Source organism: Sphingobacterium bovistauri, assembly GCF_020295405.1.
GTDB lineage: Bacteria > Bacteroidota > Bacteroidia > Sphingobacteriales > Sphingobacteriaceae > Sphingobacterium > Sphingobacterium bovistauri.
The window spans coordinates 1-56,666 of the sequence record NZ_JADEYP010000029.1 but is presented as its reverse complement, the minus strand read 5'-3'; the positions used below and the strand labels follow the sequence as shown (position 1 = coordinate 56,666).

The 56,666-nt window shown below is 34.9% G+C and carries 47 protein-coding genes and 1 tRNA gene; 32 read left to right on the top strand and 16 right to left on the bottom strand.

Features of this window, described 5'->3' with window-relative positions; all coding sequences use genetic code 11:
* Positions 1-158: 158 nt before the first annotated feature.
* The 4 genes from IPZ78_RS14050 to IPZ78_RS14035 all read right to left on the bottom strand — a co-directional run bounded on the left by IPZ78_RS14050 (position 159) and on the right by IPZ78_RS14035 (position 4,848).
* On the bottom strand, positions 159-1,589 hold the full coding sequence (locus IPZ78_RS14050) for an NAD-dependent succinate-semialdehyde dehydrogenase (RefSeq protein ID WP_225554623.1): 1,431 nt from the start codon (positions 1,587-1,589) through the stop codon (positions 159-161).
* A 71-nt stretch (positions 1,590-1,660) separates the two neighbouring features.
* Entirely contained in the window at positions 1,661-2,875 is a 1,215-nt protein-coding gene (locus tag IPZ78_RS14045) for a bifunctional 3,4-dihydroxy-2-butanone-4-phosphate synthase/GTP cyclohydrolase II (protein ID WP_225554622.1), read from the bottom strand.
* 75 nt (positions 2,876-2,950) lie between these two features.
* Entirely contained in the window at positions 2,951-4,408 is a 1,458-nt protein-coding gene (locus IPZ78_RS14040; RefSeq protein ID WP_225554621.1) for an LptF/LptG family permease, read from the bottom strand.
* Positions 4,409-4,470: 62 nt separating this feature from the next.
* Positions 4,471-4,848 (bottom strand): START-like domain-containing protein, encoded by a 378-nt coding sequence (locus tag IPZ78_RS14035; RefSeq protein WP_225554620.1) that lies wholly within the window; start codon positions 4,846-4,848, stop codon positions 4,471-4,473.
* A 240-nt stretch (positions 4,849-5,088) separates the two neighbouring features.
* Between IPZ78_RS14035 and IPZ78_RS14030 the strand changes: the two genes are divergently transcribed.
* The 3 genes from IPZ78_RS14030 to IPZ78_RS14020 all read left to right on the top strand — a co-directional run bounded on the left by IPZ78_RS14030 (position 5,089) and on the right by IPZ78_RS14020 (position 7,323).
* Positions 5,089-5,162: transfer RNA gene (locus IPZ78_RS14030), tRNA-Met, on the top strand.
* A gap of 671 nt (positions 5,163-5,833) precedes the next feature.
* On the top strand, positions 5,834-6,424 hold the full coding sequence (locus tag IPZ78_RS14025; RefSeq protein ID WP_225554619.1) for a DUF3575 domain-containing protein: 591 nt from the start codon (positions 5,834-5,836) through the stop codon (positions 6,422-6,424).
* Positions 6,425-6,426: 2 nt separating this feature from the next.
* Positions 6,427-7,323 carry a FimB/Mfa2 family fimbrial subunit gene (locus tag IPZ78_RS14020; protein WP_225554618.1) on the top strand — a complete coding sequence of 299 codons (897 nt, stop codon included), beginning with the start codon at positions 6,427-6,429 and terminating at the stop codon, positions 7,321-7,323.
* Positions 7,324-7,543: 220 nt separating this feature from the next.
* On the opposite strand, the gene IPZ78_RS14015 is transcribed toward IPZ78_RS14020, so the two are convergent.
* Positions 7,544-8,260: a 3-ketoacyl-ACP reductase gene (locus tag IPZ78_RS14015; RefSeq protein ID WP_225554617.1), complete on the bottom strand. Its 717-nt coding sequence runs from the start codon at positions 8,258-8,260 to the stop codon at positions 7,544-7,546.
* Positions 8,261-8,863: 603 nt separating this feature from the next.
* Here IPZ78_RS14015 and IPZ78_RS14010 point away from each other — a divergent pair.
* The 5 genes from IPZ78_RS14010 (at position 8,864) to IPZ78_RS13990 (ending at position 13,441) form a co-directional block, all read left to right on the top strand.
* Entirely contained in the window at positions 8,864-9,766 is a 903-nt protein-coding gene (locus tag IPZ78_RS14010) for an AraC family transcriptional regulator (protein ID WP_225554616.1), read from the top strand.
* Between the two features lie 162 nt (positions 9,767-9,928).
* Positions 9,929-10,144 (top strand): hypothetical protein, encoded by a 216-nt coding sequence (locus IPZ78_RS14005; RefSeq protein ID WP_225554615.1) that lies wholly within the window; start codon positions 9,929-9,931, stop codon positions 10,142-10,144.
* 5 nt (positions 10,145-10,149) lie between these two features.
* Complete coding sequence (locus IPZ78_RS14000; protein WP_225554614.1) at positions 10,150-11,721, top strand: hypothetical protein; 1,572 nt, start codon at positions 10,150-10,152, stop codon at positions 11,719-11,721.
* A gap of 219 nt (positions 11,722-11,940) precedes the next feature.
* Positions 11,941-12,600 carry a DsbA family oxidoreductase gene (locus IPZ78_RS13995; RefSeq protein WP_225554613.1) on the top strand — a complete coding sequence of 220 codons (660 nt, stop codon included), beginning with the start codon at positions 11,941-11,943 and terminating at the stop codon, positions 12,598-12,600.
* Positions 12,601-12,811: 211 nt separating this feature from the next.
* A complete protein-coding gene (locus IPZ78_RS13990; RefSeq protein ID WP_225554612.1) occupies positions 12,812-13,441 on the top strand; it encodes an outer membrane beta-barrel protein in 630 nt (209 codons plus the stop codon).
* A gap of 152 nt (positions 13,442-13,593) precedes the next feature.
* Here IPZ78_RS13990 and rpsJ read toward each other — a convergent pair whose 3' ends face one another.
* The 4 genes from rpsJ to rpsL form a co-directional block, all read right to left on the bottom strand.
* Positions 13,594-13,899, bottom strand: a complete 306-nt coding sequence (gene rpsJ / locus IPZ78_RS13985; protein WP_039053489.1) for a 30S ribosomal protein S10 — start codon at positions 13,897-13,899, stop codon at positions 13,594-13,596.
* Between the two features lie 77 nt (positions 13,900-13,976).
* Complete coding sequence (gene fusA, locus IPZ78_RS13980) at positions 13,977-16,100, bottom strand: elongation factor G (protein ID WP_225554611.1); 2,124 nt, start codon at positions 16,098-16,100, stop codon at positions 13,977-13,979.
* A 125-nt stretch (positions 16,101-16,225) separates the two neighbouring features.
* Positions 16,226-16,693 (bottom strand): 30S ribosomal protein S7, encoded by a 468-nt coding sequence (gene rpsG / locus IPZ78_RS13975; RefSeq protein WP_132778116.1) that lies wholly within the window; start codon positions 16,691-16,693, stop codon positions 16,226-16,228.
* A 19-nt stretch (positions 16,694-16,712) separates the two neighbouring features.
* The gene (gene rpsL / locus IPZ78_RS13970; RefSeq protein WP_002993550.1) at positions 16,713-17,126 is read right to left on the bottom strand and encodes a 30S ribosomal protein S12; all 414 of its coding nucleotides are present in this window, start codon (positions 17,124-17,126) and stop codon (positions 16,713-16,715) included.
* Positions 17,127-17,377: 251 nt separating this feature from the next.
* Here rpsL and IPZ78_RS13965 point away from each other — a divergent pair, with 251 nt between their 5' ends.
* The 7 genes from IPZ78_RS13965 (at position 17,378) to IPZ78_RS13935 (ending at position 27,543) form a co-directional block, all read left to right on the top strand.
* Positions 17,378-17,968: an RNA polymerase sigma factor gene (locus IPZ78_RS13965; RefSeq protein ID WP_225554610.1), complete on the top strand. Its 591-nt coding sequence runs from the start codon at positions 17,378-17,380 to the stop codon at positions 17,966-17,968.
* 101 nt (positions 17,969-18,069) lie between these two features.
* Positions 18,070-19,290, top strand: a complete 1,221-nt coding sequence (locus tag IPZ78_RS13960) for a FecR family protein (protein WP_225554609.1) — start codon at positions 18,070-18,072, stop codon at positions 19,288-19,290.
* A gap of 78 nt (positions 19,291-19,368) precedes the next feature.
* Positions 19,369-22,752 carry a SusC/RagA family TonB-linked outer membrane protein gene (locus IPZ78_RS13955; RefSeq protein ID WP_225554608.1) on the top strand — a complete coding sequence of 1,128 codons (3,384 nt, stop codon included), beginning with the start codon at positions 19,369-19,371 and terminating at the stop codon, positions 22,750-22,752.
* Between the two features lie 11 nt (positions 22,753-22,763).
* Positions 22,764-24,164, top strand: coding sequence for a RagB/SusD family nutrient uptake outer membrane protein (locus IPZ78_RS13950; protein ID WP_225554607.1), 1,401 nt, complete (start codon positions 22,764-22,766; stop codon positions 24,162-24,164).
* 12 nt (positions 24,165-24,176) lie between these two features.
* A complete protein-coding gene (locus IPZ78_RS13945) occupies positions 24,177-24,869 on the top strand; it encodes a DUF4843 domain-containing protein (RefSeq protein ID WP_225554606.1) in 693 nt (230 codons plus the stop codon).
* A gap of 17 nt (positions 24,870-24,886) precedes the next feature.
* Complete coding sequence (locus tag IPZ78_RS13940) at positions 24,887-26,335, top strand: PKD-like family lipoprotein (RefSeq protein ID WP_225554605.1); 1,449 nt, start codon at positions 24,887-24,889, stop codon at positions 26,333-26,335.
* On the top strand, positions 26,335-27,543 hold the full coding sequence (locus IPZ78_RS13935) for a TlpA family protein disulfide reductase (protein WP_225554604.1): 1,209 nt from the start codon (positions 26,335-26,337) through the stop codon (positions 27,541-27,543). The genes IPZ78_RS13940 and IPZ78_RS13935 overlap by 1 nt, the downstream gene beginning before the upstream one ends.
* Positions 27,544-27,554: 11 nt before the next feature.
* Here the strand turns inward: IPZ78_RS13935 and IPZ78_RS13930 are convergent, their stop codons facing one another.
* Positions 27,555-28,121, bottom strand: coding sequence for an RNA polymerase sigma-70 factor (locus IPZ78_RS13930; protein WP_225554603.1), 567 nt, complete (start codon positions 28,119-28,121; stop codon positions 27,555-27,557).
* Positions 28,122-28,213: 92 nt separating this feature from the next.
* Between IPZ78_RS13930 and IPZ78_RS13925 the strand changes: the two genes are divergently transcribed.
* The 13 genes from IPZ78_RS13925 (at position 28,214) to IPZ78_RS13865 (ending at position 44,117) form a co-directional block, all read left to right on the top strand.
* The gene (locus IPZ78_RS13925; protein ID WP_225554602.1) at positions 28,214-29,329 is read left to right on the top strand and encodes a FecR family protein; all 1,116 of its coding nucleotides are present in this window, start codon (positions 28,214-28,216) and stop codon (positions 29,327-29,329) included.
* A gap of 64 nt (positions 29,330-29,393) precedes the next feature.
* Complete coding sequence (locus IPZ78_RS13920) at positions 29,394-32,684, top strand: SusC/RagA family TonB-linked outer membrane protein (RefSeq protein WP_225554601.1); 3,291 nt, start codon at positions 29,394-29,396, stop codon at positions 32,682-32,684.
* A 10-nt stretch (positions 32,685-32,694) separates the two neighbouring features.
* Positions 32,695-34,176: a RagB/SusD family nutrient uptake outer membrane protein gene (locus IPZ78_RS13915; protein ID WP_225554600.1), complete on the top strand. Its 1,482-nt coding sequence runs from the start codon at positions 32,695-32,697 to the stop codon at positions 34,174-34,176.
* A 17-nt stretch (positions 34,177-34,193) separates the two neighbouring features.
* Entirely contained in the window at positions 34,194-35,045 is an 852-nt protein-coding gene (locus IPZ78_RS13910) for a DUF4843 domain-containing protein (protein ID WP_225554599.1), read from the top strand.
* A gap of 19 nt (positions 35,046-35,064) precedes the next feature.
* Positions 35,065-36,615 carry a PKD-like family lipoprotein gene (locus tag IPZ78_RS13905; RefSeq protein ID WP_225554598.1) on the top strand — a complete coding sequence of 517 codons (1,551 nt, stop codon included), beginning with the start codon at positions 35,065-35,067 and terminating at the stop codon, positions 36,613-36,615.
* Between the two features lie 10 nt (positions 36,616-36,625).
* Positions 36,626-38,068, top strand: a complete 1,443-nt coding sequence (locus tag IPZ78_RS13900) for a thioredoxin family protein (RefSeq protein WP_225554597.1) — start codon at positions 36,626-36,628, stop codon at positions 38,066-38,068.
* Between the two features lie 693 nt (positions 38,069-38,761).
* Positions 38,762-39,544: a hypothetical protein gene (locus IPZ78_RS13895; protein WP_225554596.1), complete on the top strand. Its 783-nt coding sequence runs from the start codon at positions 38,762-38,764 to the stop codon at positions 39,542-39,544.
* 53 nt (positions 39,545-39,597) lie between these two features.
* Positions 39,598-40,167: an NAD(P)H-dependent oxidoreductase gene (locus IPZ78_RS13890; RefSeq protein WP_225554595.1), complete on the top strand. Its 570-nt coding sequence runs from the start codon at positions 39,598-39,600 to the stop codon at positions 40,165-40,167.
* Positions 40,168-40,281: 114 nt separating this feature from the next.
* Positions 40,282-40,677 (top strand): type VI secretion system tube protein TssD, encoded by a 396-nt coding sequence (tssD, locus tag IPZ78_RS13885; protein WP_225554594.1) that lies wholly within the window; start codon positions 40,282-40,284, stop codon positions 40,675-40,677.
* A gap of 56 nt (positions 40,678-40,733) precedes the next feature.
* Positions 40,734-41,129, top strand: a complete 396-nt coding sequence (gene tssD, locus IPZ78_RS13880; RefSeq protein WP_225554593.1) for a type VI secretion system tube protein TssD — start codon at positions 40,734-40,736, stop codon at positions 41,127-41,129.
* A gap of 166 nt (positions 41,130-41,295) precedes the next feature.
* Positions 41,296-41,979, top strand: coding sequence for a contractile injection system protein, VgrG/Pvc8 family (locus tag IPZ78_RS13875; RefSeq protein WP_225554592.1), 684 nt, complete (start codon positions 41,296-41,298; stop codon positions 41,977-41,979).
* Positions 41,980-42,609: 630 nt separating this feature from the next.
* Positions 42,610-43,596 (top strand): metallophosphoesterase family protein, encoded by a 987-nt coding sequence (locus tag IPZ78_RS13870; protein WP_225554591.1) that lies wholly within the window; start codon positions 42,610-42,612, stop codon positions 43,594-43,596.
* Between the two features lie 62 nt (positions 43,597-43,658).
* Positions 43,659-44,117, top strand: a complete 459-nt coding sequence (locus IPZ78_RS13865; RefSeq protein ID WP_225554590.1) for a hypothetical protein — start codon at positions 43,659-43,661, stop codon at positions 44,115-44,117.
* A 65-nt stretch (positions 44,118-44,182) separates the two neighbouring features.
* On the opposite strand, the gene rnr is transcribed toward IPZ78_RS13865, so the two are convergent.
* The 3 genes from rnr to fsa all read right to left on the bottom strand — a co-directional run bounded on the left by rnr (position 44,183) and on the right by fsa (position 48,031).
* Positions 44,183-46,312, bottom strand: a complete 2,130-nt coding sequence (rnr, locus tag IPZ78_RS13860) for a ribonuclease R (RefSeq protein WP_225554589.1) — start codon at positions 46,310-46,312, stop codon at positions 44,183-44,185.
* 505 nt (positions 46,313-46,817) lie between these two features.
* Positions 46,818-47,282 carry a Fur family transcriptional regulator gene (locus tag IPZ78_RS13855; protein WP_225554588.1) on the bottom strand — a complete coding sequence of 155 codons (465 nt, stop codon included), beginning with the start codon at positions 47,280-47,282 and terminating at the stop codon, positions 46,818-46,820.
* An 89-nt stretch (positions 47,283-47,371) separates the two neighbouring features.
* A complete protein-coding gene (fsa, locus tag IPZ78_RS13850; RefSeq protein WP_225554587.1) occupies positions 47,372-48,031 on the bottom strand; it encodes a fructose-6-phosphate aldolase in 660 nt (219 codons plus the stop codon).
* Between the two features lie 98 nt (positions 48,032-48,129).
* Between fsa and IPZ78_RS13845 the strand changes: the two genes are divergently transcribed.
* Positions 48,130-49,374 (top strand): MFS transporter, encoded by a 1,245-nt coding sequence (locus tag IPZ78_RS13845; protein ID WP_225554586.1) that lies wholly within the window; start codon positions 48,130-48,132, stop codon positions 49,372-49,374.
* A gap of 39 nt (positions 49,375-49,413) precedes the next feature.
* Here the strand turns inward: IPZ78_RS13845 and IPZ78_RS13840 are convergent, their stop codons facing one another.
* The 3 genes from IPZ78_RS13840 to IPZ78_RS13830 form a co-directional block, all read right to left on the bottom strand.
* On the bottom strand, positions 49,414-50,862 hold the full coding sequence (locus IPZ78_RS13840) for an alpha-L-fucosidase (protein ID WP_225554585.1): 1,449 nt from the start codon (positions 50,860-50,862) through the stop codon (positions 49,414-49,416).
* Positions 50,863-50,961: 99 nt separating this feature from the next.
* Positions 50,962-52,962, bottom strand: coding sequence for a (E)-4-hydroxy-3-methylbut-2-enyl-diphosphate synthase (gene ispG, locus IPZ78_RS13835; RefSeq protein WP_225554584.1), 2,001 nt, complete (start codon positions 52,960-52,962; stop codon positions 50,962-50,964).
* 29 nt (positions 52,963-52,991) lie between these two features.
* Positions 52,992-53,888, bottom strand: a complete 897-nt coding sequence (locus IPZ78_RS13830) for a LiaF transmembrane domain-containing protein (RefSeq protein ID WP_225554583.1) — start codon at positions 53,886-53,888, stop codon at positions 52,992-52,994.
* Between the two features lie 195 nt (positions 53,889-54,083).
* Between IPZ78_RS13830 and IPZ78_RS13825 the strand changes: the two genes are divergently transcribed.
* From IPZ78_RS13825 to IPZ78_RS13815, 3 genes are read left to right on the top strand one after another with little or no spacing between them, the layout of a single operon-like run.
* Entirely contained in the window at positions 54,084-54,818 is a 735-nt protein-coding gene (locus tag IPZ78_RS13825) for an MlaE family ABC transporter permease (protein WP_225554582.1), read from the top strand.
* 8 nt (positions 54,819-54,826) lie between these two features.
* Entirely contained in the window at positions 54,827-55,582 is a 756-nt protein-coding gene (locus IPZ78_RS13820) for an ABC transporter ATP-binding protein (protein ID WP_225554581.1), read from the top strand.
* Positions 55,583-55,628: 46 nt separating this feature from the next.
* Positions 55,629-56,531: a class I SAM-dependent methyltransferase gene (locus IPZ78_RS13815; RefSeq protein ID WP_225554580.1), complete on the top strand. Its 903-nt coding sequence runs from the start codon at positions 55,629-55,631 to the stop codon at positions 56,529-56,531.
* The last annotated feature ends 135 nt before the right edge of the window (positions 56,532-56,666 follow it).

Genomic DNA, 56,666 nt, shown 5'->3' with positions numbered 1-56,666 from the left:
TATAAACTCTTCTATTAGCAATAAAACAGAATCCAAAACTGTCAATAATTACAAAATATCCAAAATATCCTCTGTATCCAAGTATGCAGCTTAACAATTAGAAGTTTTCTTAAAAATCGAAATAAAACAAAGAAGCTGCCCTTTTTGGACAGCTTCTTTTATTTATTTTGACACAAATATTTAATCTCCATATATTCATCCAAACCATATTTCGAGCCTTCACGGCCAATACCTGATTGTTTTATTCCACCAAATGGGGCAGAGGCATTGGAAATTAATCCAGTGTTAATACCTATCATTCCGGCCTCTAAGGCTTCTCCTACTCTTTGACAACGGCGTATATTTTCACTATAAAAGTAAGCGGCTAAACCAAATGGCGTATCATTAGCTTTTTGTATCGCTTCTTCTTCTGTTGAAAATTTAAAAAGGGCACAAATTGGACCAAATGTTTCCTCGGATTGTATTAAGGCATCATCTGCAACCTCCACTAATACTGTGGGAGCAAAGAAATTTCCTTCTAGGTGTTTACCTCCTGTAGTTATCTTAGCACCTTTGCGTAGAGCATCTTGCACATGATTTTGTACTTTATCAATTGCATTTTTGTCAATCAGAGGGCCTACCTGACTTCCTGATACAAAGCCGTCAGCTACTTTTAGTTTTTCTACAGCTGCTGTAAGTTTTTGTGAGAATGTCTCATATACTGATTCTTGGACAAAGAATCTATTGATTGAAACACAGGTTTGTCCTGCATTTCGAAATTTTCCAGCGATAGCACCTTGAACTGCAGCGTCAATGTCTGCATCATCAAAAACAATAAAGGGTGCATTTCCTCCTAGTTCGAAAGATACACGCTTGATTGTACCTGCCGCTTGGGTCATGAGCATACTACCGACCTCTGTAGAGCCTGTAAATGTCAATTTCCTGACCAATGGATTTGTCGCTAATTCTTTTCCTAATCCTTTGCTGTCCTTGGAAGTGACTACAGAGAACACGCCTTTAGGTACACCTGCTAATTCACATATCTTTGCTAATGCAATAGCTGTAAATGGGGTTTTAGATGCGGGTTTTAGTACTACAGTACATCCAGAAACTAGCGCTGGTGCTAATTTTCGGGAAATCATAGCCAGAGGGAAATTCCATGGTGTAATAGCAGCGACTACACCTACGCTTTGTTTTATGGTTGATAAGCGCATATTGCCGTTTAAGGAGGGTATAGTCTCGCCATAAGCTCTTTTCCCTTCTTCAGCAAACCATTCCACAAAGGCATTGCCATAATCTACTTCACCAAGAGATTCTGTCAATGGTTTGCCTGACTCTAGTGTCATGATTTCAGCAAATTCATTTTTGTATTGGACAGTTAGCTCGAATATTCGTCTTACAATGGCACAACGTTCACCTATAGGTCTATTTTTCCATGAAAGCCATGCTTCATGTGCTGCATTTATAGCTTTTGTGCAATCATTTATTGTCAAATCTGGAAGTGAACCAATAAGTGAATTGGTTGATGGATTTATGATTTCAAACGTTTTATCGCTTTCTATCCATTTGCCATCTATATAAGCTTTTTGTGTAAAAAGTTGATTTTTCATATATTAAGAACGGTGCGTGATGTCTTAATGTTTTATAATAACAAAAAGAGGATATTTTCCTCTTTTTGTTATTATAAATTTTTTAATATGCTGTGACCCATTCGGTCTCTCTTAGTTTTTAAGTATTCTTCATTGTAAGGGTTTGGTTGGATTTCAATAGGTACATTCTCTACGATCTCTAATCCATAACCAACGAGTCCTGCACGTTTTGTTGGGTTATTAGACATTAAACGCATTTTTGTAACGCCCATATAACGTAGAATCTGTGCGCCAACGCCATAGTCTCGTAAATCAGCTTTGAACCCTAGTTGAATGTTTGCATCAACAGTGTCTACACCATCCTCTTGAAGTTTATAGGCGTGTAATTTATTGATAAGACCAATTCCACGACCTTCTTGATTCATATAGACAATGACTCCTTTACCTTCTTTTTCGATCATGTCCATCGATTTGTGCAGCTGTGGTCCGCAGTCACAACGGCAAGATCCGAAGATATCTCCTGTGACACATGAGCTGTGGACACGGACTAATACAGGCTCGTCTTCATTCCATTCACCTTTGTAAATGGCTAAATGTTGCTCGCCAGAGTTTTTTTGTGTAAAGGCTTTCATGTTGAAATCTCCAAATTCGGTAGGCATATGCACACACACCTCTTCTTTGATAAGGGTGTCATGTTTTAAGCGGTATTCGATTAGGTCTTCAATACTAACAATTTTTAAATCAAAACGCTTCGCTACTTCCATAAGGTCTGGAAGTCTCGCCATTTCGCCATCATCTTTTAAAATTTCAACTAAAACACCTGCTGGCTCGAATCCTGCTAATCTAGCTAAGTCTACAGAAGCTTCTGTATGACCAGTACGCCTCAATACACCTCCATCCATCGCTATTAATGGAAAAATATGCCCAGGACGGCCTAATTCTTCAGGTTTTATATTTGGGTCAATTAATGCTTTAATAGTTTTCGAACGATCAGAAGCTGATATACCAGTAGTACATCCATAGCCTTGAAGATCAACAGAAACAGTGAAATTTGTTTCGTATACAGCTGTATTTTGGCCTACCATCGGATGAAGATTTAATTCCTCACAACGTTCTATTGTCAAAGGAGCACATACCAACCCTCTTCCGTGCGTAGCCATGAAGTTAATTACTTCTGGTGTAGCATTGCGGGCAGCAGTCACGAAATCACCTTCATTCTCACGGTCTTCATCATCCACTACAATGATTACTTTCCCTGCCTTAATATCTTCAATAGCTTCTTCTATGGTGTTTAATTTTATATCCATCGATATATGTATATTTTGTACGCTAAGTAAATGAGATTTTTTGAAATTAGTATAACTTAAAAGTCAAATTAGAAATTATGCCTTTTGCTTGTTTATTTTTAATTTGGATTTTATCCAATCTAGTGCATATTGCATTTTTAATTTATATTGCGCAGCATCAAAAAGCGCGGAGTCTGTAGTAGACTTGTATGTCAAAAATGCAGCCAAAGGAGTTAATACAATTATTGCCATCCACATTCCCCAAAAAGCCGTTATAGCGCCATCTTTAGCGGATTTTTCAGCTACAGTAGAGATAATGTGATAGATTAGGAAAAATATAATTGACATGACTACCGGTGCGCCTAGACCGCCCTTTCTAACTATAGCACCAAGTGGAGCTCCGATCGCGAATAAGAGTAAACATGATACGGCAAGCGTAAATTTGCGATGCCATTCTACATCATATTTAATGTCTTTGTCTACCCAATCCTTGTACACACTGCCTCTAATAAATGAAGCATCACGGAATGTTTGTAGATTACTAATCGCACTATTGATTACGGATCTGCGGTTTTCCTTGGGGATATAATCGATAATGTCTTCGTTTACTTTTATTTTGGCCAGTTGCTTATCTCCTTTACTATAGTATGGAGAGGTAAACAAAATGTTGTTTTTTAATTCTGCAGCACTCACTCGTGAAATACTATCTATTTGGATTTGTGCTGTGTCAGATTTTAATTTCAACTGACGTAAATTCATCATTTGATGGTGGCCTTTAAACAAGCTTTCATCTGTACGCTTCATGTCGAAATCAGACATGTCAAATTTTGTCTCTGTTTCTCTAAAATGAAAACGAGTAAATTGTTGTCTAGGGTCGTAGCTATTCGAATTTTGCTTCCGGGAGTCCTGATACTGTACACCGTTTATCAGTTTTAATATTAGGTATTTTTGATCACGTGAATTGTACATATACCCGGTGTCAGCCATCAATACATTATTGCCAGATGTACCATTTAGTTGATTATAGATCGTGAGATGGTGCAATTCGGTGCCATCTTTAGATTTATCTTTTGCTCTAATTGCATAACCTTTTAAATCCGTGTTGAAAATACCGGGTTTAATTAAAAAGTCAGCCTTCTTCTTGGTAACATCCCAAAGCAAAGAGCCCATTTTCAAATTCACTACGGGAAGTGTGTAATCTGAAAAAATAAAAGAGGACCCAGCAAATACACCTACCAAAACAAATAATGGTGTCATTGCCTTGCGTAGTGAAATTCCAGCAGCTTTAATCGCAACCAATTCATAGCTCTCGCCAAGATTACCGAAGGTCATAATTGAAGAAAGAAGCATGGATAGAGGCAGAGCCATAGACAGCTGAACCGCACATTGGTATCCAATTAATTCGAGGATAACATGCCACTCAAGCCCTTTACCGATAAGGTCATCGATGTATTTAAATAGAAAAAGCATTAAAAGAACAAACATCACAATACAGAATGTGACGATAAAAGGCCTAATGAATGCTTGTAGTATTAAGACGTATATCTTTTTCATGTAATTGCACTTATCCGCATGTATACTATTTGAATAAGATTCAATGCAAAGATAAGTAAATTTTATGCACCAATTACACTTTGTAAGTAGCTTATCGAGTTATCCCAAATTTTTTTTGATTCATCCAAATCTTCATCTTTTACAAAGTCTACGATGGATAGAGAAACATCATTTGTCAATTCGTCCTGCATGATTTCCATTTCGAAATAATTAGGTTCGTCGTCAAGCCATTTGAATTTTACATATTTATTGTCTCTTACAGAGACTATTCGTGCTCTACGTGATTCATTATCCCAAATAAACTCATAAATGCCATCATGATAATTCACATCATCAGCAAACCATTGTGCTAACTCATTGGGTTCTACAAGAAAAGGGTATAGAATTCTTGGAGAAGAATTAATCATATATTCAAGATGAATTTTTGTTTTTTCAGACATATAAATTCTTGTGTTTTTAAGTTTATTTACACTATTGATTTCTGTAAGTATACATAATTTTATTTTAATTGTATAATGCTGAAAAGAAAATTTATTAAATCCATAATTTATATTCAATATACCGTATTCATTTATAATGAATTGTACGTTTTTTGATATTTGAACTCAGTTTTTAAATCATAAAAATGAAAAAAATACTTGCAAAGTGAAATGATGTTGCTATATTTGCATCACTGAAACGGCGGGGTAGCTCAGATGGTTAGAGCGCAGGATTCATAACCCTGAGGTCGGCAGTTCGATCCTGCTCCCCGCTACTGGATAAAGCTTCAAGGAAACTTGAAGCTTTTTTGCGTTTATAGCTTTCTGAGGCTGTTTTTCGATGTTCTGTGAGGGGTAAAAGGAATTGGAAAGTCTTCAAAAAATTTTCAAAATGGGGATGCGCTCTGTAGCAGCTCTAAGTTTTATCCAAAAATATCTTAGCACATATTCGTCCATCTGAAAATATCGTACCCAGTAATCAGGTAAAGTAATTACAAATAAAACTATTGAGACTGAGAAGGTACTTGATATTGAGGTTTTTGATCATATCATTATTTTATAAACTGTCTGCTTTAGTTTTAAAAAAAATGTCGTTTATGTTAAAAAGGGTGATGATCTACTTTTCTTTTTTCGTGTTCTCTGAGATTTGTCGATTTTACATACTTTAGAATCATGCTTTGTATTTCCCGTATTCGACTTGCACGAAGTTCTTAGAGTAACGGTAGCGTGAGACAGTATTTTGGCGGTAGGCTTTTTTTTATACTCTATGAAGCCTTGAATCGTATTTTGAGGGCGCAATGGATTGCCTAAAGTTCAACAGTAACTTATCCTAATTAATGATGTTCAATTAATAATTTAGATCATTTGTCCACCGATTGTCCACTGTTGTTATTGTGGCTTATTGGCCTTTAAGCCTTATTTTTGTTCGAATTACTTATTTTAAAATATGCACGTCTATAAGTTAAAAGCACAGGTGTTATTTGTACTGTTGCTTATTACTACTCATACATATTGTCAGGTAGAGGATAATGAAGAACATCAAAATAGTTTAACTAAAAATTCTTTAAGTATAAATACCAATCTGGCTACTTGGATTATTGGTATTCCTAGTTTAGGAGTAAGCTATAGAGTCAGTGACCGTAATGAATTGTTACTTGATGCCTCATATTCGCGTTGGAATTTCGAGCGTAAGGGGCGTCCACGTTATTGGCGTTCTTGGAATTTTTCACCACAATTTCGTTCTTATGTGAATCATGACAGAAATACATATGTAGGAGCTCAGTTTAGTGTAGGGCAGTATAATATATCAAGTCAGGTAGGTAAATATTTAGGCGGAGGACTTATTATAGGCAAGCAGTATCAGGCAGGGAAGAGTTTGTTAATAGATTTGGGTTTGACTTTGGGGTATCTACGATTTAGAGATCGTGCTAGTTACACTTATCATAATACTGTTTTTTATAAAAACCGAGTAAAAGAGGATTCGAATTATTGGGGGCCGACATCCGTATCTATCAAATTGTCAAGAAAAATAAACTAATTATGGTGTTGAATATCAGTGAAATAATTAATAAAATAAGTAAATCTATACTAGTTGTTTTAGGTCTTTGTATTATAGTACTATCTATTTCATGTGATGATATAGAGTTGGTGGATAAGCCTAATACTAAAGTTGATGTGGAATTACCATCGCTAGATGATAACGGATCGAACTCCTATACGGTAGTAATCAATGGCCAAACCATTATTATTGGCGGAGGGGGCAGCCTTCCAGAATTGTTTCCTGGTGTATACCCTATATTAGTGTATAGTAATAATCCATCAGTTACAGTTTTAGATGGCATAGCTCAGGTAGGTCTCATAAACGGTCAGTTGAATAGTTATCCAGATTTGTTTTTTTCAAAGTCTGGCGAGATTAGTTTAGAGAGCAACTCGTATGATAATACTAAGATAGAACTTGAGCAACAAATTAGGCAATTGGAAATAGCAATAAGGCCGCCTTCTGGAGGTGCCTATGACCATATTAGCACTATAGAGGGTAAATTTACAGGTGTAACAGGGAGATGGGATTTAATAAAGAATACCGCTGTGGGTCCTGGAATGGAAGTTCCTGTAAAATTTATTAAACAAGATGATGGTACTTGGTCAGCAAAGCTTCGTTTATTAGGTTTATTTGGAGAAAAACAAGAGTTGATCGGTGAGATTAGATTTTTGGAAAACTCAAATCAACCGAGGTTAAAAGCTTCTAGTTTACAAACTAATCAACAAGAGCAGATCTTACCTTTTCAATCGGATTTGACCGAATTTATTAAAGATTTCAATAGGGAAAAAAGTATACCTTTTAGTTTGAATGGAGTTATTGAATTGCCAACGGAAAGCGGTTTTGTAGTATCGATTAAAGATTGGGAACGTCAGAATGAAGCTGGTACAGCATGGTAATTATAGTTTATTGAAAGGAATAGTAAGATTATTATTTGTATATCAATATACTAGTGAATCATAAGAGGATTATACTTGTGCTATTGTAGTTAATAAAACTAGTTTTCCAGTGAGGGGTGAGGTGGTAAATTTTTGGTCTCTTGTTTATAAAGCTGGTGTTTCTTTATAGTTTTTAAATAAAAAATCGAGTAGTAATTTAGATTACTACTCGATTTTTTATTTAAGGATTTGTAGACCAAAGTGAGGCTGATTTCAACATCGCTCTTCTTGGTAATTTTAAGTTTGCGACAATTAATTCAGCGAAATCTTCAGGTTGCAATACTGTATCAGGATTACCGTCAGTAAGTTTTAGATCTTTAGACATATCTGAAGCAATAGTTGATGGCATTAATGTACAAACGCGTATGTTGTTTTTACGTACTTCACGCATCAATGAGTCTGATAAGCCAATCACACCAAACTTTGAAGCACTATAAGCTGAAGTTGTAGCAGCGCCATTTAGACCTGCTGTAGATGATACATTGATGATGTCACCTTGATTCTTTTCAATTAAGAATGGTAATACCGCTTTAGTTACAAAATATGTTCCTAAAAGATTTGTGTTTACAATGTTCACCCAAGTTTGTGGATCCATATCCAATAATGAACCAAAAGCTGCAATACCTGCATTATTGACTAAGATGTCGAATTGTCCGAAATCATTATTTAATTTCTCAATAGCTGCTGTTACTTCTTCGTAATTAGATACGTCAAAAGTAGCATAGGTAGCTTTTACGCCCAAGGCTTCAATTTCTTTAACCGTTTCAATTAGAGTAGCTTCCTGTCTACCAGTTATGGCAACATGGATGCCTTCTTTCGCAAATGCTATAGCTGTTGCTTTTCCTAAACCTCTACCTCCGCCAGTTATTAATGCATATTTTCCTTGTAAATTTTCCATACCTCAAAATTAATAATTCATTGGGATAAGGAGAGTGTCCAACTTATAAAATGACTTCAAAATCGCTTTGTGGTTAATGGCCTTAATGCCGAATTGAGTGAAAGATATGAAATTTAGTTTTCGATAATAAGATGTAGTCTATTTTTTTAATTGTGGGTTATGAGTTTCAAAACTTATTTGAGATTAGGGATCGGTTATGCAATTAGTAAATAAGGGCTGATCAAAGTGGAAGACAAAGTTATATTCCCTATTAGATAGGGATGTCTGTGAATAGTTTTTTTAAGTTGTCAAAAATTATTTGCAAGTCATGAGCACGGTCACATCTATTTTGTAGATATTAAAATCTTATGGGGTAATGGCTTTTGAACAATTTCTTACGGCTTTAATCTGTATGGAAATTATATTTTTCATTAGAATCATTTTTTTTCTTTGGGCTTAGATTTAATGCGCCTCATCTTTTTTTGTTTATAATGCTTTTAATTACTAGTGTGCTATTGTTTCTTGTTTAACCTTTTTTGTAGAGTTACAGCTACAAAATAAAGATTACTCAGTTAATTACTTAATTCAATTATTGTTAATTAATAAAATTGTATAATCAATGTGATGAATACGTTTAAACAAACCAACCTATTGCCTGCTATGATTACCTATGAAAAACAAGAGTACAAAAACATAATTCTTAAGGATATTGATATTTTCGATATTCCGTCTACAGAATCATATTCCTTACAGTATTTCGAAGAATGTAATTCAGAAAGAGTCAATGTTTTTAAAAATAACTGCTATTTGATATTATACTTTAGCAAAGGTGAATGCGAATATGAAATTGATTTTAGAAAAATACCTGTTAAGGGTGGTTCTATTCTTTTTTTGTCACCAGGTCAAATCGTGAAAGTATTAAATCAGTCTGCTATTTCGTGTTATCGAATAGTCTTTTCTGAAGAGATGTTTAACAATTACAATTATGCGAATCAAACAGTTCAAGATTATGATTTGTTTATTGATTTATGTCAAACTGTAGGATTTGAGCTAGAACCTGAAAAGGAAGATTATTTGTGTGGAATTTTTGAGTTGATTAGCAAAGAACAGGAGTCTACCTATAAAACATCAAATTCTTATATTTTTCAACATTTATTAACAGTTCTTTTACATCAATTCAAATTTTCAGACAATTTAAATTTAGTTGGGGAGAGAGCTATTGCGTTGGAATATAAAAAGCATGTTTTTAAAAATATTTCTGTAAAACATAATGTTGAGTTTTTTTGTAAGCACCTTAAAATATCCAAAAGTACATTGCAGAAGGCTACTCGATCGACCTACAATAAATCTCCAAAGGATATTATTGAGGAAATCATATTATTGGAGGCCAAAAGACAATTGCTTTTAACAGATTCTCGAATACAGGAAATTGGTTATAATCTAGGATTTACAGATCCAACAAATTTCACTAAATTTTTTAAAAGAAATATTGGGATTACTCCAGAAAATTTTCGCAAAATGAATTAAAACGATGTTAATTCATTTTGACCATTAAATAACAGTTTTGACCTTTCAAGAAGATATGTAAAGTGTTATTTTTGTGGAGTTTACCTTATTAATCTACCTGAATCGCAATAATGCACTTTGTTTGTTGCGTTTTTATAAAAAAAACATCTTTTTGTTGCTATAATGGCAATGGTTTTAATCGTTGTATGTTATAGAAAACACCTAATAGTCATGTTAGAATTTAAAAAATATCAAGCACCAAAAGTATTTAAATACGAGGTTTTTATTGAACAGTCGATCGCCTCGGGTTCTCAGGTCGCAATACGTATTGACAATTTGGAAGGGAATATGGAGTCAGAGTGGCAAAAAGAGTCGATCAGTACGGATTTAGACTGGTAATAAAAATGATTTCATATTTAAGATTATTTTGTTTCTGTTTCGCTGTTTGTGTGGGTTTGATAGGTTGTTTTCAAGAAAAAAGAGACATTTATTCCACAAGTACGCTAAATATCAATTTGGAGTATGCTGAGTATGAAAACAGTATTGATTTTAAATCAAGTGATGAGGTTGATGGAATTTTTAAACAAGAAATCCCATATAATGATGAGTTCTGTTTGGAAGTTAACGTATTGCCTGTTAAAAAAAGTCAATTTAAATCATCTTCTTTTAGAAGAGTGATAGCAGCAGGTACAACTTTTAGAATCCTGGTTTTTGATGCAAATAATAAATACTTATTAAGTAGAGACTACGTTTGTGGATCTTTGGTCAATACAGACATTCAAGTACAGACAGATAAAAATTATAGTTTTATTGTTTATTCATTTGGTAAATCAACAGCATTGCCATCACTTGCTCTTAATATAGGTGATGACATTTTTATAGCCAAACTGTTGTTAACTTCTTTTGAAGATGTTATGTCTCATTCTATTTTGAATCGTTTGATTAGTAGAAATGATAATACATTATCATTCGTTTTGAAGCATACTTTTACAAAAATTAAAACTTCCATAGATGCTGGGACAGTAGGATTGATTAATACCATAGGGAATTTTAGTGTAACAAATACATTTAGTAATGCAGAAATTAAATATACTAATCAACAAAACTCTCCATTCAATTTAAGCTTTTCAGGTTTGATTACTGATCGACCGTTGTCATCTTTTGCTATATCAAATGATAATAAATCAGCATTCTCTAATGAACAGTTGATATATGCTGATGGGATTCAGCAACAAAAACTAAAGTTGACAGCTATGACGATTGTGAATAACGTCTCAAAATCTGATATCACGCTTTTAGAATATGTTTTCAAACCAGGAGTGTATTACGAAATTGATATTAAATTGAAAAGGACTGGTCATGTAGTAGGACCTATTTCATATGCGCTAGGCAACCTTATAGGAGTCTTACAGCCAGATGGTACTTATAAATATATGATGGCTAGTAGCCAAGGAGAATATGGTGACTATTGGTATAAGAACGCAGATGGAAAATTTTATGATACACCACAAAAACATCAGGCAACTACGTGGACTGGTACACTGATAGAAGAGGTTATTGATGGTGATATTTGTCGACAAGTTGGGCCTGACTGGAGATTACCAACAGTTTCTGAAACTCAAAATCTAAGATCGTTTGGATCTTGGGACGGACAATGGAACAATACGACAGCCTATGTGCATGGTCATTATAAAAAACCTGATGATGAGATTGTATACGGATTATATTTCGGAACTAACGTTCAGCCAAGTGTTGCTAAACAAGACGAATATCTCTTTTTGCCTTTTGCAGGAGCGTACAACTCTCAGAATAAAGACAGTATGTATAGTGCCGGATTTTATTGGCATAGTGGAAATGGGCATGGTTTTTTTCAGTTTGGACATAATTATTTTTCGCCTACCATAGGAGCTGATAAAAATAGAGCAAACACGATACGATGTGTAAAAACAAATCCTTTGATAGAAATTGAAAATTAGACTTTTTTCAAGCAGTATTGGCTATCTGATTTTTTTGTTAAAAATATTCGCCTTAATCCGATTTCACCCCCAAGTGATTAAGGTGCAATTATAAGTTAAATTTTTTGTTTGCAATATTGGAGAAGTGGTGACTATATCGCTTCTCCATTATAAATTAGGATATCTCAATGATCATAATATGGTGTAGGTTTATTAGATTTAGATAATAAAAAAACAGCTATGAATAAAATGAAAATTGAGATTTGGAGCGACGTGATGTGTCCATTCTGTTATATAGGAAAACGGAGATTTGAAAAGTCATTAGAAAATTCTTCATTGAATGATAGTGTCGAAATTGAATGGAAAAGTTTTCAGTTGAATCCAGATTTGCAAACTGATCCGTCTATCCGTATTGATGAATATTTAGCACTACATAAGGGAATGCCTGTTGACCAAGCAAAAGCGTTGAATACGCAAGTCACTCAAATGGCAGCTGAAGAAGGCTTGGTCTATAATTTTGATAAATCTGTTGTTGCCAATTCGTTCAGAGCGCACGTCTTAACACATTTTGCTAAAAAATACCATAAGCAGGATGAAGTAGAAGAATTATTGTTTCAAAGTTATTTTACAGATGGTAAGAATATCGATGATATTGAAGTGTTGAAAAATTTAGCTGAAAAAGTAGGGCTAAATGCGTTGGAGTACGAAGATATTGTTGCAAAAGGGACATTGGATGATGAAGTCAAAATGGATATAAACGAGGCTCGTCAGATGGGCGTACAGGGAGTTCCATTTTTCGTGTATGATCGCAAATATGCTGTATCTGGAGCGCAGCCAGTAGAGTTGTTCGCGCAGACCCTAGAGAAGGCTTTTGCTGAATGGAAATCTACTAATAGTTGAATTCAAATTCAAAATAATTCTGAAGGTGCTTCTTGTGGGGCTGATGAGTGTGATTAAAAACACATCTAATATTTCATTTTAAGTAATACTATGTCTATGATAGTTAGTTATTTAAATGTTTGGTTAATTTTATTGACAATAATATGACCTGTTAACTTTTGCGTTTTAAAAGTCAATTGTACATTTGTCAGATAATTTAATAAATATAGATATGAAAAAAGTATTACTTACACTTACTGCTGTTGCAGGATTAGCATTAGCTTCACAAGCACAAGAGATAGGCTTTGGTAAAGGAAATGTAATTGTTGAGGGAAATTTAGGGTTTAGTTCAAGAGATAACGAAAACTCTGAGGTTAAAAATTCAAATTTCAATTTTTCACCAAGAGTAGGTTATTTCTTTACGGATAAATTTGCTGCTGGTATCAACTTTAATGTTGGTACAAGTACGGAGGACCGATACGGTGATGAAAGAAAAACTAAAAATAATAACATTGGTGCTGGTGTATTTGGTAGATATTATTTCTTAGAATTAGGTTCACGTTTCAAGACTTACGCTGAATTGAATGCTGATTATAATACCTCTAAATCAGAATTGACCGTTGCTGGAAATACTACCGATAACCCGAAAACTAATAATTTCGGTGTAAATGCTGGTATTGGAGCTAATTATTTTTTGACTGATAAAGTTGCCTTAAATTTTGCTTTTGCAAATGTAATCGGTTACAATACTTCTAAAGTAGATGTTGATGGCGCTAAAGCAGTAAATGAATTCGGTGTTAATGTAAATCAGTTCAATAACTTCTTTAATACAGCTCAATTTGGATTAACATTCAAATTCTAGTTAAAGAGATTAGCACTAATTTAATTCCTCATAAACAGATATGTTTATGAGGAATTTTTTATAGATATGGTGTTATTTATTAAAATATCTTTAAAACAAAAAAATCCTTCTCTTTATGGGAGAAGGATTTTCTTTTTCAGTACTGAAATCTATCACACTTTGATTTCAACTTCAACACCTGAAGGTAATTCAAGTTTCATCAATGCATCAACAGTTTTAGCATTTGAAGAGTAGATATCCAAAAGTCTTTTGTAAGAACATAATTGGAACTGCTCACGTGCTTTTTTGTTAACGTGTGGTGAACGTAAAACTGTATAGATTTTTTTCTCAGTAGGAAGAGGAATAGGTCCTGAAACTACTGCACCTGTAGGTTTTACTGTTTTTACGATTTTCTCAGCTGATTTGTCAACTAAATTGTAATCGTAAGATTTCAATTTGATTCTGATTCTTTGGCTCATTTTATATTTGTTTTTAAAAAGACCTCCTATTAGAGCTATTCACAATAGGAGATCGGTTTATTTTTAATAAAGTTCTATTATTCTACAGAACCTTTAACTCTACCTTTAGATTTAGCGATTACTTCTTCAGCTACGTTACGTGGAGCCTCAGCATAGTGATCAAACTCCATTGTAGAAGTTGCACGACCTGAAGTGATAGTACGTAATTGAGTTACATAACCAAACATTTCTGAAAGTGGCACTAACGCTTTGATTACTTGAGCACCATTACGAGAATCAAGACCTTGCATCTGACCACGACGACGGTTCAAGTCACCCATTACATCACCCATGTTTTCTTCTGGTGTCAATACCTCCACTTTCATGATAGGCTCCATCAACACTGGAGAACATTTAGGCAATGCTTCACGGTATGCCATTTTCGCAGCTAATTCGAATGATAATGAATCTGAATCGACAGCGTGGAATGAACCATCAATCAAACGAACTTTCATTCCTGATAGTGGGTAACCAGCTAATACACCATTCGATAAAGAAACTTCAAAACCTTTTTGTACCGAAGGAATGTATTCTCTAGGAATAGCACCACCTACGATTTCATTTACGAATTGTAAAGCAGATTTTGATGCATCGTAATCTGCATCAATTGGCGAGATAACAACTTTGATATCCGCGAATTTACCACGACCACCTGATTGTTTTTTGTATACTTCACGGTGCTCAGTAGTACCGTTGATAGACTCTTTGTATGCTACTTGAGGAGCACCTTGATTAACCTCAACTTTGAATTCGCGCTTCAAACGGTCAATTAAGATTTCTAAGTGAAGCTCACCCATACCAGAGATAACTGTTTGACCAGTTTCTTGATCAGATTTAACTACGAATGTAGGATCCTCTTCAGCTAATTTACCAAGACCGATACCTAATTTATCAACGTCAGCCTGAGTTTTTGGCTCGATTGCTAAACCGATAACTGGCTCAGGGAAGTTCATTGTCTCTAATACGATAGGGTTTTTCTCATCACAAAGTGTATCACCTGTTTTGATATCTTTGAAACCAACAACAGCACCGATATCACCAGCCTCGATGAAAGGGATAGGGTTTTGTTTGTTAGCGTGCATTTGGAAGATACGAGAGATACGCTCTTTGTTACCTGAACGTGTGTTCAATACATAAGAACCTGCATCTAACTTACCTGAATAAGCACGGATAAAACATAGACGACCTACGAATGGGTCAGTAGCGATTTTGAAACCTAATGCTGCGAAAGGCTCATTAACGTCTGGTTTGCGCAATAATTCTGCACCAGTGTCAGGGTGAGTACCTTTTACACCATCTGAATCTAATGGTGAAGGTAATAATTCCATCACTAAATCCAACATCGTTTGTACACCTTTGTTTTTGAAAGATGAACCACAAACCATAGGAACGATAGAGTTATCTAATACTGCTGCACGTAAAGCATTTAAGATTTCGCGCTCAGTTAATGAATTTGGATCTTCGAAGAATTTCTCCATCAAAGACTCATCATATCCTGCTACAGCTTCTAATAATTTTTCACGGTATTCAGCAACTTCATCCAACATATCTGCAGGAATTGGCACTTCTGTGAAAGTCATACCTTTATCATGCTCATTCCAAACGATACCACGGTTGTTGATTAAGTCAACTACACCCGTAAATGTATCTTCAGAACCGATAGGTAATTGTAAAGCTACTGCTTCAGAACCTAACATTGATTTTACTTGACCAACTACTTTTAAGAAGTCAGCACCTGAACGATCCATTTTATTTACGAAACCAATACGAGGTACTGCGTAGTTATCTGCTAATCTCCAGTTCGTCTCAGACTGTGGCTCTACACCATCAACTGCAGAAAATAAGAATACTAATCCGTCTAATACACGTAATGAACGATTTACCTCAACCGTGAAATCCACGTGTCCTGGAGTATCGATTACGTTTACTTGGTATTTGTTTCCACGGTATGCCCAGAATACAGTTGTAGCAGCAGAAGTAATCGTGATACCACGCTCAGCTTCTTGCTCCATCCAGTCCATCGTTGAAGCACCTTCGTGAACTTCACCTAATTTGTGGTTTACTCCTGAGTAGTAAAGGATACGCTCAGTAGTTGTAGTTTTACCAGCATCGATGTGAGCTGCGATACCGATATTTCTAGTGAATTTTAAATCTCTTGCCATATAATTTGCAATTTCCCTTTCGGGCAATTTGTTTTTAACAGTTTAAATAAGTACACCGACCCTGATAATAAGAAAACCTATTAACTAAAGTCGGTGTAATCATATTTGAATCGTTGTGTTCAAAATTAGAATCTGAAGTGTGAGAACGCTTTGTTAGCTTCCGCCATTTTGTGCGTATCTTCTTTCTTCTTAACAGCAGCACCTTCACCTTTAGAAGCTGAAATGATTTCTCCTGCTAATTTCTCGAACATAGTTTTTTCACCACGTTTGCGAGCGTAAGAAATTAACCATTTCATACCTAAAGCGATTTTACGCTCTGGACGTACCTCCATAGGAACTTGGAAGTTTGCTCCACCTACACGACGTGATTTAACCTCAACAGCAGGCATAACGTTGTTTAAAGCTTTTTTCCAAGTCTCTAAACCGTTTTCTTGTGTTTTTGATTCTACTAATTCTACTGCGTCGTAAAAAATTGAGTATGCGATAGATTTTTTACCATCGAACATCATGTTATTTACGAAACGTGTTACCTGAACGTCATTAAACTTTGGATCAGGTAAAATGATTCTCTTTTTTGGTTTTGATTTTCTCATTTTTCTTTCCTCCGTTTAATTATTTCTTTTTACCTTTTGCTGGAGCTGCAGCTGCTTGTCCTGGTTTAGGACGCTTAGTTCCGTATTTCGAACGACGTTGGTTACGACCTGCTACACCTGAAGTATCTAATGCACCACGGATGATGTGGTAACGCACACCTGGTAAATCTTTCACACGACCACCACGGATCAATACGATCGAGTGTTCTTGTAAGTTGTGACCTTCTCCAGGGATGTAAGCGTTAACCTCTTTACCGTTTGTTAAACGTACACGAGCTACTTTACGCATTGCTGAGTTTGGTTTTTTAGGGGTAGTAGTATATACACGTGTACATACACCTCTTCGCTGTGGACATGAGTCCAACGCTGGTGACTTACTCTTATCAACCAGAGCTACTCTACCTTTTCTAACTAATTGTTGAATAGTAGGCATTTACCTGTTTTGTTTTTAAATTTTTGTTAAAAAATCTTTTAAGTCTGCAAAGATAAAAATAAGAATTGGGATTGTAAAGTGTTGTGTAGAAAAAGTTTGTATTTGATCGTGTTGTTCTTGTCGTAATACTAAAAGTATAAGTTTTATTCATGCTAAATGAACTTTGAAAAAATAAATAAGATTAGAAAATATTATCCCAAAAGTTATATTTGCCAAAGTTATATCCTTGTATACAGGAGATAGCTTAGTCTATGAAGTATAATACTGAATTATTACATAGGGTTTCTTTAGGTGATGAAATAGCATTTCGTAAGTTGTTTGATGCATTTCATCCCAATGTTTATACAACCGTATTTCGAATTACAAATGATGAGTATATTGCTGAGGATGTGGTGCAAGATACTTTTTTGAAAGTCTGGATGAATAGGGTTGATTTGGACGAGATTGAAAATTTTGAAGGGTGGCTTTATACTATTGCAAGAAATATTACCTTTAATATCCTTAAAAAAGGGAAAAATTATAAGCAATATTTAGCAGAAGAAGGTGAAAGTTCTTTACTTCGGATTTATTCAAATACAGATTATGATGTGCAGGATAAAGACTTTCAGAATTTACTTCAAAAAGCTATTCATAGGTTACCTCCAAAACAACAACAAACGTACAAACTGCTAAAAGAACAATACTTGAAGCGCAAAGAAGTGGCTCAGATTTTAAATGTTTCACCAGAAACAGTAAAATATAACATCGATCAAGCTATGAAAAGTATACGTGCGTATTGCCTTGCGCATATGAAAGATATGCCGTTAGTATTGTTGCTGCATTTTTATTCAAAATATTTTTAGTCTCATCCCCCCCAACACAATTAGCTAATTGTCATACTTTAAAATACACGTGATAAATCAAACTTGTCCATGATAAGGACAGGTGTGTACCATTATATTATATGCCTAATAAACAACGTATAAATTATTTGTTCAATCAGTGCTTGCAGCAGCAAGAAACGATAGCAGAAAGAGGAGAGCTTAATCAATACATGATGGATGCGTCTCTAAAGGATATTGTGGAAGAATGTATGCTTGAAGCATTCTATACTGATAAACCTAAAGAATCTTTACCTATCGATACACAAGATCAGATACTAACGGCTATTTATTCTTCATCCACTAAAACGAGAAATTTTACTCTTTCAAAAACTTTATGGAGATGGACTTCAGTTGCTGCGGTATTTTTGATGATATCCGTTCCGTTAATTATCAAAACTGATTTGCATGAAAAGATATTGCAGTTTAGTTTTATAAATAACGGTGAGAAAACTTCGGTAGAAAATCAAACTAGAGTAGAGGATTCTTTAGTAAATGAATCAGCTACTTTGGAAATGGTTGATGGTACGAAACTGTATTTGCCAACATTAGCTATAGGTACCAAAATTAGCAGAAATGGTTTAATTGTTCAGAAATCTGCGCAAAATGAATTGCTCTTAAAGTATGAATTAGAAAGTCTCCATACCAAAATTAAAAATGCACATCATACCATAAAAACTCCAAAAGGTGTTAAATATAAGTTGACATTACCAGATGGTAGTATTGTACATCTCAATGCCGCAAGTAAGTTGGTGCTACCTTATTCGTTTTCGGATAGTAGCAGAAATGTGGAGTTGTCTGGTGAAGCCTATTTTGAAGTAGTAAAAGATAAAAGGCGTTTTACCGTGTTTTCTCAAAAAGCAGGTATACGACAAGAAGTGAAAGTCTATGGAACAAGCTTTAATATTTCGGCTTATTCTGATGACGATTCTTTTACGACCACTCTGGTAGAAGGGTCTGTAAATGTGCATAATCTCAATAATAAGAAGGTGTCATGGTTGAAACCAAATGAAATTGCTACATACAGGCCGACTGGAATTGAAATTGGAAAAGCGGATATCGATAAGAATCTAGCTTGGATCAATAATATTTTCTATTTCGAAGAAGAGGAATTGGATAATGTTATAAAGCAGATCAGTAGATGGTATGATGTGGAGTTTAAAGATGTTCCTGATTTACCTCAGCAAAAGTTATGGGCGCAAGTTTCTCGTGATATCCAACTCATTGATTTATTGTCCATAATCGAAAAGACATATGCAATAAAGTTTAAAATAACAGGAAAGGAGGTATACATCGTGAACTAAGTACTTGGATATAATTAAATAACAATAAGAAAAATAATTAAACCTAACATGCTCTTTAACCTAAATTAATAAGAGCTTATGAATTTAAAACTTATGTGTAAAGTATTATCAAAGCTTATTTATCCTACTTTATTAATAGCTATATGGGTTTGTAATGTTCAGTTTGTATTCGGACAGACGAAACCTATTACTATCGATAAAAAGGGAGTAACATTAAATGAATTTCTAACAGACATTCGTAAACAAACGGGCTATAATTTTGTGTTTAGCTCGAATAAATTGAATTTTAATCAACGTATAAATCCAAAATTCAAAAATGCTGATATCAATGATGTCTTGATAAAGTATTTTAATCCTACCACAGGGGTTGTTTTTATAATTAATAAAGAAACAATCGTATTGATGGATGAGGAACGTGCCGTTAAAAAAACGTACAAAGGAAGAGTTTTTAATGCCGTATCAAAGAAACCAATCGCTGGAGCAACTATTAGTTCTGGTGTCAAAAAAATAAATTCAAGATCTGATGAAAAAGGTAATTTTCAGCTAGAGCTTCCTGAATACGAATCGTATTTGGTTGTAAGTTTCCTAGGTATGAATAATGAAAAAGTATCCTTACGTCATGGAACTGAACTCGTTGTTGAGCTTTCGGAGAGAACAGAAAGTATAGCTGATGTTGTCGTGACAGGACTTTTTAGTCGTCCTACGGAAAACTTTACAGGAGCAGCAACAGCTGTAACAGGTGATCAATTACGTAGTGTAAATGCCATGAGTGTATTTGACGCTTTGAAAGTATTTGATCCTGCAGTTAGAATCCCCGACAATTTGGAGTTTGGATCGGATCCGAATCAACTTCCTAAAATCAGTTTACGCGGAACAAACAATTTTCCGGTTCAGGGTGAAGGAGGAGTGAGCAATCAATCAGGAGCAGATTTTATGGCGGCTTACCAGTCAAATCCAAGTATGCCCTTATTTATGTTGGATGGTTTTGAAGCGAGCTTGCAAAAAATATATGATTTAGATATTAACCGAATTGATAAGATAACTATTCTGAAGGATGCGGTAGCAACTTCAGCTTATGGTTCTAGAGCAGCAAACGGTGTTATTGTTGTGGAAACAAAACAACCTCAAGCGGGGCGATTGAATGTGAGTTTTACGAGTACATTACAAATCACTGCTCCAGATTTAACCTCTTATAATTTGTTAAATGCGAAAGATAAATTAGAATTAGAACGTATCAGTGGAATTTATAAAACTAACAGACCGGAAAATCAACTTATACTAGATCAGCGCTATTCAAATCGAATGGCTGCAGTAGCTTCTGGTGTAGATACATATTGGTTGTCGCAGCCATTACAGACAGGCGTTGGAACGAAGCAATCGATTTATGTGGAAGGTGGAGATAACCACGTACGTTATGGTGCATCTGCTGGATACACAAATAATAAGGGGGTAATGAAAGGTTCTGATCGCGAAACGTTTGAAGGTGGAATGGTATTATCATACCGTAAAAACAACTTTATTTTACGTAATCAGTTAAATATTAATACGAATACATCTGAAAATTCTCCTTATGGTAGTTTCGGAGATTATTCAAGAATGAATCCTTATTGGAATCCTTATGACGCCAATGGAAATGTGGTGAAAACTCTGGAGAATATTATGAATTTTGGTGTTGGGGGAACATCAAATATTTCTAATCCGCTTTACAATGCAAATATTGGAACAGTCAATTTTACTAAATATACAGGCATTAATAATAACACATTCCTAGAATGGCGTCTTGATGGCGGTTTCCGTATTACTGGTAAACTTGGTATCAATAAGCAAAATGATGAAAGCAATGTGTTCCTACCTGCTGATCATACTGCCTTCTCTAATATTACGGACTACAATTCAGAAGCTTATGCAACGAGAGGTTCTTACGATAGATCGAATTCAAGCTTTTTCAATTACGATGCAAGTTTAGTTGGAGATTATAGTAAAACCTTTGGTAAAAATTTAATATTTGCGACACTGGGAGTTTCTGCAGCTGAGCAGCAAAGTAAATCAACAGGTATATCCGTTATCGGATTTCCAAATAACCGTTTAGATGAGATTTTTTATGGTAATGCTTACCAGAATGGTAGTAGACCAAGAGGTCAAAATAATATTACGCGTAGATTTTCGTCATTTGCCAATTTCAACTATACGTATGATAGAAGAATTTTGTTCGATCTAGCGTTGAATGTTGACGGTTCTACACAGTTTGGTGAATTGAACCGCTATGCTCCTTTTGGTGCTGTTGGTTTGGGTTGGAATATGCATGAAGAATCATTTATGACATCTATGCGCCCATACATCAATAGATTTAAAATACGAGGTGGAATCGGTACGACAGGTAGCCAGCAGTTTCCTCCGTATATGGCTATCACAACATATGGCTACAATACTGCACAAGATTATTTAGGAGGTTATGGTGCTACGGTATTAGGCTATGGTAATACGAATCTGAAATGGCAAGAAACCATGAAGTATAACATGGGGGCTGATTTAGCATTTTGGGCGGATAGGTTTATCATGCGAATAGATGCTTATTATGAGTTGACTAATAATTTGTTGTTAGATGTAAATACACCACCTTCATTAGGTGTAAGTTCTTACAAAGAGAACATGGGTAAATTGGCTAATAAAGGTATTGAAGGAAACTTGAACGCTTTTATCTTTAAGCCAGGAGAATCAAAATTAACATGGTCTGTTTTTGTAAATGCGATTCATAACAGAAATGAAATTAAGGAAATTTCGAATGCCCTTAAGAAGATGAATGAAGCCAATGATCAGAATAACCAACGATTACCACAACAACGTTATGTAGAAGGTGAATCTGTAAATTCTATTTGGGCTGTATTGTCTGCTGGTATCGATCCAAGTACAGGTCAAGAGTTGTTTTATGATCGTAATGGAGAATTAACTTATGTGTGGAATGCACAAGATAAGGTGATTGTAGGTGATGGTATTCCGAAAATCAGTGGAAATTTTGGAACTAATCTAGCCTATAAAGGTTGGCAGTTTGGCGCATACTTTAGTTACCAAACAGGAGCTAAACAGTATAATCAAACCTTGGTGGATTACGTAGAAAATGCAAACTTAAATATGAACGTAGATGAGCGTGTATTCTTAGATCGTTGGACAAAACCTGGAGATGTGACATTCTTCAAAGGATTGACAGATGTTGAGGGTAATACGGTTACTTCAGCTACACTTGCTACATCTCGTTTTATGCAGAAAAACAACTACCTAAATTTCACAAGTATTTCTTTAGGGTATATTCTGCCCGAAAGATGGACTAACAAATGGAAATTGAAAAATACACGTCTTACGATGCAAGGAAATAATATATTACAACTTTCTACTATTCAAGTCGAAAGAGGCTTAGCTTATCCATTTGCTCGCAATTTTACATTTACTTTAAACACATCATTTTAATCGTAAACAATATGAAATATAAATTCTTATTTATAACAGCAAGTATACTTACGGTTTCGTTGAGTAGCTGTACAAAATGGCTTGATGTGCAACCCAAAACAAATATTTCGGAAAGAGTTTTATTCGAAGATGAACAAGGTTTCAAAGATGCTCTGAATGGAATATATGTGAAGATGGCTTCTACTTCATTGTATGCTCGAGAAATGACAATGGCAACTATGGACGTACTTGCACAACAATACGATGTCAGTGGAAATACACATGCCTATTACGAATTCGGAAAATACAATTATGCAAATGCAGGAGTACAAGCTAGATTAGATCAAATTTGGAATAACGCTTATAGTACCATTGCTAATATTAATAATCTGTTGGCAAATATTGAAAGTAAGAAAAGTGTTTTTTCTGAAGGATATTATGAGCTGATAAAAGGAGAGGCATTAGGTCTTCGTGCATTTTTGCATTTTGATTTATTTAGAGCTTATGGGCCTACGCCAACAGTAGGTATGCAAGAAAAAAGTATTCCTTATATAGATGTATTTGAGATGAAGGTTAAGCCAAATCTTATTACGTCAGATTATGTGCAGCGATGTTTACAAGATTTGGATGAAGCAATCGCTTTGTTATCAATACATAAAAATGTAAACTACGGTGTAGCAGATCCATTTAAGTCGCATACTAGAAATCACATGAATTATTGGGCTGCGAATGCATTAAAAGCACGTATTGCATTATATGTGGGGGATAAAGCTACAGCATTACAAAGTGCGCGTGTGGTTATTGATAATACTACATTGTTTCCATTTATTCAACGAAGCAATTTAGCAGGAACTGCGCCTAATCGTACATTTTTGTCAGAGCAATTGTTTGGTATTTATGTGCCGACATTGAAGAATATTAATGACGGACTGTTTCGTGAGTCATCAGGTTCAAGTGTATTGACGAATAAAGAAGCGTTTATTACCACCTTATTCGAAGGTTCTAGTACGGACTTTAGACAAGTGTTTTTGTGGAAGACAGATGGTACGACCAGTCAGCGTTATCCCATTAAATATTTGACTGATGATATCCAAACAGATGTGCTAAACACGAAAAGAGTGCCTTTGATAAGACTTTCAGAAGTATATTATATAGCTGCAGAAGCTAGTAATGATTTGACACAAAAGGTTAATTATTTGAATGTAGTAAGAGCAAATAGAGGGATTGGATCACTTACTTCTAGTTTGACTGAAAGTCAGGTTACTTTAGAAATTTTTAAAGAATACCAAAAGGAGTTTTATCAAGAGGGACAATTATTTTTCTATTACAAGCGAAATAATACGCTTCGAATTTCAGGATATGGTCAAGATATGACAACTAAAGAGTATGTGTTGCCTAGACCAAATGATGAGATTGAATTTAATAACCAATAAATAACGTAAACGGTGAGAAAATATATAATAATATTATTTGCAGCAGCCATGGGCTTAATGCAGATAGGTTGTAAGAAAGATAAAATGCTTTCTTATGATTTTGGATCAGGTATCGCTATTTATAAGAAAGCTATTGCTGCTGGGCAAGATAGTATGACTGTTAGCTTTGCGGTGAAAAATGAAGATGTGCTTTCGGATACGATAGAATTGCCCATTCGAATTGTAGGTCACAAGGTGAATTTTGAGCGAGAGGTGAGTATTGGTGTCGTGGAGGACGAAACGACAGCTATTTCATCGCACTATGAGCTATTACCAACAACTATTCCTGCGGATAGTTATGAAGGTACGTTGCGCGTTAAAGTGAATAAAACTGAAAGTTTAAACACAAAAGAAGCAAGAATTAAGTTGACTCTTAAAGATTCTGAGTATTTCAAAGTAGGTCCCAAGGAACAATCATCGTACCTAATCAAACTAAATAATTATCTGACAAGGCCAGCTTCATGGAATGACATAAGATTTGGAGAATATAGTCAAGAAAAATATAAGTTGATTATTCGAGAGACAGGATATAGTGATTTTACTTCTTTACACCCAGAAGTCCTGATTTTTATTGTTGCTAAATGTCGTAATTATCTAACTCTATATTTACAGACTCATGGCGAAGAAATGAAAGCTGAAAATGGATTGCCAGTTCGATTCCCTTAACCTTAAATATTAATAAAATGAAAATTATTATAAACGTATGGAGTAAAATTGGAATTTTACTTTTTATAATCTTACAGATATCTTGTTATAAGGATAAAGGTAGTTATGATATTAGTGAAATTAATAAGGTGTCAGTTTTAAAGAATGGAAGTGATACTATTAAGATCAATCAATTCGACACCCTTAAAGTACAGACTTTAGTAGAGCAATCTCTAGAGCCAAATTCAGAGAACTTAGCTTACAAGTGGTCTGTATACCTATCCAATCCACCTATAACAGGATTGATTGATGAAGTGCTTTCCGAAAGTAAAGATTTAAATGTACAATTTTGGCTTCGCCCTGACTCGTATACTTTACTCTATACTGTAACCGATCAAAAAACAGGAGTTTCGACTTTTAAAAAATATTTATTGCAAGTAGGTAGCAAGTTGAGTGAAGGGTGGTTGTTGATTAGTGAAAACGCATCAGGTGAAAGTGATATTGATTTATTACATCCAGATGGATATAGTATCAAAAATTTGTTGAGTACAGCAAATCCTAATCTGACAATTCCTCGAAAATTGCATACGGCACGCGTATTAACAACTATGTTTGGTGGATCTCAAGATATATTTTTGCTTGGTGAATCAGAATCTGTACGTGTAAAATATACAGATTTTACTAAAATAAATATGGGAAGTGATTGGTTTGTGGAGAAGCCTAGAGAAATTAAACCTGAAGAATTTAATTATAACATGCTTGGAGCTAATACATTCTATATTGATAATGGTAAAATCTATTCTAATCAAATAGATTTCAGATTTGGTGTTCCTGTTTCTGGTGAGTATAAGTTGTCAAAGTATTTTATATCTGCTCAAAGTAGTGATGCAGGAATATTTTATGATGAAATGGCGAAGAAGTTTGTTAACTATGGTAATAAGCAATTTAGACAATTTTCAGTAGTTGCTAACGCACCTTTTGAGATGGGGAATGTGGGCTTGGATGTAATGTTTGGGGGTGTTGCTCCATTGAGTCAGTATAGCTTCTTGATGAAAGATGAACAGCAAGTACCTTATGTTTTGAGAATTCACAGTGCTGGTTTAGCGGTAAGTAAACATAAAGTAGATAATGCATCTAAATTATTTCAAGCATCAGCGGCGGCATTTTCTGGGCTATATTTTCATATCTACTATGGTGTTGGGAATGAATTATACTTATTAGATGTGGCAAACAATACGTCTAAACTTGTTTATACTTTTCCGACTAATATCAATGTTACTTCGATGCGTATGAAGCAAACGAGAAGTAGTTTTGTAGGTTTTCCTGACAATAACCGTACTCTAGCCGTAGGTACCTATGATGGGCAAGAGGGAAGAGTATATGTTTTTTCTATCAATAATATTGGAGAGTTTGTCGAAAGCACATATACTCGATTGTATGAAGGATTGAATAAGCCAATTTCGTTAGAGTATAAAAACAAAAAATAATGCGTTATTTAATAATATTGGGTTTCATTATAGGCCATTTTATTGCCTTTGGTCAAGAGCGAAGTATATCTCCTTTTGTAGGTATTCCTGATTTTGCAAAGCAGATTAGAAATGCTGAAAATGAAAAGGATTTGATGGGTTTGTATTCAAAATTTGAACTTGACTACCCACAAGAGAAGTTTGCGCAAGTACATTTTCTATTGGATCAAGTACATATCGCAACAGCTCAAAGGCTGATAGAGTGGAATAATGAAAACGCCTTATCCTATATTATTAAAATTAAAAATGCAAATGATCGTGTAAAAATGTTTGAGGCTCTGCCAGCTAAATGCTGGCAGTTGGCTTCAACAGATTCATTGGTTCTGGCTTATAATATAAATGCCAACCAAACGTCTACTAGTTTTGAAGATCATCACTTCGTTTATGCGGAGTTGTTGATGCATACTGGAAAACACAAAGAATCTCTTGAATTTTTAGAGAAATTTTCAGATATCGATCAGCTTATCGCCAAACACCCTTATTTGTTTATTAATCTTTATCAGAAAAATAATAAGCTAGAGAAGGGGATTTCAGTTTTGGCTGCTTTGGTTAAACAAGGAAGGGGCAATGAAAATTCTAAAAAAATGCTCAAAGAATTGTGGATTGAGAAGTATAATAATGAAGAAGGATTTGAGGCTTATTATGCTGAACAATTGAAGGTTCTTACTAAGGATATGGAGGCGGATCTTTTGTCTAAAATTGTTTCTTATGATGCTCCAGATTTTGAACTAAGAAATCTCAATGGTGAAAAAGTGAGGTTAAGTGATTTGAAAGGAAAAGTCATCTTTCTTGATTTTTGGGCTACATGGTGCGGTCCTTGTATTGCATCATTTCCTACGATGCAACGGATAATACAACAATATAAAGACAATAAAGATGTGGTGTTTTTATTTGTGAATACAATGGAAAGAAATCTCAGTGAAAGTGAGCGAGTGAAAAAGGTAAAACAACTTTTAGATGAAAAGGGATTCGATTTTCAGGTGGTTCTGGATGTGAAAAATGAGACAAATTATGAGCTTGGCAGTAAGTATAAACTCAATTCTATTCCGGCACAATTTATAATTGACAAAAATGGACAAGTTCGATTTTCATTAAATGGCTTTAATGGCAATAGGGAAAATATGTTCCATGAGCTCAATATTCTTATAAAACATGTTTTGAGTCTATAAAATGACTTTTACTAGATATAAAAGAATAGAATAATAAATAAAAACTTGTTTTTGTGTTTGATAAAATTCATCGAACTGGATATATAATTTTCGACTGTTCGCTTAGATAGATTCAGTTCTTCTGCTATCTCTGTGTTACTTTTATGTTCGAAACGACTCATATAAAAAACTTTTTTACACTGTGGAGCAAGTTCATCTATTAGTGCTTCAATCTGTAGCATTAGCTCTTTTGCTTCAAGATATTTATGCGGCGTTAATTCATTGATTTCTGTCAAGAAATTGCCAAGATGCATAATGTATTTGTCTCTTACACGCTCTGATCTGTAGTGATTGAAGATTTTATATTTTGCTATTTGAAGAATAAATCCATAAGCCGAAGTTTGAACTTCTAGTCTTTTTTCCCAAAATTCAATAAACACATCTTGTAATAAATCTTCTGCTATTTTCTTGTCGCCTACCTTGGAGAAGATATAGTTAAACATAGGTCTAGCATATTTCTCATACAACTGCTCAAATACTTTTGGAGAGTTAGTTGATAAATCTAACTTTTCTTCTAGGCTTAAATCTTCAATGTCCATATTTAATTCAAAATATTTACACTTTTTTATGTGCGTTTTTCGATGGTTCGGTTACTAAGGTATTAAAGAATATTCTGAACTACCAATAAAATATGAAAAGAGACTACTTTGATAGCCTAATTGAAAGATATAAAAATGACCAATTATCTCCTGATGAATTGAAATTGATGGAAGAATGGTTGACTAGTGTTGATTATTCTTTGGAAGATGGGCTGTGGGATAACGATGATGAAGCTAGGTTAAAATTAAATGTTGAACGAGAATTGTTCCCAACTCGAACAATTCGACATTCGTATTATTATAAAATAGCTGCATCAGCCGCTGTTCTATTATTGTCTGTCTTGACTGGATATTATTGGTATCACGAGAATAATAGTATTCCATCTCAAAATCATCAGATAGTTGAAATACAAGAGTTAACGCCCGAGATAGCCAAAGGGGTGTTAGTTGATGAAGCAGGAGAAGATATTCAATTGAACGCTTTAAAACACGACAGTGTGTATCAGCTTGGTGAGTTGTCTATAAGAAGAATTTCAGAAAACGAAATATTTATTCTAGCGAATGATTCTAGCGCGGTGAAAATGAAGCAAATTTTCGCCCCTAAAGGAGGAGGCTTCACCGTAAGATTTGAAGACAATTCTAGAGCTACTTTGAATGCTAATTCTAGTATTATTTTTCCATCTAGATTTTCAAATGACAAGCGTGTAGTTGAGGTCAATGGCGAAATATTCTTTGATGTCGAAAAGGATCCAAACAAACGTCCTTTTGTAGTGAAAGCCGGTGCAGCTTCTGTAAATGTACTTGGTACTAAGTTTAATATAAAACATAAAAAAGGACATTCTTTTAAGGCTTCTTTATTTGAGGGGCTTATTCAAGTGGATCATGCAAATTTTTCTGAAAAATTAGTTCCTGGTAAAGAATTGAGTGTGGATGATAAAGGAAATTATATGATCCGAGATTTCAAGACTTCGGCTGTGATCGCATGGAAGGAAGGTAAATTTTATTTAGACAACAAAAGTATTAAAGATATAATGGAGGAAGTTCAGGATTGGTACAATGTAGAGGTAATATATGAAAATGTAAATCTTGATGTTAAGTATCAGGGAAGTATATCAAAATTCAGTGATGTACAAACCGTATTGGATATTCTTTCATTAGCCGAGGGGAACACTTTTGAAATACAAGAAAGGAGGGTAATAGTTAGATAAGAAATTTACTTAAGCCTATAACGAAAACATATTTATTTATATACCTAACCAAATTAGTTAAATAATGAAGTACAAATTGGGGATTTGTTTTGCATTGATAGCGTGTAATTCATGGGCTATGCCAATGCAAAGAATCCATATAGAAAAGAATAGATTAACTATTCAAGAATGTCTTGATGAAATAAAAAAACAGACTAATTATTCAATCGTTCATCTTGATAATATCTTTGATAAAAATAAAATCATTGATCAAAGTTTAAAAAACACATCTCTGCAAGAGGCATTAGAAAAGGTGTTTGTTCCGAATGGAATAAAATATACTATTAGAAATAAAACTATTGTCTTGTCAAGACCTCCTATATCCGAAGAGCAAGAGGAAAAAACGATTCAAGTAAAAGTTGTTACAGAATCAGGAGAGCCAATATCAGGAGTTACTGTTTTCTTAAGTAACACTGGAAAGGCGATTGGACAGACAACTAATGCAGGTCTGTTTATTGGTAAAGTTCCAGCTTCTACTAAGACGCTTTTTTTTAAGCATATTTCGTACTTGGATAAGGATTTAGCACTTACAGATAGCAAAATAATGCAAGTAACTCTAGCTGAAAAGGGGACAGCTATTGAAGAAACTGTCATTACAGGTATCTATAATAGGACAAGAGAGAGTTTTACGGGTTCTTCGGCTACATATACTGCAAAAGAGCTTAAGATGGTTAGTAACCAAAATGTATTACAAGCACTGAAAACTTTAGATCCAGCATTTGCATTAGCAGATAATATAGAATTCGGCTCGGATCCTAATACATTACCAGATGTAAATATAAGGGGTAAAACTTCTGTCATTGGTTTAAGTCAAGAATTCGAGAATGATCCTAACCAACCTTTATTTATTCTAGATGGTTATGAAACTTCATTGCAAGTGATCAACGACTTGAATATGGATCGTGTGGAGTCTATTACAGTATTGAAAGATGCTGCAGCGACGGCTATTTATGGTTCGAAATCCGCAAATGGTGTTGTCGTAGTAGAAACGAAGCGTCCAGAAGCAGGAAGTTTTAAACTTAGTTATAACGTGAATACGTCAGTGAATTTTGCTGATTTGTCAGATTTTAATCTTATGAACTCTGAGGAGAAATTGAGGTTTGAACGTCTTTCAGGGTACTATGGCCAAGTAGATGCTAATGGTGAAATACTTTTAGAGTCTGATAACAGAGATAAATATTATTTACGATTGGCAGAGGCTCGTAGGGGAGTAGATACTTATTGGATGAATGAGCCACTACGTATTGCTATGTCACAGAGTCATAATATATATGCGGATGGGGGCGATCAAAAAATGCGTTATGGAATCGGATTGACATACGGGAAAACTCCTGGAGTCATGAAAGGATCAGAACGTGATGCTATCAATGGTAATTTAAGATTGATCTATAGAACAGGTAATTTTTCTTTCTCTAATAATTTGACTGTGGATAATGTGACAGCAAATAGAGAGCCAGTGAATTTTTCTAGTTACTCTTCTGCCAATCCATATTTCAGAAAGTATGATGAGTATGGAGATGTTTTACGTGTTTTAGAAAGTTTTGTAGAAGGTCGATGGGACAATTCAAATTTTAATAGAACTGTCAATGTATACAATCCTATGTATGACGCGAATGTCAATTATTTAGATAAGAGCCCTAGTTTCAATTTTGGTAATAACCTAGATTTAGATTGGCGTGTCTATTCTTCTTTCCGTTTAAGAGGAAGACTTGGATTAAATAAAACAAGTAATAAATCTGAAAGATTCATTAGTCCAAGACATAGTCAATACGAAAATACACCTGTTGTAGAAAAGGGATCATATAATTCATCCTTAGTAGACGGAATGCGATATAATGGGGATGTGACAGCTACATTTGGAAAACTGTTTAAACAAAAGCATCTTGTGAATTTAGTCGCAGGAATACGTTTGGATCATTCTAATCAGATTACAAATGGGTTCAGTGTTCAAGGATTTATGGAAGACATTTATCCTAATCCTGCATTTTCTAATGGCTATGGAAATAATACAAAGCCACGATATACTGAGAACGAAAGAAGATCTGCAAGTTATTATTTTAACTCAGGATATGTGTTTAATAATAGGTATTTATTAGATGCGAGTTTCAGATCCGATGGGTCATCATTATTTGGGGTGGAAAATCAATTCACTTCTACATGGTCAACAGGACTTGGATGGAATGTTCATAATGAAAAATTCATGAAGAATTTACCATTTATCTCTTACTTAAAGGTTCGCGCTTCAATGGGTAATCCTGGTAACCAAAATTTCGATGCTCGTATGACTATGAATATTTATTCGTATAATCTGGATAATCCTAACCCTTTTGGATTGAGTGCTTTGATTAGTACTTGGGGGAATCAAAATCTAGATTGGCAAAAAACAGTTGATAAGAATATCGGTGTTGATGTCGAAGTTTTAAATAGGAGGTTACGTGTTAACTTCGATTATTTTGATAAGCTGACAGATCCTTTGTTAGTTCAAGTTGATGTGCCAACTTCAACAGGAACTTCTACAGTACCAATGAATATGGGTACACAGACTACACGAGGCATTACTATATCATCAAATTTTCAAATCATCAAATCTCAAGAAGTAATGTGGTCTGTAAATGCTAACGCGCGTAATACGCAAATGCGATTTGCAAACTTTGGGAATTCATTAGATAGGTTTAATACCGAAAGTAGATCCCGTTCGTTACAACGTTTTTATGACGGAGGAAGTCCTTCGGATATGTGGGCAGTGAGATCTGCAGGTATTGATCCTGCTACAGGTCGAGAGGTGTTTATAAAAAAAGATGGTACACAAACATTTGTACATGATTACAAGGATGAAGTAATAGTAGGTAATACCACACCAGACGTTGAGGGGGTAATCGGTACCTCATTATTCTACAAAGGATTTAGTTTATCTATGAATTTTAGGTATAGAATAGGTGGTCAAATTTTACAGAGTGCTCTGTACAATAAAGTAGAAAATATATCTATCTATTCTTTGAAATCCAATCAGGATAGGAGAGCACTTTATGACCGATGGCAGAAACCTGGAGATATAGCTAAATATAGAGGTATATCATTAACTGATCAAACTCCGATTTCGAGCCGATTTGTAGCAAATGAAAATACATTTAGTGCAGAATCAATTTCTGCTGGTTATGATTTTCGTAGCCCAAGATTGAGTAAAATGGGCATTTCGGGATTAAATGTTAGAGGTTATATGAATCAAATCTTTAGAATCTCTTCTGTAAAAGAAGAACGTGGTATTAATTTCCCATTTGCAAGATCTGTTTCATTCTCTTTAGGTGCTAGATTTTAAAATGTTTGTTATGAAGAAAATAATTGAAAAATATAAAATAATTATTCTATTAATCGTCGTTTCATGCACCGCATGTAATAAGTGGGTAGATATTCCGCCTAAAGACAGATTGACTCAAAATGTTTTGTTCGCTACAAAAGAAGGCTATTTGAAAGCATTGAACGGTATTTATTCGGAGTTGGCAACATCATCATTGTATGGTAGAGAGCTTAGCATGGGGACGTTGGATGTGATGGCGCAATATTATAATATGGGTGATGATCAGCACAATATGCTTCCGTATTCCAGTTTTGACTATAGCAGTGATAATTTTAAAACACGATTAAATACCATTTGGTCTAGTTTCTATAAAATGATAGCAAACGCGAACGCTATTTTGGATAGAACAGTTGATCACAAAGGCGTGTTGGTAGGAGAGTATTATGGTATGGTAAGAGGGGAGTCTTTGGCTATTCGTGCTATGTTACATTTTGATTTGTTGCGTATGTATGGTCCGATTTATAGTTTAAATAAAGATTTGCCAAGTATTCCATACATCGCTAGTTCAGATCGATCTGTTCAACCTTTATTGAGCTCGGAAAAAATTATAGAATTAATCGTAAAGGATTTAGTAGAAGCTGAAGGACTTTTGCGAGAGGCTGATCCAGTAACCAAAGAGGGACCAAGAAATTTTTCAGGATTTGATCACAATGATTTTCATTATCGTCAATACCGCTTGAATTATTTTGCAGTGAAAGCATTGTTAGCTAGAGCTCATCTGTGGGCTGGTAATAAAGTTAAAGCATTAGAAAGTGCGAAGGCGGTAATTGATGAAGGTCAAAGACCTGGGGTTGAATTTTTTCCTTTCGTTACTCTTGAAGAATTCAGGCCGTCTTCTACAAATTTTGTTTCTGATAGAGTTTTCTCTAAAGAAGTATTGTTTTCTTGTTATAGCGAAGGAAGAGTTAATACGTTCAATTCATCTTTTAGTGCATCATTGGGAGTGAATAGTATTTTAACATTCCCAGGTAGTATTTCAGAAGGACGCTCTTTTGATTTATACGATAATCAGAATGACTATAGAAGAGGCTGGTGGTCGTCAGCAACAGTTAATCAAAGTGAAGTCCTTTTCTTCAATAAATACGAAGATTTGTTTGATCAAAATGGTAATTCGAATGCATTTCGTTATATGATTCCTTTGATTCGAATTAGTGAGATGTATCTCATCGCTGCTGAATGTAATGAGAGCGTTAGTCAGGCTTCTTCATATTTAAACAAATTGAGACTGCATAGAGGTATTCATGAGATAGAATATCAAAATGAGGATGATATAAGACGATCAGTTGAGTCTGAGTATATAAAAGAGTTTATGGGAGAAGGACAATTATTTTACTTTTTCAAAAGAAACGCCTATACAGAACTTCCAGACTCTAAAAGAGGAGGAACAATTCCAATGGCTCTAAATAATTATATTTTCCCATTGCCAGAAAGTGAAACTAGTCAAAGAAATTAATTACTAAAATGATGAAAATGAAAAGTTTATTACAACTAACTAGTTGTTTAGTAATATTAATGTTTTTTACAAGATGTAAACATGAACCGATGCTTTATGAAGGGGAAGAAGGACTTTATTTTGCAGTTCAATTTGGTCCAGAATGGGGTGATGAAAAAGTTTGGGCTAATCAACCTGTCAGTCCAGTTGAATTTATCAACATAGCTGGAAATGTTGACACCATAAAATTGAAAGTAATGATAACAGGTGCTCTAAAAGACTATGATCGCCCATTTGTAGTAAATGTAGTATCAGATTCTACTTCGGCAATACAGGATGAAAATTATAACATCCTAAGTGATGAGTTAGTTATCAAAGCAAATCAAAATCATGGTTTTGTTCCCATTATTCTTTACCGAACTGAGAATATTCAGAAAGAAAAGAAGGAATTGATGTTGCAAATCATTCCCAATGATCATTTTACAATTGGATTGCCTATTTGGAAAAGATTATCAGGTCAATGGGAAAGTACAGTAGCGAAAGGTGATTTCAAAGCGGATTTCCATAAAGTGCAAATAAGTGATTTTGTTTCTAAACCGTTAAGATGGATTGGTCAGGCACCAGCTACAACAGGAATCGAAGGAGGATGGTGGGGAGAGTTTAGTGAGAAAAAATATAGATTAATTTGTGAACATTTTGATCTTGTCTACGAGGATTTTACTACCGACGCACGAATGCCAAATGCAAAGCGAGATGTGATTAGGGAATACATGGTTAGATTCTTACAGAGCTTATATAACCAAGGCACACCAATATTGGAGGAAGATGGCAGGTTAATGTGGTTCTCAGGTGTATCATGGTCATCAAAAATTGGCGTTCCTTACAGATAGTAATTAATTATTAAGTACAATGAGAAATATTAAATATACATTCTTTTTCCTCTTGTCCATTTTGACATTAAGCTCTTGCTTTAAGGATAAAGGTAATTATGATTATAGTGAGATAAATGAAATAGCAATTGATAGCTTGGGAGGTCCATACAATTTGTTTTATAAAGTTGACACGTTGAAAATCAAGCCTCAACTTACATTTACAATGGATGACAATGACGCAAGTAGATATGCTTACGAATGGCGTATCGGTCAGGCTGACCAAGGTAATAAACGTCCGTTAGTGAGTACAGAGCGTAATTTGGAGCTGCCTATTGATTTGGTGCCAGCTGTTTACAGTGTCTATTATACGGTACATGATAAGTTGACGGATATAAAATGGAGTAATTTTACAACCCTTACTGTTTCAACGCCTAATACAAGAGGTTTTTTTGTGTCTGGTGAAGATGAAGATGGGTTTGCGGAAGTTGATATGGTTGCTTTTTTATTGACAGACACTATCGTGATGAAAAATTTGTTAAAAGATAATGGAATGCCTCGATACAAAAATCCAGTAAGAGCTTTACATACAGGGACAACTTCGGATTCCAAACGTGCAAAAATGTGGATAATGACTGGAGAAGGTTCTTACTATGTAAATACAAAAACCTTCGAAGCTAACCCCGCGAATAGATTTAAAAATCTACTGTACACATCTTTTGAATTGCCACTTGATATATATCCAGTTGATTTGGCACCAAGGGTATTCGCTGCTGGCGGTAATCAGACTTTTGCCACAAGACTTGTATTGACTAATACAGGCGATATTTTCTGGGCGAATATGTTTAATGGAGATTTTTATGCGAATCCCATCAATAGGATTGGGTCATTGTCGACAGATTTGATAAAAGTTGCACCATATTTTATGTATTCGCCAAAGGCGTTTAGCTTATCTCGTTATGTCGTGTATGATAAGGTTGGCAAAAGGTTTTTAGTAGCTACACCGTCAGCTACATCTCTTACGACTCTTACTGATTCAGGAGGTCCTTTCCCTTGGGTACAAGGGACAACAGGACGAGATTTTGTATATGGCGAGAATACAAATAATATAGAGTTGTCAGGAGCGTGGGGTAATTCATATGCCCTAATGAAGGACTTAGATAATCAGTATCATATTTATATGTTCTATGTTGGTGATTCTTTTTCAGCTTCTAAAAGAGCATATTATAAAGTACAATCTTCTGCTGTGGATTTTGATAAAGCCTCTTATTATGCATTTGCATCAAATAGACCTTTATTATTTTATTCAGTAGGGAGTAAATTATATGCTTACGATTTTAATCCTGGTTTGGAAAAAAATTATCTAGTCAAGGATTTTGGAGAAGAGATTACAATGATTAGTACAAATATTCAGGAGGGGATTGGTAATCATTTGTATGTTGCAACATATTCTAATGCGAAAAAGGGTACTATCAAGAAATACCTAATTGGTTCTGATCGTAATACTTTAGATATGAATGAAATATCTGACGTAAATTGGACAGGCTTAGTGAAAGTGAAAAGTATAGATTATAAAAACAGTACACATTAATACATAAACTATGAGATTCCTAATATTAACAATTATAGTGCTACTAAGTTATACGAATGTTGTGTTAGCACAAGGAGGCGTCCAGTTTAGGACGGACTTGAATTATGAACAGGCTTTAGCTTTAGCTAAAAAGGAAAAGAAAAAAGTATTCATTGATTTTTATACCACTTGGTGTGTGCCTTGTAAGACTATGGATAAGGAGGTCTTTACTGATGCAGCAGTAGCTAAGTATATGAATGCAACTTTTGTTAATTTGAAAGTTGATGCCGAAAAAGGTGATGGGATCGCTCTCGCCAGAAAATTTAAAGTGAGCGCATATCCAACGTTCGTAGTTTCCAACGATAAGGATGAAGAGGTTATTAAATTTGCTGGTGCCATGAAAGCTCCATTATTTATAGAAAAGATTGAAAAAGGTATTGATCCTCAGTATCGTGCAGAAGCACTTGCTGAGCGGTATGCTAATGGCGATCGTACACCAAAATTCATTCATGATTATGCATTTTCGGTCTTGACATCGGGTGACGAAGACAAGGGTATGAAAATCATTAACGATTATTTTAACTCTTTGTCGGCAGAGCAAAAATCAGCAGCAGAAAATCTATTTTTATTTGAACGATATGCGACTAATTTCCGTGATTTAAAGACACAATATCTATTAAATAACAGAAACTCTTTTTTGAAAACAATGGGGGCTGATAAGTATAACACGATCACACGTAGGTTTTTGAGGTTAGAACTTCTTACTTACGCCAATGGTTTCCACTTTAAAAAAGGAACGTATGTTGCTGAGGATTATCAAAACCTGTTGAAGGTAATTCAAAAAATAAATTTACCAGATAGTTTGAGTTTAAACCACTTGATAAATATTGCTGAAGTACAGGCTACACGTGATTTGAAGAATATTCTTGATGTAATAGAGTTAGAATTTCCAAAGCTTGCTAAAAATGATAGATTTTTGCTGATTATGATGTTCACGGACTTCAAAGAGAATAGAGAATTGGCAAACAGAGCTCTAGCATTGATTGAGAAATCTATCCATGAGGTATCTCCAAATCTTCACGCTGCGGTTGGACGAGTACAAAATGAATTAACACCAAAAGGTGAAATAATTAATTTCTTGAGTGTATCTTATCAAGAAGCAATTGACTTGGCGGCTAAACAGAATAAATTAGTGTTTTTGGATTGTTATACTGTATGGTGTGGTCCTTGTAAGTGGTTAGATGAGAATACATTTACTGATCCTACATTGAAAGCTTATTTTGATAAACATTTTGTCAATATTAAAATTGATATGGAAAAGGGTGAAGGTATAGAGTTAGCAAAGAAATTACAAGTACGTGCATATCCATCTATGTTTTTTATTGATGGAAAGGGTAATATAATTCACAAACTAACAGGTGCATTAGATGCAACTAAGATGATGCAAGAGGTTGCATCTTTTACAAAAAAATAGAATAGTATTTAAGTTTTTATAGCGGGTTAATGTCAAATTAACCCGCTTTTTTGTTAGGATGAAATTCTATACAAGGAGCTCGGATTCTATTCCTAAATTTGGAATATGAATCTGCCGTAATCGGTATGTGCTTTGCTTCCTATAAGTTTTTTCATGTTTTCATTATCTGGCCAAGTAGATAAAAAGGCCCCAAGATTTAAATATCAAATTTCTTCTTATCTCTGATAGAAAAGACAGCCATGGATCTGTTAGCTAAAGTAAAAAGGTTAGTTAGGAGGTGAAAATGTTCGGGAGATTAATCCTAATATAATATTTCAGAGGAGTATTAAATTTTGGTTCAACTAGTCGGAGGCTGTGACATGATTAATCTAACCTCTATCCTAATAGCGTAGTTGAATATTTTGTTAGAATAATGTATGTCTTACGTCTTTAAAAATATCTTATACCACAAAATACTCCTGTTTATCAACTAAATAAATTCCTCCCTTTATTGCAAAAGAATTTTATTAATAATTATTGCAGGTCGTCAATAATTATTGATTAAGAAATGATGCGCTACTACATAGTCTTTTATTCAGCCCTTTAATTTTTGATAATATAAACTCTTAAAAAAAATTATATTAATTTTCCTGTAGATATATATTTTTAGATACGAGTCATTTAGCTGTAGGTAATTATTATATAGTATTAAGGGTGAATTCATTTAAACGTGTTCCATTTGGTGAGCCTGATGCAAATGAGTCCCCAATTCGTTATCCTAATGTCCTTAAAGAATATTCAATAGATATCATAAATAGTTTAGAGATAGATAGAGCTATATTATCTGGTGCGCTATTGCCAATTGGTAAATTTAGACATGATGAGAATGAAAGCTTTATATTAGAGGATTATGTTATTCCTTGTATGTATCTCAATTCTCAGCCGTCACTTGTTCAGATGCATAATTCGTTGTATACTATGCTCAATAGTTTTCAAACTGCGGCCTATACTATAATGGAGAAAACAGCGAATAAACCTAAAATAACTGAATTGGGGCTGAATATCCGCCAAGTTACCGAGCGTGTATTGGAGTATTTAGCAACCACATTTTTTGATTATAGATCAATATTACCTTATCAGTCACCTATATATCTACTTAGATACTTTTCGAATTTTGCTCATGTATTTTTCATTGCAGTACGTCTAGTCGTGCCAGGAGAGCGTGAAGAAATGTTAAAATATTTCTATGAATGGAAAGATGTTACGCCCAGTAATTTTGAGGAAAGATTGGCTAATGTTATAGAGCAAAGGTATAATCATTTAGAAATTAAGGAATATTTTGCTACGGTCATTGAATTTATAAATGTAATGGTTTCCTTATGGTCTAAGCTAGCTACTTTAGAATATATTGGTCAACGACGAGAAAATATTGTTGTCGCAGAGCAAAAAGTAATTCAGGAGGTGCAGACGAAACGTACTTGGTCATTGCTAGATTAAAATTTTATGCATTTTATATATAATTTGTTATTTTACAGCATTGTTATAATATAATGAAGAATGTATTGATAATTAGTAGCGATCTTTATAAGCAAAAATCTACTGATTTTTTGATAAAAGGCTATATTGATGGTTTATTAGAAGTTGGTGTTCCTTATAGAATACTTTACATTGCAGATTTATTTTTCAACCCTAATAGGCGCTTACCTTCTAAAGAAATAAAACCCTTAGAATCGGACTTGTTACGTTCCTTAAAACTAATTCACTGGTCTACCCATATTGTTGTATTTTGCCCTGTGTATACATCTTTTATCCCATCTAAAATTAGGACATTTTTCGATATACTTTTTAATTCCAACCAATTGCAGTTTGATCCAAATCGTATTGATACAAATTACTTTGGCAAATCAGCTCGAATTGTAAATATTTTGGATAAGGAGCTGCTTGATGTTTATAATACAACTAAGAGTACAAATTTTATGTCTATTCGTCGAGAAACCTTTGAAAGATGTTCTGTTCGCCCTGTACGTACATCTACTGTGGGAAGGTTGTATGAATTGCATAACCCCTATAGTCAAAAGTGGTATCATAAGATGAAACAATTTGGTATTAAAACAATGTGATTTTATTTTTAGCGAAAATTATTTTCTTTAAAGTTTTTATTAAGCTATCTTAGATTATACTTGGCAGTACGTGTTGTCAGTGTAATTTATTTTTAACTTAAAATTTTAACGTTTATGGCTTTCAAAGCAAGATTGCAGTTTTCAGGGAACGAGTATGACGTTCTCACTGCGGATTATTCATTCACACGCGACGTTGATTCCAAAGGACGTCCATCTTCATCAGTATATGGTGGTGTTATCAATGTAGAGGTAGAGTCTACCGAAGATTCTTCTGTGATAGAAGCAATGGTTAATAACCAGTATAAACCAATTTCTGTTACCTTGTTGATCAAGAAACCAGACGAAGATTCCAAGATGAAAGAAATCAAATTCGAAGATGGTTATATTATTCGATATGAAGAGGGTATCAATATTGTAGGTAGTCATGCGATGACTTACAAGTTTACGATTTCAGCTCGTGCGATCACAATCGGTGAGGCTACAAGTGAGCAAGACTGGCCAAAGGCATAGTTTTGTTTTTCATTAGTTCATTAGATTATTATATCACCACTTAAAGAATTTAGATTATGTCATTCAAAACAAGATTACATTTAGGCGGCAAGGAATACGATGTTATTCAATGCAGATATTCATTACATAGAGATGTTGATTCGAAAGGTCGTCCATCCTCATCGGTATATGGTGGTACAATTTCTATCGAGATCGAATCTACAGAAGATACTTCTGTAATTGAATCTATGGTTAACAACCAGTACAAAGCATTCGCAGGTAAGATTACCTTCAAGAAAGGTGACGAAGATGCTACGATGAAGGAGTTACAATTTGAGGATTCTTACATTATTCAATACAACGAAGGTATTGCTATTGATAATGAGAAGCCAATGACCTTAAGTATCGTCTTATCTTCACGTGTGCTGTCGGTTCAGAATGCAACTTTAGAAAACGATTGGCCAAAGGCATAGTCCTGCCACTTAGTTTTTTTTAGATGAAAAAGTAAAAGGGAGTGGTCTTTCACAACGCATGGACACTCCCTTTTTTATACATTGTAGATTTATTATTTGCGTAACACTAAGCGTTTACATTTTCTACAATCATTATATCAAATTATAGACTTATAAACAATATTATATGTATTTTGATAAGCCTCAACTTATTATCGATATGCATATCGATGGTAAAGATATCTCTCATTTTTTGTCTTTTGATTTACATCAAAGATTTAATTCCCACCATGAATTTGAGTTGCGTATCGAGCATGGAAAATTGGGTATACCCGGATTAATTAATCTGAGTGATAGCCGAGAATATATAGGAAAAACACTAGCTATTTCATTTGGGTATGATAAAGTGAAAAGTCAGAATTTTTCAGGTATAATAACCGATGTTTCCCTAACACAGAGTCATGGATATCAGGGAGTAATTTTGATCAAAGGGTACAGTCCTAGGATTTTATTAGAGCGAGGATCAGATTTAGGTTCTTACCATCAAATGAACCTGCAGGATATTGTAAAACATGCTACAGGAGATGTGCTGAGAAAAGATCTAACTGTCTCCATTAATCCCAAGCGGCAACACCTAATCGATTATTTGATCCAATATAGGGAGAGTGACTTTGAGTTTTTGAACAGACTATCGGCAGAATATTATGAGTGGTTTTATTACGATGGTGAAAAGTTAAATTTTGGTAAACCAGATCATTTACCCGAGTCTAAAGTCACATATGGAAGAGAGGTAAGTCAATTGGATTATGGTGTTCACCTTCGCCCCGTCAAACACCGTGGTTCTCGTATTTACCTCAGCATGATGATTTGATTGAATCGAGTGGCGATGGTAAAAAGTTATTTCATCCTGATGCTTCATTTGCTAAAGAAAGGTCTTTGGAGACGTATAGTCGAGTTTTTAGCCAGCCTCTGGATGTTCGTGTAGACAGCATTGGAGAATTGCAGGATCATCTTAAATTTGAGCAGCAGGCGCAAGAGAGTAGGCTCTTGAGTGTTTTGGGTCACAGTTTTTATTTTCATATCAGGGACTGAGAAGTAATGATCCAATGAAACACTTAATTACCCATTCGAATAAAGTAAATATAAGTGCTAAGATTTTTTTGTCTGAAAAGTTTCAACATTGTGGAGGAAAAGTTTACAACCTTCAATCTATTTAATATATGAAGCTAAAAATAGTATTGGTAAAATTAAAAGAGGAGATTTTGGAGATCGGTATTTTCTTTATATGCCTTAGGATAGCAATGAGTTAAAGGTTTGGTAAATAATTTGATTTTATACTTTCGAATACACTTATCATGGTTCTTTTACATTAATATCAGTATAGGTTTGGTTGTTTTTTTCTTTTAAATAAATAACTTAAGCAAGGTTTATGTGTATTGAGAATTTGTTTTTTGGCTCTTAAACGCTATAGCAATTTAATTTCAATTGTTATTTTTGAGGAATGAAAAACGTTTTCCTTTTTATTTTTACTATTCTAAGTCTGATTCTTGTTGTTCATGCTCAAGATGTAGTTCCTGAAACAAAGAATAAAAACATAAAAATTCTTCTTATCTCCGATTTAAATGACAGCTATGGGTCTGTTGGTTACAGTAAAGAAGTTCATGATGTTGTTCAAAAAGTTAAGGAGATAAAACCAGATATCATATTATGCGGAGGGGATATGGTTGCTGGTCAGAAAGCATCGCTGACAGTATCGAGAATAGACTCAATGTGGAGCGCTTTTGACCAAACAGTGTTGAGACCAATATATGAATTGGGTGTACCTTTCGGTTTTACGATGGGTAATCACGACGCTTCGCCGAGTTATCATTTGGATAGAGAGGCGTCCTACAAGTTTTGGTCAATAAATAAGAATAAAACAAATCTGGCTTATGTAGATGATAAATATTTTCCATATTATTTTTCATATATCAAAAACAATGTATTCTTCATCAGTTGGGATGCATCCTCTGCTGTAATACCTTTGGAAGTTAAATTGTGGATGGAAGGACAATTGGCTCTTCCAATAGCTAAAAAATCTCGAGCTCGTATTGTGTTAGGCCATTTGCCCTTGTACGCAATAGTATCTTCAAAAAATAAAAAGGGCGAGGTGATAAATGATGCTGATGAAACTTTAGATTTTTTGAAAGAAAACAATGTGGATATGTATATATCTGGTCATCAGCATGCATATTATCCTGCTACAAAAGAACAGTTCACGTTGTTGAATGCAGGTTGTTTGGGAGGTGGTCCAAGAGAAATTATGGGACATCATGCTAAAGCAAGTAAAGCATATGCTATAGTAGAGCTTCCAAAAAGAAAAGGAATCGATAAGATTAAAATTACAGGCTTCGAGCCCGTTTCTCATCGACATATTGTGCTGGAGTCGTTACCAGATTCTGTTAGTGGCTTTAATGGGAAGGTATTTAAGTGGGACAATTCAAATTAATTATTGTGGTAGGGTTTTTGTAATAAAGGTTAATCATATTAACAGTTAAAATTATAAAGACTATGAGATTATTTAGCACAATTTTTTTATTCACAGTATTACTAGGGATAACCTCTTGCTCAAAGGATTCAGATGATTCTTCACCAGTAGATTCTAAAGAGGCTCTAAAAGTGACTGTAACAAGTTCATCCACCTTTACGAATGATAATTCAGATATTCGAGTTTCGGTTGGGGCCTCTGATAGCAATGGGAAATTTATGAAATGGGTAGTGAACGGAGCTAATGGAACAGACGGGCAGGTACTTTATAATGTGTCTAAAGAGTATTTTTATGGAGGTAAAACAGCAGTATTGCAATCTCCTTCAGGTTATTTGACTGCAAATATAAATATAAGTGCTTTCGCGATTTCTGCTCCGTTTACCTTAACTTATAAAGTAGAAAAGGGAAATAAAGTTGTGGTAGAAAAAACCGAATCTATTACTCCTGGCGGAACAGCATTTACACTAGCCTTAAACTACTAAGAGCAATTGTATTATATGGTTTAAAAATAAAACGGAGTTCTACTTTTTCTAGAACTCCTTTTATTTTAACTTATTAATGTAAAATCAATCTGTCTTTTTTCCAAATCGACTTTCTTAACTTTTATTTGAACCTCGTCACCTAATTGGTAAGTTTTCTTCTTGCGTTGTCCGATTATCGCATAGTTTTTCTCGTCTAACGTATAAAAATCATCGGTTATATCACGTAATCGAACCATACCCTCACATTTATTTTCTTCGATTTCTACATACATACCCCATTCAGTTACCCCAGAGACTATTCCTGTGTACTCTACGCCAATTTGGTCTAGAAGAAATTCGGCTTGTTTGTATTTTATAGAAGCGCGTTCTGCTTCTGCCGCTTTTTTCTCCATTTGTGATGAATGTTCTGCCAGTTTCTCGTAATGCTCAGCATTGACTTTGGTGCCACCATCTAAATAGTATTGTAATAAGCGATGAACCATCACATCTGGATATCGACGTATAGGAGAAGTGAAATGTGTATAATAATCAAAAGCCAATCCGTAGTGTGATGATCCTTTGGTTGTATAAATAGCTTTTGCCATGGAGCGAACAGCTAATGAGGTTAACATATTCTGCTCTTTGGTACCTTCAATTTTGGTCATCAGTTCATTCAAAGATTTGGCTGTTTCTTTATCATTCTTTGTAAGTAACTTGTGTCCGAATTTTGCAGCAAATAGGGAGAAGCTCGCTAAAGCATCAGGTTTTGGAACATCGTGGAAACGGTAAATAAAACTAAGTTTATTTTTGCCCTTACCCTGTTTGCCTATATATTCTGCTACTTTACGATTTGCTAATAGCATAAAATCTTCGATAAGCTTGTGTGCATCTTTACGAACTTTTGTGTACACACCTAGTGGTTTTCCATTTTCATCGAGATGGAATTTTACTTCTTCACTTTCGAAGCTAATAGCTCCATTCTTGAATTTACGGTCACGTAAGATGTAGGCTAGTTCATTAAGCTTTAGGATGGCTTCAGCATGGTCGCCTTCTTTATTCTCAATGATTTCTTGTGCTTCCTCATATGTAAATCGTCGATCTGAATGTATTACTGTACGTCCAAACCATTGGTCTATGATATTCGCTTTTTCGTCCATTTCAAATACAGCCGAAAAAGTCAGTTTATCTTCATTAGGCCTAAGGGAACATAAGTTGTTGGATAGTCTCTCTGGGAGCATAGGGATCACACGGTCGACTAAATAAACTGATGTGGCACGTTCAAATGCTTCTTTATCTAGAATAGAGTCCGGTGTAACGTAATGTGAAACATCAGCGATATGGACGCCTATCTCATAGTTTCCATTTTCTAAAATTTGGAAAGAAATCGCGTCATCAAAATCTTTTGCATCGAAAGGGTCAATTGTAAATGTTAGAATATTTCTGAAGTCGCGTCGAAGAGCAATCTCTTCTTGGCTGATGGTTTCAGAAATTTCAGCAGCAGCTTTTTCTACCTCTTTTGGAAACTCTAACGGGAATCCGAAGTCGGCTAAAATCGCATTCATTTCCGTGTTGTTTTCACCTTTTTTTCCTAATACAGTTTTGACTTTACCGATTGGATTTTTTGCATTCTTAGGCCATTCTATTATCGATACGACTACCTTCTCCCCATCATTCGCTTCATTCAAATTATCTAAAGGAATGAAGATGTCATGAAGCATTTTTCTGTCGTCTGGGAGAAAAAATGCATAGCTTTTGGAGATGTCTATTGTTCCTGTGAAATCGGTCTTCGCACGGTGCAGAATTTCTACAATTTCACCCTCACGTTTTTTGCCTTTCTTACGGTCGTATATATGGACTTTTACGGTGTCACCATGTAGTGCTTGTCGTAGCTTTCTTGGTGCTACAAATATATCGTTTTCTAACTTGTCTTCTGGTACGATATAGGCAGATCCATCGGCTGTCATATCGACAGTTCCAGTGATATATACATTCAATTGACGAAGCTTGAATTTTCCTATTTCGGGTTGTTGGAAGTGCCCACCTTTCGACGTGTCACTTAATATATCTGCAATAATGATTTTTGAATCTGTATCAGTAATATTAAGTTTTGCGGCAACTTGTTTATAGTTCATTAATTGGTTTGTATTCTTTTCAAATACAGCAATGACTAGTTGTGTTAATACTTCTTTATACGGATTCTCTTTTTTGTTCTTCATATGAACTCTTTTCTTTTATGTACTAATACTAGATTGTGTGTGGTAGGGTAGAGGAGCTTTTGGTCGTCTAAAGTTACCACATAAAATCTAACACTAATATACAACAATACTGCCAGAGTTAAGGGGTGTAGAGGTGTTGTTTGGTTGAAGTTTGTGTGAATATTTTATTGATTGTATTTTTTATTTATTTTAGCATTTATAATGCGTAGAATTTCAGCTGCTTGTGTTTATTTTAAGCTAAAACAAATTAGGTTAAATGGTTGTTTTTGAGTTGTTTGTCTGTGTTGTTTGGTTTTCTTTATTTTTTTATAAATTTAATTGTTAATGTGTTTGTTTGTTTTATCTATTTTAATTTGTTCTTAATTAGCTATTTATAATTTATTTGCTAAAATAAAGTGTGTTATGAAAAACGTCGTTTTGGTCAAGTTTTTAACACAAGAAATTGTATTCCCTCATGTTCGGGCAACATGGGGTTGTTTAGAAAAAATGGATAATTATTAGTGTATTAGGTCTGTGAATCTTGGCAAGAATCGCATATGCCTACAGCATTGATAGCTATCGAATGTAAAGAGAAATTGCTTGGGATATTAATTTTAGGAACGGAGATTTCATCAAGGCAGTATACGCTATTGCAAATCGAACAAATGAAATGTACGTGCTGATCATGGTGGTGGTCGGCTGAGCATTTAGTGGAACAAATTGCATAAGTTGCAGTGCCATGTAGATCGAAAATTTTATGAAGAATTCCTTTCTCTTCGAACGAAGCTAAAATTCTATATAGGGTTACACGATCTATTTCTGACCCAAAAACCTTTTCTAATTCGGGTTGTTTGATGGCTGTCTTTTTGTCAGAAATAACTTCTAGTACACGAAGGCGTGGCTTAGTAATCTTGAGTCCATTGGACTTTAAAAGTTGATTAAAATCAGCGCTGTGATTATGGTTGTGCTCTTCGTTTTTATTGGTACTCATAGTTGTAAATTTACAAATAATTGATGGTAAAATAAAGCCTCTCAAACGACACGTTTGAGAGGCTTATTTATGCTGTGTTTTGAGCTTAATTATTTGCCTGCAGCCTTCGCGTGATCCGCTAAAAATTGAGCAAGACCGCTATCTGTTAAAGGATGTTTTAGTAACGCTGTGATTACCGATAAAGGACCAGTCATCACATCAGCACCGATCTTAGCACAACCTAATAAATGCGCGCTATGACGTACTGATGCAGCCAAGATTTGAGTCGTGAAACCGTAGTTATCATAGATCAAACGGATCTCTTCGATCAAGCCTAAACCATCTACCGAAATGTCATCCAAACGACCTACAAATGGAGATACATATGTCGCTCCAGCTTTAGCTGCTAATAAAGCTTGCCCTGCTGAAAAAACCAATGTACAGTTTGTTTTTATACCTTTTTGGCTAAAATATTTGATCGCTTTAACACCATCTTTGATCATAGGAATCTTAACTACTATCTTAGCATCTAATGCAGCTAATGCTTCCCCTTCTTTGATCATGTTTTCGTAATCTGTAGAGATCACTTCAGCGCTTACATCACCGTCTACGATTTCGCAGATTGCTTTGTAATGGTTGATTACATTTTCGTCACCAGAGATTCCTTCCTTAGCCATTAGGCTTGGATTAGTAGTTACACCGTCTAATACACCTAAGTCTTGTGCTTCTTTAATTTGAGCCAAGTTGGCTGTGTCGATAAAAAACTTCATTTTTTGGGTTTGTTGTATTTTAATAAATTTAAAACTATCTATAATTTTAGCTGTTACAAAGGTAGTTATTTATTCATATTAAAAGTTATATTGCCTGCATGGAAATTTTCAGATCGTTGCGTTATCCAAACTTTAGATTGCATACGATTGGACAGTCTTTGTCATTATTAGGGACATGGATGCAGCGCATAGCGATAAGTTGGCTTATTTATGAGCTTACGGACTCTGTATTTTGGTTAGGTTTTGTATCATTTGTGTCTTTATCTCCTTCTTTATTCTTATCTCCTTTTATAGGTTCTTTTGTAGATGGCAGGCCTAAATATAAGCTTGTAATGTGGACACAAGTCTTGTTGATGATCCAGGCAGGTATATTGACTTTCGTTGTCTACAGAGGCTGGGAGACTGTAGTGTGGTTGTGTGTATTGGGCTTTGTTCAAGGAGTTATTAATGCATTTGATGTATTAGGGAGACAGGCTCTATTATCCACGTTAGTGGATAATAGAAAGGATTTGCCGAATGCAATAGCATTGAACTCTTCTGTATTCAATGCAGCGAGAATGGTTGGCCCAGCTATCGGAGGAATTTTATTAAGCAATTATGGAGAGTTCGTTTGTTTTTTAATGAATTTTCTAAGTTTTATACCTGTATTGACCACATTATCATTGATGAAGATTGTAGAATTGCCAATTATTAGAAAAAAAGGGAGTTCCACGTGGCAAGGAATGAAAGATGGATTTGATTATTTAATACGTTCGCCAAATATAGCCTCTTTAATTATTATCATGACATTTTCGAGTTTATTCGTTATTCCTTATACATCCCTACTACCAGCAGTAGCAAAGGAGTTATTTCATGGGGATGAAACGACTTTTTCTTGGTTTGAATCTGCAGCGGGATTGGGTGCTATGATAGGTGCTATACGTATGGCAAGTCTCAAAACAGGAGAAAATTTGCGCTATCGCGTGCTATTTTCTGCGCTGATGATGGGAATTTCATTATTGCTTTTGGCTTATGCACATTACCTGCCAGCAGCTATTTTCTTTACTGTGGCTGTTTCTTTTGCCATGATGATGCAAAATTCGAGTATTAACACTTATATCCAGACACATTCCATGTCTTCTTATAGAGGGCGTATAATGTCCTATTATGTGATGTCTTTTCAAGGAATATTCCCAATAGGTAGTTTGCTCACAGGTGCAATAGCGGAGACTGTGGGCCTCAAAAATGCGCTGTTAATCATGGGTGGGGTAGGTGTAATTATCTCGATTTGCTTTTATATCTATTTGCGTTTGCACTTACATCGTAGACTTTTTAAGATAGATTATTCAAGATGGAAGAGGTGATATGAAGAGAGGCTTGGCGTACACTAAGCCTCTCTTTTATTATAGCATATTCTTAAATTTCAATACCAATAGCTCGCTTGGAATCTCACCAGGTTTAAAACCTGATAAATCCACTTCACAATTTTTACCTATATTTTTCGCTTTTAAAACTTTAGTTGATCCTAAAACCGAAACAGTTGTATTGGATTTTACTGTATAGTTTTTCAAAATAACTTTCGATTGGTATTTCGGTAAGAAAGCATAAAGGTCTTTACCTTTTTGTGTAAAAAAGAGCTCTACGTGAGCTACATCTTTTTTTGGTTCCACTAATTTCGCTGTGCTATAACCAGCCATGTAGGCTTTGTCATCTTTTTTAGGGATGTTAGATGAACTCCATTGGTATGGATTCTTCACGGCATGTGTCTCATAAATCGCCTCTCCATTAACTTTTAACCAATCCCCCATTTCCAGCAATCGCTCCTGCATAATAACTGGAATTCTACCATCTCCCGTTGGACCGATATCCAATAGTAAATTTCCGCCACGTGCGACAATGTCGATTAATAGAAGTAGTAATTCTCTTGAGGATTTATAATCATTAATGTTTTCGTTACGATTGTATCCATAGGAGTGACCAATTCCTTGGCTTTCTTCCCATACGATATCGGCATTCATACCACTTCCATATTCTGATGTGGTGTATGTAGCACCTGTGTTCTTTTCACGTGTATTTTTCCCCCAGCGGTCATTTACGACGACGTCTTTGGCTACAGGAGAATCATTAAACAGCCAAGCTAAGAATTCTGTGCTACGCCATGTCGTATCTGACAAATCCCATTCTCCGTCTGAAAAGATCACGGAAGGTTTATACTTATTCACTAAATCTTTCAATTGAGGTAGCATATGATTATTGATATACATTTCTTTGTTAGTTTTCCACAAAGGATTGTACCACTCATAAAGCGAATAATAATAGCCCATCTTCAATCCCTCTTCTCGAACTGCTGTGGTCAAATCTCCTAATAAATCACGTTTTGGTCCACCAGAAACTGAATTCCAAGGTCTACCCCAGCTGCGGTTTGCTTCGGGACTATCCCATAGTGCATAGCCATCATGGTGCTTGGAAGTTAAAACAACATATTTGGCTCCTGAATTTTTGAACACTTCTGCCCATTGTTTTGGATTATAAAGTTCTGCTTTGAATAGAGGTTCGAATTGAGAATAATGAAAATTTTCTCCATAATTTTTAAGGTGAAAATCCCAAAACTCTTTTGTTTTCCATTCTAACCTATGTTCATACCATTCGGAATAACTTAACCCATCATTAGGTATTACAGGAGCATAAGCTGGTACAGCGTATACGCCCCAGTGAATGAATATGCCAAATTTGTCTTGATTGAACCATTTTGGAATACCACGTTTATTTAAGGACTCCCAATTAGCCTCATACTTTTGCGCGTATGATAAGCTGCACGTAACTAGGGTTAATAACAGAATGATTTTTTTCATAAAGTTTATATTGGTTTCTTTAAACGTAAATATAATGATAAAAAACAAAACCCCTTAGTTTGTAAACTAAGGGGACTGTAATATTTTTAATAGGTAGGATTAAATTTCTTCAATCCAGAGTCCGTCAGATTTGATAATTTTAATCAATTCATCTAGTGCATTAGCTGATGAAACATTTTTCTTCACAACTTGCTGTCCCCGGTATAAGGTAATTTTGTCTGGGCCAGCGCCTACATAACCATAATCTGCATCTGCCATTTCACCAGGACCATTAACAATGCATCCCATGATTCCAATTTTAAGACCCTTAAGATGGTTTGTGCGTGAGCGAATCATTTGCGTAGTCTCTTGCAAGTCGAATAATGTGCGACCACAACTCGGGCAGGAGATATATTCTGTTTTCGAGATGCGTGAGCGCGTAGCCTGAAGTATTCCAAATGATATTGAGGCTAATTTATCCGTTGGGGTGGCAGGAGAATCAATCCAAATACCTGAGCCTAATCCATCAATTAATAAAGCACCTAAATCCGTAGCTGCATACAACTGAATTTTAGAAATAGGTTCTTCAGGATTCATAATATCACCTACAGGTCCTGAAAAATCCTTTACAGCATAGCTGCGACAAATAATCACAGGATTATCCAAGCCAATTTCTTGCAAATTCGCAAAAAACTGACGTTGATCCGCCATTCCATGCGTATGATTTGTTTCCAATAAAAACATTATAGTTTGATCTATTTGCAAGTTGTTGAAATCGTCACTCGCTAAATCATCATTGGAAATACGTACCAAATTCAATACAGGGTCTTTTGTCGTAGCCTGATTAAATTCTGCTAAAGAATATAAGGGATGAATATTGGATTTATTTGTGAGGGATAACCATGTCTTGTAGTTATACAATTGTTTCAAATTACCTGGCATCGTAAATGACGGTAACTGATCCGCTAGATAAACGAAATCGACAGATTGGTCACCCATGTGGTATTTGTCATTAATTGCATCGTATTTGTAGCCAACTTCAGAAAGAATAAATGGGTCTTTCAAGTTTTTGGTTGAAATATCGATGATGACACGTGGAACAAGTGATCCTCCGACGAAAGTATTTACTTCACGTGAAACGTAGGGTGTTGTCTTCCCAACTTCGTTTAATGTTAAGATTTCTCTTTGTTGCTCTTGTGCTAGTGCAGCTTTTCTTTTGCTGTAACGGTTAACCAAAGCAATAGCAACAGGCGCTTCTTTTTCAGGTTCTTCTGTCAAGGAAACACGTACGGTATCACCCAATCCATCTTCTAGTAATGTACCAATACCTACCGCGGATTTGATACGACCATCTTCACCATCACCTGCTTCAGTTACACCCAAGTGTAACGGATAGTTCATGTTTTCGGAAACCATTCTTTCCACTAGTAGTCGGTAAGCTTGTACCATTACTTTTGGATTCGACGATTTCATGGAAACACAAAGGTTATGAAAGTTCAAATCTTCGCAGATACGGATAAATTCCATAGCGGACTCGACCATACCTTCTGGACTATCTCCGTAGCGACTCATGATGCGGTCCGAAAGTGAGCCATGATTTGTGCCGATACGCATAGCTGTGCCGTATTCTTTACAAATACCAACAAGCGGTGCGAATTTTTTATAAATACGATCTAATTCAGCTTGATACGCTGAATCGGTGTAGTCTATTTGATCAAATTTCTTTTTGTCCGCGTAGTTGCCTGGGTTGACACGTACTTTTTCGATTAGACGTGCCGCGACTTCGGCAGCATTTGGAGTGAAATGAATATCTGCGACCAAAGGAACATCGTAGCCTCTGTCCCGAAGTTCTTTCTTAATATTACCTAAGTTTTCAGCTTCTTTGATGCTGGGAGCTGTGATTCTTACAATCTCGCAACCGGCATCCACCATACGAATAGTTTGTTCGACTGATCCCAAAGTATCCATGGTGTCGATGGTCGTCATACTTTGGATACGAATGGGGTTGTCCCCACCCATCGCCAAATGACCGATTTGGATTTCACGCGTTTTGAAACGTGAATATGTTAATTTTGAGTTGCAATAACTCCCAGGTAAAATCAAACTTTTTTCTGCTTCCATTTCAATTACAAAGGTAGTTATTTATAGATTTAATATCTATCTATCTTCAGAGAATTCGCTGCACCATTTAATTCAATGATATATTTTTTTGACGCAGTATCATAGTTGTCTGTTACCCACATATCATCTCTTTTAATAAAGCCCTGTAAATTGTTGTTGGAAAGAATTGTTGTCATATCTACAGCGCAAGCGGCATCTTTAGGGATTGAAATCTTCGTGTTGGATGCTGCGGTATTGATTTCAACTTTGACTTTTTCAATCGTTGGTTGACCAAGTTTAATATTTACGTTAGCTGCACCAGAATTGATTTCAAGTTTTTCAATTTTATGGCTAGATAAATCTGCTGTTAATTGTGCTGCACCAATATTAAATGCTAAGATCCAATTTTGGGTATCACTAAGTGATAAATTAACAAAGTGATTTTTTGCGTTTTTGTCACTGCTTACGGCACTTATTTCTATATTATTGCCAGATTGATCTAGTGTGAGGCCTAGGTTTTTGCTTTCCGATTGAGCCTCCAGCAGTTGTGTGGTGTTATTGTCAACTTTTATTTTAGAAGCTCCTATGTTGAAAGTTAGTTTTGGATTATTTATCTTTTCGGTGAATGGTATACTTAAATTCTGTTCAGTTTCACTAGTGTCTTTAATGTTATTTTTATAAGCTAATTTTCCTGTCCAATTGAATTTATCATTTGATGTATAACCAACGTATGTTAGAAAAATACATAAAGCTATGTTTACGGCTATTATCACTCCTGTACCATAATTTTTGTGCTGAAATATTAGATTGATACCTAGTGATACAATCAATAATGGCCAATATTTTATGATAGCATAAAAATTGAAATCAATGATACTGAAATTATCGAGTAAGGCTATTATTCCCAAAAAAACAAGCCATATCCCAGTAGAAATTTTACTCTTCATATTTCTATAAATATATACATCCTCTATTATACATTACGAATGTACGCAGGTCGTATTATGTTTGGTAACTATTTTCGGTAAAGAAAGGAAAACTTTCGGTGAATCGTTATATGTTTATATAAATTTAAACAAAAGTAATTTTTATAGGTTATATGTATATAATATGTATTTTAGCATAAACCGTATAGTGAACATATGATATTCTATTATTTAGGCGAATATATCCTGTTGTTGAAAAAAGTCTTCAAGAGACCAGAAAAGTGGCGCGTGTATTGGAAAGAAATGTTGCATGAGATGAGTGAAATAGGTGTAGGTTCGATAGGGCTAATTATCATTATTTCTACATTTATTGGTGCTGTTATGACGATGCAGATCGCCTTTCAATTAAATTCTGATTTTATTCCTCGTTCTGTAATTGGACAAATAAATCGCGATTCTAATATTTTAGAATTGGGGCCTACGATTTCTGCATTGGTACTAATGGGGAAGGTAGGGTCCTCCATATCATCACAAATAGGTTCTATGCGTGTGACAGAGCAAATTGATGCGTTAGAAATTATGGGGATAAATGCTGCTGGCTATTTAATTTTACCTAAAATATTTGCAGGGGTGATTATGGTACCAGCTTTGGTCGTTGTAGCAATATTCTGTGCTATTTTCGGAGGATTACTAGGTGGTGTATTGACAGGAGCAGTTACTATAAATGAATACGTACAAGGAATTCAGGGTGGTTTTAATGGTTTTACTGTTGCAGTAGCTATGGTTAAAGCTTTTGTATATGGATTTATAATTACAACAATACCTGCATACAAAGGATTTTATGTACGCGGTGGGGCTTTGGAAGTTGGTCAGGCGGGTACACGATCTGTTGTAATAGGTTGTATTACGATATTAGCCTGTGATTATATTATCACAGCATCTATGTTATAGCAAAGAAAATGATTGAGATTCAAAATATACACAAATCATTTGGGGATAAAAAAGTTCTGACAGGAATAGATGCTATTTTCGAACCAGGTAAAGTTTCTTTAATTATTGGTGGATCGGGCTCAGGAAAAAGTACATTGTTGAAATGTATTGTTGGGTTGCATAAGCCGGAGCAAGGTCGTGTGTTCTTTGATAAACAGGAGTTTACGACCATGGATTTTGAAGGAAAAGTGCCTATTCGAAAAGAAATAGGGATGCTTTTTCAGAATTCTGCATTGTTTGATTCCATGACGGTAGAACAAAATATCATTTTCACACTAGATATGTTTACCGAAATGAGCAAATCTGAAAAACGCGATCGTGCTAATTTTTGTTTGGAAAGGGTCAATCTAATAAATACCAATAAACTATATCCTTCAGAATTGTCTGGAGGTATGAAAAAGAGAGTGGGTATTGCTCGTGCAATTGCTATGAACCCAAAATATCTTTTCTGCGATGAACCTAACTCTGGTCTTGATCCAGCAACATCTATTCTGATTGATGAGTTGATTCAAGAATTAACACAGGAATATGAATGTACAACTGTAGTCGTGACGCATGATATGAACTCTGTTATGGGGATAGGTGAATATATCATGTTTTTGCACCAAGGTCAGAAATTTTGGGAAGGTTCTAATCGAGACATGTTGCAGTCAGATGTACAAGAATTAAATGATTTTGTGTTTGCTAGTCCTTTGATGAAAGCCGCTAAGGATACAATGAAATAATTTCCCTAATTTCCGTACCTTTGCAAAAAATTAAAAGAATAGCACATTGTCTACTTCAACAAATATTCAACTATTAACGCCACAGCATTGGAAAGATTACGAATTAATCGATTGTGGTGATTTCGAAAAATTAGAACGTTTTGGTGATTTAATATTAATTCGTCCTGAGCCGCAGGCTGTTTGGCCTAAAACTTTAGGCGATGCAGAATGGAACAAGCTTTACCATATCAAATTCAAAGGTCGTTCGTCTACAAGTGGTGAATGGCTAAAGAAAAATCCCAAGACAGCTGATCGTTGGCATATTGAGTATAAAAATAATGATGTCGCTATCAAATTCCGTTTGGGTTTGACATCATTCAAGCATGTGGGGATTTTTCCAGAGCAAGCTGTGAATTGGGATTATATTTCAGAATCGATCAAATCGATGAAAACACCCAATCCGAAGTTCTTAAACTTATTTGCATATACAGGTGGTGCTTCAATGATTGCTAGAGCTGCAGGAGCGGATACGACACACGTAGATTCGATCAAGCAAGTGGTAACTTGGGCAAATGAAAATCAGGAGCTTTCTGGCTTGTCTAATGTACGTTGGATGGTGGAAGATGCATTGAAGTTTGTAAAACGTGAATTGAAGCGTGGAAACAAATACAATGGTATTATCTTAGATCCACCAGCTTATGGTCATGGACCAAAAGGCGAGAAATGGAAATTGGAAGATAATATTTTAGAAATGATGCAAGATGTGGTTCAACTATTGGATCCGAAAGAGCATTTCTTAATTTTGAATACGTATTCATTAGGATTTTCTTCTGTAATTGTAGAGAACCTAATCAAAACATCATTCCCCCAAGTCGAGAATTTAGAAATAGGTGAGTTATACTTACAAGCTACCGCAGGACCAAAATTACCGCTGGGAGTTTTTGGTAAGTTTCGGAAATTGGCGAAATAAATAAAAATGAGGCTGTCTAAAAAGGTCTGTTAATTAAAGAGCCCCGTCATTAAAAAATAATGGCGGGGCTTATGTTTTTTGTCCTCAATTTTTTGTAAATTGAGGTGCACCCAAAAAACGATATGAAAGTACAAT

What these genes read in the sequence shown, in the direction of transcription:
- IPZ78_RS14050 (WP_225554623.1), bottom strand. Translation starts at nt 1,589, where the DNA reads ATGAAAAATCAACTTTTTACACAAAAAGCTTATATAGATGGCAAATGG.
- IPZ78_RS14045 (WP_225554622.1), bottom strand. Translation starts at nt 2,875, where the DNA reads ATGGATATAAAATTAAACACCATAGAAGAAGCTATTGAAGATATTAAG.
- IPZ78_RS14040 (WP_225554621.1), bottom strand. Translation starts at nt 4,408, where the DNA reads ATGAAAAAGATATACGTCTTAATACTACAAGCATTCATTAGGCCTTTT.
- IPZ78_RS14035 (WP_225554620.1), bottom strand. Translation starts at nt 4,848, where the DNA reads ATGTCTGAAAAAACAAAAATTCATCTTGAATATATGATTAATTCTTCT.
- IPZ78_RS14025 (WP_225554619.1), top strand. Translation starts at nt 5,834, where the DNA reads ATGCACGTCTATAAGTTAAAAGCACAGGTGTTATTTGTACTGTTGCTT.
- IPZ78_RS14020 (WP_225554618.1), top strand. Translation starts at nt 6,427, where the DNA reads ATGGTGTTGAATATCAGTGAAATAATTAATAAAATAAGTAAATCTATA.
- IPZ78_RS14015 (WP_225554617.1), bottom strand. Translation starts at nt 8,260, where the DNA reads ATGGAAAATTTACAAGGAAAATATGCATTAATAACTGGCGGAGGTAGA.
- IPZ78_RS14010 (WP_225554616.1), top strand. Translation starts at nt 8,864, where the DNA reads ATGAATACGTTTAAACAAACCAACCTATTGCCTGCTATGATTACCTAT.
- IPZ78_RS14005 (WP_225554615.1), top strand. Translation starts at nt 9,929, where the DNA reads ATGGCAATGGTTTTAATCGTTGTATGTTATAGAAAACACCTAATAGTC.
- IPZ78_RS14000 (WP_225554614.1), top strand. Translation starts at nt 10,150, where the DNA reads ATGATTTCATATTTAAGATTATTTTGTTTCTGTTTCGCTGTTTGTGTG.
- IPZ78_RS13995 (WP_225554613.1), top strand. Translation starts at nt 11,941, where the DNA reads ATGAATAAAATGAAAATTGAGATTTGGAGCGACGTGATGTGTCCATTC.
- IPZ78_RS13990 (WP_225554612.1), top strand. Translation starts at nt 12,812, where the DNA reads ATGAAAAAAGTATTACTTACACTTACTGCTGTTGCAGGATTAGCATTA.
- rpsJ (WP_039053489.1), bottom strand. Translation starts at nt 13,899, where the DNA reads ATGAGCCAAAGAATCAGAATCAAATTGAAATCTTACGATTACAATTTA.
- fusA (WP_225554611.1), bottom strand. Translation starts at nt 16,100, where the DNA reads ATGGCAAGAGATTTAAAATTCACTAGAAATATCGGTATCGCAGCTCAC.
- rpsG (WP_132778116.1), bottom strand. Translation starts at nt 16,693, where the DNA reads ATGAGAAAATCAAAACCAAAAAAGAGAATCATTTTACCTGATCCAAAG.
- rpsL (WP_002993550.1), bottom strand. Translation starts at nt 17,126, where the DNA reads ATGCCTACTATTCAACAATTAGTTAGAAAAGGTAGAGTAGCTCTGGTT.
- IPZ78_RS13965 (WP_225554610.1), top strand. Translation starts at nt 17,378, where the DNA reads ATGAAGTATAATACTGAATTATTACATAGGGTTTCTTTAGGTGATGAA.
- IPZ78_RS13960 (WP_225554609.1), top strand. Translation starts at nt 18,070, where the DNA reads ATGCCTAATAAACAACGTATAAATTATTTGTTCAATCAGTGCTTGCAG.
- IPZ78_RS13955 (WP_225554608.1), top strand. Translation starts at nt 19,369, where the DNA reads ATGAATTTAAAACTTATGTGTAAAGTATTATCAAAGCTTATTTATCCT.
- IPZ78_RS13950 (WP_225554607.1), top strand. Translation starts at nt 22,764, where the DNA reads ATGAAATATAAATTCTTATTTATAACAGCAAGTATACTTACGGTTTCG.
- IPZ78_RS13940 (WP_225554605.1), top strand. Translation starts at nt 24,887, where the DNA reads ATGAAAATTATTATAAACGTATGGAGTAAAATTGGAATTTTACTTTTT.
- IPZ78_RS13935 (WP_225554604.1), top strand. Translation starts at nt 26,335, where the DNA reads ATGCGTTATTTAATAATATTGGGTTTCATTATAGGCCATTTTATTGCC.
- IPZ78_RS13930 (WP_225554603.1), bottom strand. Translation starts at nt 28,121, where the DNA reads ATGGACATTGAAGATTTAAGCCTAGAAGAAAAGTTAGATTTATCAACT.
- IPZ78_RS13925 (WP_225554602.1), top strand. Translation starts at nt 28,214, where the DNA reads ATGAAAAGAGACTACTTTGATAGCCTAATTGAAAGATATAAAAATGAC.
- IPZ78_RS13920 (WP_225554601.1), top strand. Translation starts at nt 29,394, where the DNA reads ATGAAGTACAAATTGGGGATTTGTTTTGCATTGATAGCGTGTAATTCA.
- IPZ78_RS13915 (WP_225554600.1), top strand. Translation starts at nt 32,695, where the DNA reads ATGAAGAAAATAATTGAAAAATATAAAATAATTATTCTATTAATCGTC.
- IPZ78_RS13910 (WP_225554599.1), top strand. Translation starts at nt 34,194, where the DNA reads ATGAAAAGTTTATTACAACTAACTAGTTGTTTAGTAATATTAATGTTT.
- IPZ78_RS13905 (WP_225554598.1), top strand. Translation starts at nt 35,065, where the DNA reads ATGAGAAATATTAAATATACATTCTTTTTCCTCTTGTCCATTTTGACA.
- IPZ78_RS13900 (WP_225554597.1), top strand. Translation starts at nt 36,626, where the DNA reads ATGAGATTCCTAATATTAACAATTATAGTGCTACTAAGTTATACGAAT.
- IPZ78_RS13890 (WP_225554595.1), top strand. Translation starts at nt 39,598, where the DNA reads ATGAAGAATGTATTGATAATTAGTAGCGATCTTTATAAGCAAAAATCT.
- tssD (WP_225554594.1), top strand. Translation starts at nt 40,282, where the DNA reads ATGGCTTTCAAAGCAAGATTGCAGTTTTCAGGGAACGAGTATGACGTT.
- tssD (WP_225554593.1), top strand. Translation starts at nt 40,734, where the DNA reads ATGTCATTCAAAACAAGATTACATTTAGGCGGCAAGGAATACGATGTT.
- IPZ78_RS13875 (WP_225554592.1), top strand. Translation starts at nt 41,296, where the DNA reads ATGTATTTTGATAAGCCTCAACTTATTATCGATATGCATATCGATGGT.
- IPZ78_RS13870 (WP_225554591.1), top strand. Translation starts at nt 42,610, where the DNA reads ATGAAAAACGTTTTCCTTTTTATTTTTACTATTCTAAGTCTGATTCTT.
- IPZ78_RS13865 (WP_225554590.1), top strand. Translation starts at nt 43,659, where the DNA reads ATGAGATTATTTAGCACAATTTTTTTATTCACAGTATTACTAGGGATA.
- rnr (WP_225554589.1), bottom strand. Translation starts at nt 46,312, where the DNA reads ATGAAGAACAAAAAAGAGAATCCGTATAAAGAAGTATTAACACAACTA.
- IPZ78_RS13855 (WP_225554588.1), bottom strand. Translation starts at nt 47,282, where the DNA reads ATGAGTACCAATAAAAACGAAGAGCACAACCATAATCACAGCGCTGAT.
- fsa (WP_225554587.1), bottom strand. Translation starts at nt 48,031, where the DNA reads ATGAAGTTTTTTATCGACACAGCCAACTTGGCTCAAATTAAAGAAGCA.
- IPZ78_RS13845 (WP_225554586.1), top strand. Translation starts at nt 48,130, where the DNA reads ATGGAAATTTTCAGATCGTTGCGTTATCCAAACTTTAGATTGCATACG.
- IPZ78_RS13840 (WP_225554585.1), bottom strand. Translation starts at nt 50,862, where the DNA reads ATGAAAAAAATCATTCTGTTATTAACCCTAGTTACGTGCAGCTTATCA.
- ispG (WP_225554584.1), bottom strand. Translation starts at nt 52,962, where the DNA reads ATGGAAGCAGAAAAAAGTTTGATTTTACCTGGGAGTTATTGCAACTCA.
- IPZ78_RS13830 (WP_225554583.1), bottom strand. Translation starts at nt 53,888, where the DNA reads ATGAAGAGTAAAATTTCTACTGGGATATGGCTTGTTTTTTTGGGAATA.
- IPZ78_RS13825 (WP_225554582.1), top strand. Translation starts at nt 54,084, where the DNA reads ATGATATTCTATTATTTAGGCGAATATATCCTGTTGTTGAAAAAAGTC.
- IPZ78_RS13820 (WP_225554581.1), top strand. Translation starts at nt 54,827, where the DNA reads ATGATTGAGATTCAAAATATACACAAATCATTTGGGGATAAAAAAGTT.